Source organism: Anaeromyxobacter sp. Fw109-5, from assembly GCF_000017505.1.
In the GTDB taxonomy this organism is placed as follows: Bacteria; Myxococcota; Myxococcia; order Myxococcales; family Anaeromyxobacteraceae; genus Anaeromyxobacter.
On the sequence record NC_009675.1, the window covers coordinates 5,091,362 to 5,149,032 of the forward strand.

Annotated in this window: 46 protein-coding genes and 1 pseudogene (2 of these 47 running past the window's edge); 23 read left to right on the forward strand and 24 right to left on the reverse strand. The window is 75.0% G+C overall.

Going from position 1 to position 57,671, the window contains the following annotated elements:
• On the forward strand, positions 1-698 hold the 3' portion of the coding sequence (locus ANAE109_RS22355) for a neutral/alkaline non-lysosomal ceramidase N-terminal domain-containing protein (RefSeq protein ID WP_012099178.1). The gene continues 511 nt to the left of window position 1, outside the view; the window shows 698 of its 1,209 coding nt (coding positions 512-1,209); the start codon falls outside the window, past its left edge; it ends in the stop codon at positions 696-698.
• Positions 699-705: 7 nt separating this feature from the next.
• Here ANAE109_RS22355 and ANAE109_RS22360 read toward each other — a convergent pair whose 3' ends face one another.
• The 4 genes from ANAE109_RS22360 to ANAE109_RS22375 form a co-directional block, all read right to left on the reverse strand.
• Positions 706-1,164 (reverse strand): thioesterase family protein, encoded by a 459-nt coding sequence (locus ANAE109_RS22360; protein WP_012099179.1) that lies wholly within the window; start codon positions 1,162-1,164, stop codon positions 706-708.
• Between the two features lie 103 nt (positions 1,165-1,267).
• Entirely contained in the window at positions 1,268-2,926 is a 1,659-nt protein-coding gene (locus ANAE109_RS22365) for a PEGA domain-containing protein (RefSeq protein ID WP_012099180.1), read from the reverse strand.
• On the reverse strand, positions 2,923-4,497 hold the full coding sequence (locus ANAE109_RS22370) for a PQQ-binding-like beta-propeller repeat protein (protein WP_012099181.1): 1,575 nt from the start codon (positions 4,495-4,497) through the stop codon (positions 2,923-2,925). Before ANAE109_RS22370 ends, ANAE109_RS22365 begins: the two co-directional genes overlap by 4 nt.
• 10 nt (positions 4,498-4,507) lie before the next feature.
• A complete protein-coding gene (locus ANAE109_RS22375) occupies positions 4,508-5,161 on the reverse strand; it encodes a hypothetical protein (RefSeq protein ID WP_012099182.1) in 654 nt (217 codons plus the stop codon).
• 304 nt (positions 5,162-5,465) lie between these two features.
• On the opposite strand from ANAE109_RS22375, the gene ANAE109_RS22380 reads away from it, so the two are divergent.
• A complete protein-coding gene (locus ANAE109_RS22380; RefSeq protein ID WP_012099183.1) occupies positions 5,466-7,277 on the forward strand; it encodes a hypothetical protein in 1,812 nt (603 codons plus the stop codon).
• Here ANAE109_RS22380 and ANAE109_RS22385 read toward each other — a convergent pair.
• The 6 genes from ANAE109_RS22385 to ANAE109_RS22410 all read right to left on the reverse strand — a co-directional run bounded on the left by ANAE109_RS22385 (position 7,252) and on the right by ANAE109_RS22410 (position 16,810).
• A complete protein-coding gene (locus tag ANAE109_RS22385; RefSeq protein ID WP_012099184.1) occupies positions 7,252-8,733 on the reverse strand; it encodes a response regulator in 1,482 nt (493 codons plus the stop codon). The genes ANAE109_RS22380 and ANAE109_RS22385 overlap by 26 nt on opposite strands.
• 157 nt (positions 8,734-8,890) lie before the next feature.
• Positions 8,891-11,194, reverse strand: coding sequence for a phosphoribosylformylglycinamidine synthase subunit PurL (gene purL, locus ANAE109_RS22390; RefSeq protein ID WP_012099185.1), 2,304 nt, complete (start codon positions 11,192-11,194; stop codon positions 8,891-8,893).
• Positions 11,195-11,349: 155 nt separating this feature from the next.
• Entirely contained in the window at positions 11,350-12,030 is a 681-nt protein-coding gene (locus ANAE109_RS22395) for a GIN domain-containing protein (RefSeq protein WP_041448631.1), read from the reverse strand.
• A 395-nt stretch (positions 12,031-12,425) separates the two neighbouring features.
• Positions 12,426-13,226, reverse strand: a complete 801-nt coding sequence (locus ANAE109_RS22400) for a ribonuclease H-like domain-containing protein (RefSeq protein WP_041448632.1) — start codon at positions 13,224-13,226, stop codon at positions 12,426-12,428.
• 76 nt (positions 13,227-13,302) lie between these two features.
• Entirely contained in the window at positions 13,303-14,847 is a 1,545-nt protein-coding gene (locus tag ANAE109_RS23845) for an ATP-binding protein (RefSeq protein WP_012099188.1), read from the reverse strand.
• Positions 14,848-14,932: 85 nt separating this feature from the next.
• A complete protein-coding gene (locus ANAE109_RS22410) occupies positions 14,933-16,810 on the reverse strand; it encodes an AAA domain-containing protein (protein ID WP_041448633.1) in 1,878 nt (625 codons plus the stop codon).
• 22 nt (positions 16,811-16,832) lie between these two features.
• Here ANAE109_RS22410 and ANAE109_RS22415 point away from each other — a divergent pair, with 22 nt between their 5' ends.
• Together ANAE109_RS22415 and ANAE109_RS23850 are read left to right on the forward strand one after the other, a co-directional pair.
• A complete protein-coding gene (locus ANAE109_RS22415; protein ID WP_041448634.1) occupies positions 16,833-17,204 on the forward strand; it encodes an ArsC/Spx/MgsR family protein in 372 nt (123 codons plus the stop codon).
• Positions 17,205-17,356: 152 nt separating this feature from the next.
• A complete protein-coding gene (locus ANAE109_RS23850) occupies positions 17,357-19,759 on the forward strand; it encodes an ATP-binding protein (RefSeq protein ID WP_012099190.1) in 2,403 nt (800 codons plus the stop codon).
• Positions 19,760-19,846: 87 nt separating this feature from the next.
• On the opposite strand, the gene ANAE109_RS22425 is transcribed toward ANAE109_RS23850, so the two are convergent.
• Positions 19,847-20,665 carry a phosphatase PAP2 family protein gene (locus ANAE109_RS22425; RefSeq protein WP_012099191.1) on the reverse strand — a complete coding sequence of 273 codons (819 nt, stop codon included), beginning with the start codon at positions 20,663-20,665 and terminating at the stop codon, positions 19,847-19,849.
• A gap of 29 nt (positions 20,666-20,694) precedes the next feature.
• On the opposite strand from ANAE109_RS22425, the gene ANAE109_RS22430 reads away from it, so the two are divergent.
• Entirely contained in the window at positions 20,695-21,012 is a 318-nt protein-coding gene (locus ANAE109_RS22430; RefSeq protein WP_012099192.1) for a Smr/MutS family protein, read from the forward strand.
• On the opposite strand, the gene ANAE109_RS22435 is transcribed toward ANAE109_RS22430, so the two are convergent.
• Positions 20,999-22,204 (reverse strand): DHHA1 domain-containing protein, encoded by a 1,206-nt coding sequence (locus tag ANAE109_RS22435; protein WP_012099193.1) that lies wholly within the window; start codon positions 22,202-22,204, stop codon positions 20,999-21,001. The two genes, ANAE109_RS22430 and ANAE109_RS22435, sit on opposite strands and share 14 nt — an antisense overlap.
• Positions 22,205-22,265: 61 nt before the next feature.
• Here ANAE109_RS22435 and ANAE109_RS22440 point away from each other — a divergent pair, with 61 nt between their 5' ends.
• Complete coding sequence (locus ANAE109_RS22440) at positions 22,266-22,670, forward strand: HPF/RaiA family ribosome-associated protein (RefSeq protein WP_012099194.1); 405 nt, start codon at positions 22,266-22,268, stop codon at positions 22,668-22,670.
• A gap of 272 nt (positions 22,671-22,942) precedes the next feature.
• Here the strand turns inward: ANAE109_RS22440 and ANAE109_RS22445 are convergent, their stop codons facing one another.
• Genes ANAE109_RS22445 through ANAE109_RS22465 form a run of 5 tightly spaced genes read right to left on the reverse strand, consistent with a single transcriptional unit; the run spans position 22,943 to position 29,866 of the window.
• The gene (locus tag ANAE109_RS22445; protein WP_012099195.1) at positions 22,943-24,868 is read right to left on the reverse strand and encodes a response regulator; all 1,926 of its coding nucleotides are present in this window, start codon (positions 24,866-24,868) and stop codon (positions 22,943-22,945) included.
• Complete coding sequence (locus ANAE109_RS22450; protein WP_012099196.1) at positions 24,843-26,807, reverse strand: hypothetical protein; 1,965 nt, start codon at positions 26,805-26,807, stop codon at positions 24,843-24,845. Before ANAE109_RS22450 ends, ANAE109_RS22445 begins: the two co-directional genes overlap by 26 nt.
• A complete protein-coding gene (locus tag ANAE109_RS23855; protein WP_012099197.1) occupies positions 26,785-27,246 on the reverse strand; it encodes a hypothetical protein in 462 nt (153 codons plus the stop codon). Before ANAE109_RS23855 ends, ANAE109_RS22450 begins: the two co-directional genes overlap by 23 nt.
• Entirely contained in the window at positions 27,243-27,983 is a 741-nt protein-coding gene (locus ANAE109_RS22460; RefSeq protein WP_012099198.1) for a sensor histidine kinase, read from the reverse strand. Before ANAE109_RS22460 ends, ANAE109_RS23855 begins: the two co-directional genes overlap by 4 nt.
• An 8-nt stretch (positions 27,984-27,991) precedes the next feature.
• A complete protein-coding gene (locus ANAE109_RS22465) occupies positions 27,992-29,866 on the reverse strand; it encodes an ATP-binding protein (protein ID WP_083776981.1) in 1,875 nt (624 codons plus the stop codon).
• A gap of 318 nt (positions 29,867-30,184) precedes the next feature.
• On the opposite strand from ANAE109_RS22465, the gene ANAE109_RS22470 reads away from it, so the two are divergent.
• Both ANAE109_RS22470 and ANAE109_RS22475 read left to right on the forward strand, forming a co-directional pair.
• Positions 30,185-30,820 carry a DUF47 domain-containing protein gene (locus ANAE109_RS22470; RefSeq protein ID WP_012099200.1) on the forward strand — a complete coding sequence of 212 codons (636 nt, stop codon included), beginning with the start codon at positions 30,185-30,187 and terminating at the stop codon, positions 30,818-30,820.
• Between the two features lie 36 nt (positions 30,821-30,856).
• Positions 30,857-31,918: an inorganic phosphate transporter gene (locus ANAE109_RS22475; RefSeq protein WP_012099201.1), complete on the forward strand. Its 1,062-nt coding sequence runs from the start codon at positions 30,857-30,859 to the stop codon at positions 31,916-31,918.
• 46 nt (positions 31,919-31,964) lie between these two features.
• Here ANAE109_RS22475 and ANAE109_RS22480 read toward each other — a convergent pair whose 3' ends face one another.
• On the reverse strand, positions 31,965-32,975 hold the full coding sequence (locus tag ANAE109_RS22480) for a radical SAM protein (protein WP_012099202.1): 1,011 nt from the start codon (positions 32,973-32,975) through the stop codon (positions 31,965-31,967).
• Positions 32,976-33,041: 66 nt separating this feature from the next.
• Positions 33,042-33,660: pseudogene (locus ANAE109_RS22485) on the reverse strand (DNA-3-methyladenine glycosylase); the annotation flags it as partial.
• A 107-nt stretch (positions 33,661-33,767) separates the two neighbouring features.
• Here ANAE109_RS22485 and ANAE109_RS22490 point away from each other — a divergent pair.
• The 6 genes from ANAE109_RS22490 (at position 33,768) to ANAE109_RS22515 (ending at position 40,039) form a co-directional block, all read left to right on the forward strand.
• Positions 33,768-34,496: a hypothetical protein gene (locus tag ANAE109_RS22490; protein WP_012099204.1), complete on the forward strand. Its 729-nt coding sequence runs from the start codon at positions 33,768-33,770 to the stop codon at positions 34,494-34,496.
• A complete protein-coding gene (locus ANAE109_RS22495) occupies positions 34,477-35,217 on the forward strand; it encodes a hypothetical protein (protein ID WP_012099205.1) in 741 nt (246 codons plus the stop codon). Before ANAE109_RS22490 ends, ANAE109_RS22495 begins: the two co-directional genes overlap by 20 nt.
• 12 nt (positions 35,218-35,229) lie before the next feature.
• Positions 35,230-36,696 carry a pyruvate kinase gene (pyk, locus tag ANAE109_RS22500; protein WP_041448636.1) on the forward strand — a complete coding sequence of 489 codons (1,467 nt, stop codon included), beginning with the start codon at positions 35,230-35,232 and terminating at the stop codon, positions 36,694-36,696.
• Between the two features lie 19 nt (positions 36,697-36,715).
• On the forward strand, positions 36,716-37,939 hold the full coding sequence (locus ANAE109_RS22505) for a Xaa-Pro peptidase family protein (RefSeq protein ID WP_012099207.1): 1,224 nt from the start codon (positions 36,716-36,718) through the stop codon (positions 37,937-37,939).
• A 2-nt stretch (positions 37,940-37,941) separates the two neighbouring features.
• A complete protein-coding gene (locus ANAE109_RS22510; RefSeq protein WP_012099208.1) occupies positions 37,942-39,396 on the forward strand; it encodes an MBL fold metallo-hydrolase in 1,455 nt (484 codons plus the stop codon).
• 118 nt (positions 39,397-39,514) lie between these two features.
• Positions 39,515-40,039 carry a hypothetical protein gene (locus ANAE109_RS22515; RefSeq protein ID WP_012099209.1) on the forward strand — a complete coding sequence of 175 codons (525 nt, stop codon included), beginning with the start codon at positions 39,515-39,517 and terminating at the stop codon, positions 40,037-40,039.
• A 124-nt stretch (positions 40,040-40,163) separates the two neighbouring features.
• Here ANAE109_RS22515 and ANAE109_RS22520 read toward each other — a convergent pair whose 3' ends face one another.
• The 3 genes from ANAE109_RS22520 to ANAE109_RS22530 form a co-directional block, all read right to left on the reverse strand.
• Positions 40,164-40,682: a hypothetical protein gene (locus ANAE109_RS22520; protein ID WP_012099211.1), complete on the reverse strand. Its 519-nt coding sequence runs from the start codon at positions 40,680-40,682 to the stop codon at positions 40,164-40,166.
• 168 nt (positions 40,683-40,850) lie between these two features.
• On the reverse strand, positions 40,851-41,177 hold the full coding sequence (locus tag ANAE109_RS25955; protein ID WP_012099213.1) for a toxin-antitoxin system YwqK family antitoxin: 327 nt from the start codon (positions 41,175-41,177) through the stop codon (positions 40,851-40,853).
• Positions 41,178-41,356: 179 nt separating this feature from the next.
• Positions 41,357-42,763 (reverse strand): sigma-54 dependent transcriptional regulator, encoded by a 1,407-nt coding sequence (locus ANAE109_RS22530; protein WP_041448638.1) that lies wholly within the window; start codon positions 42,761-42,763, stop codon positions 41,357-41,359.
• A 154-nt stretch (positions 42,764-42,917) separates the two neighbouring features.
• Here ANAE109_RS22530 and ftsH point away from each other — a divergent pair, with 154 nt between their 5' ends.
• The 5 genes from ftsH (at position 42,918) to ANAE109_RS22555 (ending at position 49,925) form a co-directional block, all read left to right on the forward strand.
• The gene (ftsH, locus tag ANAE109_RS22535; RefSeq protein WP_012099216.1) at positions 42,918-44,789 is read left to right on the forward strand and encodes an ATP-dependent zinc metalloprotease FtsH; all 1,872 of its coding nucleotides are present in this window, start codon (positions 42,918-42,920) and stop codon (positions 44,787-44,789) included.
• A gap of 143 nt (positions 44,790-44,932) precedes the next feature.
• Positions 44,933-46,360: a phospholipase D-like domain-containing protein gene (locus ANAE109_RS22540; protein WP_143828044.1), complete on the forward strand. Its 1,428-nt coding sequence runs from the start codon at positions 44,933-44,935 to the stop codon at positions 46,358-46,360.
• A gap of 126 nt (positions 46,361-46,486) precedes the next feature.
• Entirely contained in the window at positions 46,487-47,983 is a 1,497-nt protein-coding gene (locus ANAE109_RS22545) for a hypothetical protein (RefSeq protein ID WP_012099219.1), read from the forward strand.
• Positions 47,984-48,106: 123 nt separating this feature from the next.
• On the forward strand, positions 48,107-49,417 hold the full coding sequence (locus ANAE109_RS22550) for a DUF2157 domain-containing protein (protein ID WP_012099221.1): 1,311 nt from the start codon (positions 48,107-48,109) through the stop codon (positions 49,415-49,417).
• A complete protein-coding gene (locus ANAE109_RS22555) occupies positions 49,404-49,925 on the forward strand; it encodes a GDYXXLXY domain-containing protein (protein WP_012099222.1) in 522 nt (173 codons plus the stop codon). The genes ANAE109_RS22550 and ANAE109_RS22555 overlap by 14 nt, the downstream gene beginning before the upstream one ends.
• 31 nt (positions 49,926-49,956) lie before the next feature.
• Here ANAE109_RS22555 and ANAE109_RS22560 read toward each other — a convergent pair whose 3' ends face one another.
• Positions 49,957-51,411: a HAMP domain-containing sensor histidine kinase gene (locus ANAE109_RS22560; RefSeq protein WP_012099223.1), complete on the reverse strand. Its 1,455-nt coding sequence runs from the start codon at positions 51,409-51,411 to the stop codon at positions 49,957-49,959.
• Positions 51,412-51,420: 9 nt separating this feature from the next.
• Positions 51,421-52,527 (reverse strand): alpha/beta hydrolase, encoded by a 1,107-nt coding sequence (locus ANAE109_RS22565; protein WP_012099224.1) that lies wholly within the window; start codon positions 52,525-52,527, stop codon positions 51,421-51,423.
• Positions 52,528-52,926: 399 nt separating this feature from the next.
• On the opposite strand from ANAE109_RS22565, the gene ANAE109_RS22570 reads away from it, so the two are divergent.
• The 4 genes from ANAE109_RS22570 to glnA form a co-directional block, all read left to right on the forward strand.
• Positions 52,927-53,265 (forward strand): P-II family nitrogen regulator, encoded by a 339-nt coding sequence (locus tag ANAE109_RS22570; RefSeq protein ID WP_012099225.1) that lies wholly within the window; start codon positions 52,927-52,929, stop codon positions 53,263-53,265.
• Positions 53,266-53,274: 9 nt separating this feature from the next.
• Positions 53,275-54,330, forward strand: a complete 1,056-nt coding sequence (locus ANAE109_RS22575; protein ID WP_012099226.1) for a nitrogen regulation protein NR(II) — start codon at positions 53,275-53,277, stop codon at positions 54,328-54,330.
• A gap of 90 nt (positions 54,331-54,420) precedes the next feature.
• Positions 54,421-55,878, forward strand: a complete 1,458-nt coding sequence (locus tag ANAE109_RS22580; RefSeq protein WP_234945212.1) for a sigma-54 dependent transcriptional regulator — start codon at positions 54,421-54,423, stop codon at positions 55,876-55,878.
• 381 nt (positions 55,879-56,259) lie between these two features.
• Positions 56,260-57,671 carry the 5' portion of a type I glutamate--ammonia ligase gene (glnA, locus tag ANAE109_RS22585; RefSeq protein WP_012099228.1) on the forward strand. Its footprint extends 13 nt past the window's final position, so 1,412 of the gene's 1,425 nt are visible here — the first part of the coding sequence; it begins with the start codon at positions 56,260-56,262; the stop codon falls past the right edge of the window.

A 57,671-nucleotide genomic window follows, 5' to 3' on the forward strand; every position in this document is an offset into this window, starting at 1 on the left:
CGGTCCTCGCCGCGCACCCGACCACGCTCGGCAAGAAGAACCGGCTCATCTCCGGCGACTGGCCGGGGCGGTTCCTCCACGATCCGGCGGCGCGCGCCGGGGTGCGGCTCTTCTTCCAGGGCGCGCTCGGCGATCAGTCCGTCACGCTGCCGGAGGGCGGGCCGGTCGCGCCGGAGCGCTACGCCGAGGCCGTGTCACGAGAGGTGAACGCGCTCCGCTTCGAGCGCGCCGCCGCCCCCGCCCTCGGCTTCGCCGCCGCGGAGGTGGCGCTCCCTGCCCTCGCGCCCGGCGCGCTGCCGTCGCTCCTCCGCGCCGCCGCGCACAACCTGGCCGGCGGCGCGCTGCCCGCCGAGGCGCGGGTCGCGGCGCTCCGGCTCGGGCCGGCGGTGCTCGCGCTCGTCCCCGGCGAGCCGGTGGCGGAGGTGGGCGCGGCGTGGCGCGCCGAGGCCGGCGCGGGCGTGGAGCTCGTCTCGCTCGCCGGCGGGTACGTGGGCTACGTGGAGACGCCCGAGCAGCTCGAGGCGCGGCGCGGCGAGGCGGTGCGCACCTACTACGGACCGGAGCTCGCGGCGCGGCTCGGCCACGGGCTCGCGGCGGCGGTGAAGGCCGCGCGGACGGAGCCGGCCGCGCGCGGTGCGGCGGCGAGGCCGGCCGGGGCGCGCGCCGAGCCGGCGGCGCGCGCGGGCAGCGCGCGCTGACCCCCGGCTACTTGCGCGACGACCCGAGCGGCGGCAGCTCCTGGAACTCGGGTGCCCTGGGCAGGTTTCCGATGGCCTCGCCCAGCGCGGCCGGCGCGGGCACGAGGTGGCGGGTGCGCAGGTCCATCCAGCCGCCCAGCACGACGACGCGCGCGGCCTGCTTGCCGTTCGGCCTGAAGAGATCCTGCCGGAACCTCCACTTGCCGCCCTCCGGGGAGAGGCCGAGCACCACGAGATCGACCGTCACCGTCTCGCCCGCGCGGATCTCGCGCTGGTAGTCGATCTCCTCGCGGAGCAGCACCGGGCCGATCATGTGCGCGGCGAGCTGCTCGTAGCCGAAGCCGTGCTCGGTCAGGTACGCCATGCGCGTCTCGATGGCGTACTCGCTGTACATGGTGTTCCGCACGTGCCCGTTCATGTCGCAGTCGCCCCAGCGGACGGTGAAGGTCTGGGTGAAGCGGTCCATGGCGGGTTCCTCCGGGCGCGCCTCTCGAGGGCGTGAGGGTGAGCGCGCCTGCGTTGTAGCGCGGACGCGGCCGTCCGGCGCGCGCCGGGAGGGGACGCGGGCGTCAGAAGCGGAAGGCGACGAGCGATCCCGGATCCGGGGATCGATCCCAGGACATCCAGCCGAGCACGCCGGCGGCCGTGGCGAAGGCGGCGGCGAAGCCCGCGGAGACGTAGGTGTTCCTGCGGGCGCCGTCCGCGTCGGCGCGGAGCTGTGCGTAGCGCGTCCGATCGGCGCCGGGACGGAAGACTTCGCCGTCGAGCATCGCGTCCGCCTCGCTGGAGGCGCTCGACGCCGCCATGCCTTGCTGGACGGCGAGCGCGGCGAGCGCGACGGCTGCGACGCCCGAGCCGATCGCGGTCGGGCGCATCCACGCGGGAGCGGGCCGCCTCGCGGCGAACGGGCCGGCCAGCGGCTCGCTCGACGAGGCGGGGGGCGGGGCGAACACGAGCGACGGGCGCGCCGAAGGCTCGGGCGACGCGCTGGAGGCGGGGCGGGTCACGCCGCCCGCGGGGCCAGCCGACTCGACCGCGCCCGGCGCGCGGGTCGCCGCGGTCGCGGCAGGCGAGGCGGCCTCGGCCTTGCGCTCCGGCGGTGGCCGCTCGGGGCGGGCCGGCTTCGTCGCCTCAGGCGCAGCGGCGACGAGCCTGGCGGGCGGCGTGCGCGGGACGTCCGGTGTCCGATCCTTCACGTCGCGCGACGACTGGCCAGTGAGCAGGAACGACGCCAGCGCGCCCAGGTTCACGGCGGGCACGCTGCCCGCCACCATCCTGACGCTCCCCTCGCGCAGGAGGGCCCCGCGGCGCACGTCGTAGATGGAGCCGAGCAGGAACTGCGCCCCTCCCTCCTCCACGCGCGTCGCCACGACGAGCTTGTCCACCCCGAGCCAGGCGCCCGCGCGGATGATGCCGTAGGCCCGGTGCGCGGCCGCGAGGGCGAGCCCCGGCCCCGCGTTCACCCGCAGCGACTCGGCGAGCGCGAAGTCCAGCACCACCGTGCGATCCTCGTCCTGGAGATCCACCGTGAAGCTCGGGACGCGGAGCCCGTCCGCCGCGCCGCCCACCCGGTAGGTCCCGGTGGGCAGCGAGACCGACACCGGCGACGGCCCCATGTTGCGGCCGTTGACGTAGACGACGCCCGGCTTGCCCTCGGCGAGCACCGTCAGGCGCCGCCTCGGCAGCGCGCGGACCTTCGCCTTCACCTCCTCGAACCGCCTCCGGTAGCCCGGCGAGTACTGGTCCGGATCCGGCTGGAGCGTCGGCTCGGTGCGGGCGAGCTTCGTGAGGGCGGCGAGCGCGTCGCGATCCATCCCGATGGTGGCGGCCGCGTGCGCGAGCCGCTGCAGCGCCCGCGTCCACTGCCGGTAGGCCTCGTCGCTCTCCGGGATGCTCTCCAGGTCCTCGACGATCGCGCGCAGCGTCCGCACGGAGCTCTCGAACTCACCGTTCTGGTACACGGCCAGCGCCCCGCCGTAGGCGCGGTCCAGCTCGGAGAGCGTCGCGTTGGACGCCTGCCCCAGCAGCCGCGCGCGCATCGTGGGGACGTCCTCCACCCCGCCGATCCGATCCCGGCAGGCGGCGCGGAGCTGGTGCCCGAGCTCGGCCAGGTCCGCGTCCGGACCCGCCGGCGGATCGGCGACGGCCACGACGCCGAGCCGCTCGGCCGCGGTCGCCCGGAGGGCGAGCAGGGCGGCCGCGACCGCGAGGAGCCGCCGCCCCGTCACGGCGCGGTCCCCGCGTTGTTCGTGTTGCGGGGATCGTGGAACGCCTTCGGCCACGGCGCCGCGGTGTCGAGCTGGCCGTCGACGATCACGGCGTAGAGCTTGCCGTCGGCGCCAGAGACGTAGGCCGTACTCGTCACCGCGCCCGCGGGCTGCCCAGGTGGCGTGTAGATGTTGGCCGGCTGGAGCGCTGCTCCCGCGGCCGAGAGCTTCACGGACCAGGCGATGCCGCCGTCGGACTCGCGAACGGCGTAGAGACGACCGGTCGAGGTGGGGACGATCAGCTGCGTCGCCTGCCCAGAGACGACCATCGGAGTCGCGGGAACACCGCTGAGCTGCGCACTCTCATTCCACGCGGGAGAGCGGAGCGGATCGAGTCTTCGCAGGGTGCCGCTCTCTTGAGACAAGATCACGTTTCCATCTTTGAGAACCGCGATGCCGCTTGCCCCGACTCCGAGCGACCCCATCCCCGTAGACGTGGCGTCCAGCTCCGTAGCCTGCACGTTTCCCGTGCTGGAAACACTCCATATTGCGTGCTCGTCCGCAGCAAGCGGAGCAGTGACCAATCCGCCTAGCGAAGGCCTCGCGGGAGCAGGCGGTACTCCAGTCCAGTTCGCGGATAGCGCCCCATTCGCCAACAGGGTGAAGCTCTCCATCGTTGAGCCGGACGCCACGAGTACTTCACCTGATGAGGTAGCTACCGGCGTTGCACGCACGGGGCCCGCAGTTGCCGTCAAGCTGCACAAGCCGGTCGTGCTCGCAACAGCGACGACCGCGGCCGCCGATCCGGCGAGGGCCCTGGTCCCATCCCCAATTAGAACCGGAGCCGTCTGGATGCTCTCGCCTGTGCCGCACTCCGTCTTCACAGAACCCGCATCCAGCGCGACGCCGTAGAGATTCCCATCGTTACTCGCGATCCAGATCGCATCGATTCCGATGACTGGTGCACCGGCGTGGTAGGCGATCCCCACGGCGATCGGAGCACGCCTCGGAATCCCCGCATCATCAAACACGTGTAACTTTCCGTTGGCGGCGCCGACTACGAGTTCACCGCCGTCGCCGACAGCAGGCGACGTAAGCGCTATTGACGGTGCGACCTCCCGCTCCCACCTCAACCTCGTCACCTCCACCGGCGACGCCGCTGCGGTGCTCTCGTTGCGAGCACCGTCGCGCGCGACCACCCCGACGATCACGGGGCGGGAGTACGCCTCGAAAGGCCAATCGCGCAGCGGGAGGTCCGCCCCCCAGCCGGCCCCGGAGCGCGTCAGGGCGACCTTGCGCGTCCCGCCGTCGAGATCGATGAACGCCTCGACGCCGGCGAGCTCCTCGCCGTCGGAGGCGGTGGCCTCGACGCGCAGCACGCCGTCCCGCCGGCACGGAGTGGTGGAGCACGAGACCGTCACCCCCGACACGACCGGCGGCTCGGCGTCGCTCCAGCAGACGTTCCCGTCCGGCGTGCGCGCGCAGTACTGGCCTGCGGGACAGTCGGCGCTCGCCCAGCACGAGCCGCGGTCGTCGACCGAGTCGCAGGAGAGCGCGAGGAACACCGAGGCGACGATGACGGCGTGCTTCATGGGGGTCCTCTCAGAACGCGAACCGCCAGGTGAGGCCGGCCGCGACGGCGGCGCCCCCGGCGGCGAAGGAGAGCGCGCTCCAGCGGCGACGGTCTTCCCAGGTCTGGCGTGACCGGGTGTACGCGGCCGGGTCGAGCGCGCCCCGCGCGTCGGCGGCGGCTCCACGAGCGGAGAGCGCGAAGAGGGTCCCCGCGGCGAGGGCGACGGCGCCCGCGCCGGTCACGGTCCAGGCCGCGACCCGGGACGTGCTGGGACCTGGCGGAGGGGGGAGGCTGGCGACGAGCTCGCGGAGCGCGCCTCGCAGCGGCCGCACCGCGTCGGCGCCGGGTGCCACCTCGAGCGTGCGGCGGGTTCGCTCGGTCTCCGTCGCGGCGTCGGCGAGCACGAGGACGAAGCGGCTCCCCTCGACGCGACCCTCCACGGCGGCGGCGACCGCGTAGGCCAGGCCCGCTCGGCGGGCGGCGCGGGCGCCCTCGGCGGCGTCCTCGCAGGTGACGCCGTAGTCGAGGAACCGTCCGCCGGCCTTTCGAGCCGCCTCACCGACCGCGTCCCCGCGCGCGAGCGCGGGATCCCCTGCGACCTGCGGACGGCACAGCAGCAGCCGCTCCTGATCCGCGGCGGCGAGCAGCGCGAGCGTCAGCGTGAGCGCTCCGGACAGAGCCATGTCGAGCAGTGCCTCCCGGTGAATGAGACCGCCGGTGGATTTTCGAGCAGCCGCTCACCGGCTGCAAGCGCCGTGCGCTCTTTCTCCCACGCCCCGCGCGACGGGCGGGTCCGCCCATGGCCGTGGCTCCGGTCCTGCGGCGGACCCGACCGGCCGCCGCGCGGACCTCACACCTCGCGGAGAACGAGCGCGGATGTGTGTGACGGCGGGTGGAACGATCGTCGCATGTGCCGTCTGCCGTTGAGTCGACTCGCAGCGCACCTTTACGATTCGTGACCAGACCTGGTTCTTCCGGGAGGGAAAGATGATCACGCCTCACCGTCCGGCGCGCCTCGGCGCGCTCACCGCCTCGCTCGCGGCCGCCGCGCTGGCCTGCTCCACCGACGCGCCCGCGCCGATCGCCTGCGACTCCTCCGCCTCGTGCCCCCCGGCCTCGCGCTGCCTGCAGCGAGCCTGCACCGCGGACGCCCCGCCGCTCGCGACGATCGCGGCCCTGGGGACGGTCGAGGCGAACGCGATCGCCGTGCTGGACGGCTCGCGCAGCACGGATCCGGACGCGCCCGGAGACGCGGTGGTCTCCTACGAATGGTCGGCGCGGTCCGTCGACGCACCGTGCGACCCGCCCGCCATCGCGGGGACCACTGCCACCACGCAGGTCAGGTTCGCCTGTCCGGGCCGCTACGAGGTGACGCTCGTCGTCGTCGACGAGCTCTCCGTGCGCAGCGAGCCCGTGACCCAGCTCGTGGAGGTGGCGCCGCGCGCCGGCCCTCCGCTCGTCACGGCCGGCGCGGACGTCGGCGTGAACCACCGCTGCGCGGGCGACCCGCTCCTGTGCCGGGCCGTGACCGCGCTCGGGGACGCGATCGCCCTCTCGGGGGTCTCGGCCGTCGAGGGCTGCGCGTTCCGCTGGACCGTCCACCCGCCGGAAGGCCGCCCGCTCGACGCCGCGCGACGCGTGACGTTCGATCCAGGCCCGGACGTCGCCGCGCCGGTCGTCCGCATCGAGACCGACGGCACGGCCATCTCCGGCGACTGGGTCTTCCGGGTCGAGGCGCGAGACGGGGTGGGCGTCGTCGGCGCGGCGGAGATGCGTGTCAGCGTGGCCAACTCCGCCCCCGTGGTGACCGAGAGGATGCCGGCCTTCCATCACAGCCTGAGCCAGTCCTCCTCCCGTTTCCTGGTGGACGACGCCATCACCGTGGCGGTGTCGGACCCGGACGGCGATCCCATCGAGGCGCGGAGCGTCACGGGGCACCACGTCGGTGACGGCGGCGCGACGTTCGACGTCGAGGACTTCGGAGATCGGGTCGCCGTCCGCGTCGAGCTGCCGTACTCGCAGCCGAGCGACGCCCTCTACCTCATCGGCGGCGAGGGGCTCGAGCGGGCGGTCAGGTTCGCGGTCCGTGACGTCAACGGCGCGGAGACGAGCGAGACCTGGCCAGTGCACGTCGGGAACCGGCCGCCGGAGCTCGTCGGGGAGTGGACCAGCACCTCCGTGCACCACACCTACTCGGCGGGCGCCTACCGTGCGGCGGCCGCGCTCAGCACCTGGGTCGACCCGGACGGCGACCCGCTGGTCCAGGCCGAGCCCACCAGCGACGCCGCCTGCGCCACGTTCACGCTCGACGCCACCGGGCGCGTGCGCCTCGAGTGCAGCCTCTCGTCCCCCCTCGCGGCGGCGGCGCAGAACTTCGTCGGCCCGCACGACGTCCACCAGCGGGTCCGAGATCCCTGGGTCGAGGGGGGAGCGAGCGTGAGCCGGGTCGAGATCCTCAACCGCCCGCCGGTGCTCTCGCTCTCGACCATCATCCTCGCCGCCGACTGCGTCGAGACGGCAGAGTGCTGCGACGCGGAATGCATCAGCGGCAAGCTGGACGTCTCGGCGGTCTCCGGGGAGGTGACGAGCTTCGTGACGGATCCGGACGGCGACCCCGTCCAGCTGACCGTCTACCCCGGGTCCACGACCGTCTGCTTGCCGAGCTCCTGCCGCATCCCGGTCTCGTTCTCGGCCGACCTGACCTGCGCCCCGTCGAAGAACCGGACCTATTCCGTCTCGGTGACGGACGGCGTCGGCGTCGCGACGGGGGCGGTCACGGCGAGGCGCCTGTGCGGGTGAGGCGCCTCCGCTCCACCACCCCGTCCGCCGCCTCCGCCACCCGCTCGGCCCCGAGCGCCTTCTCGAGCACCTCGTCCGCCCCGGCGGCGAGGAGCCTCGGGGCGAGCTCGGGGCCGGACTGGCCGGTCACCACCACCACCGCGAGCTCGGTCTCCCCGCCCGCGTGGCGGATGGTGCGGACGAACGCCTCGCCGTCCATCCCGGGCATGCACAGGTCGGTGAGCAAGAGGTCGAGGGTGAGCAGCTCGTCGGCGAGCGCGCGCAGCCCCTCCGCGCCGTCGGCGGCGGTGACCACCTCGAAGCCGCGGTCGCGCAGGGCGTCGCCCAGCATCCGGCGGTGGAGCGCGTCGTCGTCCACCACGAGCGCGCGGCGCGGGCGGGCGGTGAGCTGCACGATGGCCGCGTAGAGCCGCGCCTCCTCCTCCGGCGCGAGCTGGAAGCGGACCCCCATGCCCTCGTCGCTCACGTAGGCCACGGTGGCCCGCGTGTGGAGATCCCCGCCGTCGGGGAGCCGCAGCGCGAGCGCCACCGGCGTCCCCACCGCCGCCGGCGCCTGGGTCCGCACGAACGCGCCGCCCTGCGAGAGGTTCTCGACGAAGTCCTGCTCGAGCTCGGCGCTGCTCTCGTAGGCGATGGTCGCGCACGCCACCGCGGCCGGCGCCTGCGCGCGCTCGAGCGCGATGCGGCCGAGCACCTTGGCCGGCGAGTGGAGGTCGAGGCGCGGGGCGGCGCGGGTGAAGTCGGAGGCGGGCGGCGCGGGCGCGGGGACGTGCGCGGCGAGGGCGGCGCGGAGCGCGGGCGGCTCGGGCTGCACCGAGAGCGTGTAGCCGGCGGGCGCGCCGGGGGTGGCCTCGGCCGGACGGCGCACCGACGTGACCTGGGCGCGGCCCTCGAGCACGCCGGCGGCGCCCGCCACGCGCACGACGAGCCGCAGCTCGTCCCCCTCCGGCGGCGCCATGGGCGAGGGGACGAACAGCGCGCCGCCCCCGGGCTCGTAGCTCGCGCCCGCTGCGGCCGCGCCGGCGAGGTCGAGCACGAGCTGCGGCCGCTCCCCCGGGCTCCGGCGGCGCAGCGCGGGCGCCCCGGCGTCGGTGAAGAAGGCCGCGCTGGCGAGGTACAGCTCCGCGCCCGCCGCGTCGGCGAGCCGCGGCTCGCAGCGGCCCAGCACGCCGCGCAGCTCGGCGAGGTCGGCGGGCGGGACCTGGCCGATGTCGCAGGCCCGCCCGCCCGCCCGCGCCGCCCAGAAGGCGAGCCGCTCGCGCGCGCCCGGCGGGACCGGGGCGCGGGAGAGGCGGAGCAGGACGAGGAGCCGGCGCGAGGCGCCGTCGAGCCCGAGATCGCAGCCGTCGAGCGCGGCGCCGAGGAGCTGCGGCAGCGCCAGCACGAAGCGCTCGGCCGCGAGGAGGCGCTCGCCGGTGGCGCGCTCGAAGATGCAGAGGTGGTCGGCGGTGCTCATCCGTGTGCGATCGAGGTCGTGCTGCGAGTGCAACCCGGACGCCGGGGTCGCCGGCCGGGTACGCCTGTGATCCGGGGCGCTCCGACGCGGGTCGGAGCCGCACGAGGGGCGCAGGATACCCGAACGCGCGACCCAGGGCAGCCCGGGCCCGCCGGAGCTAGGGGAGCGGCTCCTGCGGCTCGCGCGCGATGCCCGAGGCGGCGGCGTGGCCGACGTCGCGCCGCAGCACGGCGGGGACGCCGTCCCGCCAGGCCTTGGCGAGCTCGGCGACGGGCACCGAGAGCGCGCCCTGGATCTCGAGCGTGTCCCCGCCCACCGCGCCGAGCCGGATCACCGGCGCGCCGCACTCCTGCGCGAGCGCCACGAAGCGCGCGGCGCTCTCCTTCGGCATGGAGACCAGGATGCGGCTCGCGTCCTCGCCGAAGAGCACGAAGTCCTTCCGCGCCGGGAACGGGACGCGCACCGCCGCGCCGATCCACGGCGCCTTCTCCGCGCCGGCCGGCACGCCGTGCATCATGCAGCACTCCGCCAGCGCCACGGCGAGCCCGCCGTCGGAGCAGTCGTGCGCCGAGGAGAGCAGCCCCTCGCGCACGGCGCGGCGCACCGTCTCCTGCACCGCCTTCTCCTTCGCGAGATCGAGCGCGGGCGGATGGCCCGCCTCCCTCCCGTGCTCGGCGGAGAGGTACTCGGACCCGCCCACCTCCCCCTGGAGCGTGCCGACGAGGGCGATGACGTCGCCCGCGTTCTTGAACGCGCTCGTGCAGGTCTTCTCGACGTCGGGGAGCAGGCCCACCATGCCGATGGTCGGCGTGGGCAGGATGCCCTGGCCCTCCGTCTCGTTGTAGAGCGAGACGTTGCCCGACACGACCGGCGTGCCGAGGGCGCGGCAGGCGTCGCCGATGCCGCGCACGCACTCCGCGAACTGCCACATGATCTCCGGCTTCTCGGGGTTGCCGAAGTTGAGGCAGTCGGTGACGGCGATGGGCTCGCCGCCCACGCAGGCGATGTTGCGCGCGCACTCCGCCACCGCGTGCTGCGCGCCGAGGTGCGGGTCGAGGAAGCAGTAGCGCCCGTTCGCGCCGACGGAGATGGCGATCCCCTTGCCCGCGTGGCGCTCGTCGCCGGTGGCGATGCGCACCACCGCCGCGTCGCCGCCGGGGCGCACCGCGCCGACCAGCCGGACCATGTGATCGTACTGCTGGTAGACCCACTCCTTCGACGCGATGGTGGGGCGGGCGAGCAGGCGGAGCAGCGTGTCCCCCAGGTCGGCGGGCTCGGGCACGGTCGAGAGGTCGAAGGCGTGCAGCGCCGGGAGCGCCGGGTGCGGCGTCATCGGCCGCTGGTACTTGGGGGCGCCCTCGGTGAGCGGATCCACCGGGAGGTCGGCGACGACCTTCCCGTGCCAGTGCGCCCGCCAGCGGCCGGTGCCGGTGACGCGCCCGACGATGGCGACGTCGAGGTCCCACTTGGTGCAGATCTTCCGGACCATGTCCTCCTTGCCCTCGGCGGCGACGAGGAGCATCCGCTCCTGCGACTCGGAGAGGAGGATCTCGTACGGCGTCATGCCCTCCTCGCGCAGCGGGACCTGGTCGAGGAAGAGGTCGAGGCCGTTCCCGGCGCGGCCGGCCATCTCCACCGACGAGGAGGTGAAGCCGGCGGCGCCCATGTCCTGGATGCCGACCACCGCGTCCGTCTTGAAGAGCTCGAGGCACGCCTCGAGGAGCAGCTTCTCCATGAACGGGTCGCCCACCTGCACGGTGGGGCGCTTCTCCTCGGTGGAGGCGTCGAACTCGGCGGAGGCCATGGTGGCGCCGTGGATGCCGTCGCGGCCGGTCTTCGCGCCGATGTACATGACCGGGTTCCCGACGCCCGCGGCGGTGCCGAGGAAGATCTTGTCGGCGGGGAGGATGCCCAGCGTGAAGGCGTTCACGAGGCAGTTCCCGTTGTAGCTCGGGTGGAACATCACCTCCCCCGCCACCGTGGGCACGCCCATGCAGTTGCCGTAGCCGCCGATGCCGGCCACGACGCCCTCGAGCAGGTAGGCGGTCTTCGGGTGGCTGGGATCCCCGAAGCGCAGCGAGTTCGCCGAGGCGATGGGGCGGGCGCCCATCGTGAACACGTCGCGGAGGATGCCGCCCACGCCGGTGGCCGCGCCCTGATACGGCTCGATGTAGCTCGGGTGGTTGTGGCTCTCCATCTTGAACGCGGCGGCGAGCCCGTCGCCGAGGTCCACCACGCCCGCGTTCTCGCCGGGCCCCTGCAGCACGCGCGGGCCGGAGGTGGGGAAGGTCTTCAGGTGGACGCGCGAGGACTTGTACGAGCAGTGCTCGCTCCACATCACCGAGAAGACGCCGAGCTCGGTCAGGTTGGGCTCGCGGCCGAGGTGGCGCTTCACCTCGTCGTACTCGGCCTGCGTGAGCCCGTGCTGGGCCACCACTTCCGGCGTGATCTTCTCGGTCATGAGGCGGCGGATTCTAGACGGCGAGCCTCGCTTCGGGAACCGCCAACGCGCGCAGCGCGCCCGGCGGGCGTCCCGGCGCCGCCGTGGAGCCGCTCGCGCGGCGCGCGGCGCATGCCCGCCCGGCGGGGAAGCGCCGGGTCGGCCGCCTCACGCCCCTAGGGGCAGGTCACCGTGGCGTCCGGCGTGACGGTCAGCTCGCAGGCGCCGCCGCCGACGTTCTCGAGCGAGCTCGGGCCGCTCACGATCCCGCCCACCCGATCCTCCACGCGCAGCTCGGCGCGCGCGCCGCCGGCGAGCTCGACCGTCGCGACGCCGGCGGGGTACCCGCGCGCGTCGAGGAACGCTCCGCCGCCTTTCCCGCCGGCGAGCCGAAGCGTCAGCTGATCCCCGCCGGCCCCGGAGAGGACCAGGTCTGCGCCGTCGTCGGCCTCCACCGCCATGACGTCCGTCGCGACGCCGGCCACGACCGCGTGGCAGCCGTCGGTCGCTGCGATGAAGCGAAAGACCGGCACGGAGACCACCACCCGCAGCGGGTGGGTGGACTCGAAGGACGACAGCGAGGAGCGGACCTCCAGCACCTGGCCGTGGACGGGGTCGGCCCGCACCGACGTCTGGACGTGCTGCAGGAGGTTCTCGTCGCCGCTCACCACCACCCGCTGGCTCTCGGCGCCGGCCGTGACCTCGGCGTGGATCCCGTCCTCGACGCGGAGGCCCTCGAACGCGCCGACCGAGCGCGTCTCCTCGCGCAGGATGCCGTTCCCCTTCACGTACGGGTCGCAGGCGACCAGCAGCGCGGGCAGGAGGGCGAGCGCGAGAGAGGCGTGCCGGAGGAGCACGCCGGGTGTCGCGCGGCGGCGACGGCGTGGCGGATGAGCGCCGGCTCCCGTCGCGGCGGCGGAGGCGCCGCCCTCCACCGCTGAGGACCCGGACCACGAGGTTTCGAGGAGATGCGCGCCTGCGTTCACGATCGAGGCTCCCCGGCCGCTCCCGGGCGTTCGGGATCGTGCCGTCCGCGAGGATACCTCTGCATCTCGCCGGCCGAGAATTCCTCATCGGTGGATCCCCACGCGATGCGGGAATCGACGGACGACGCACGGCGGCACGCGGCGACGCCCCGCGCGCTGGATGCGCTCGATGAACCCGGCTGAGCAACCGATGGCGCGAGCGGCGCTGGCGCTCGGCGCTCGGCCGGGACGCCCGCCCCGGCACGGACGCCGGCGCGCCACCCGCGTCACAGCGCCAGCAGGAGCTTCGTCATGTCGTAGCGGTGGTCGCCGCGCTCCGACACCGGCACGGGCGAGGCGGGGAGCCGCAGCCGGTCGATCATCCGGTTGTAGCCCATGTCCATGAGGGTCCGGAGGTTCACCGCGTCGTGCAGGTTGTACTCGACGAGCGTGCGCAGCGCGGTGGCGTCGCCGCGCAGGTGCAGCCGCCAGAGCCGGATGGCGTCACGCCCGTCCACCCCGTCGACGCCCGGGGAGCGTCCGACGCCCGTCTCCTTCTCGAGGAGCTTCAGGCCGCCGCGGTGGCCGAGGCGCCCCCACAGGTGGCGCAGGTCCACGTGCGCGAGGGGCGGCCGCCACCCCGGAAAGGCGGCGCGCAGGATCGGCACGTCGAAGGAGAGGCCGTTGAAGGTGACGAGCAGCTTCCAGTCGCTCGTCGCGGCGGGGAAGTCGTGGAGGTCGCGGCCGGCGAGGAAGACGCGCGGGCCGCGGCGATCCAGGACGCCGATGGCGGTGACGGCCTCGCCGTCGGTCTCGATGTCGAGGAAGGCGGCGTCGCGCGCGAAGGCGGCGTAGAGCCGCCAGCGCTCGTTGCGCGGGAGCATCGCCGCGAGCGCGTCGGCGTCGCCCCGCGCGAGGGCGGCGCGCGCGGCGGAGATGGCCTCGCGCAGGCGCGCGTCGGTGCGGGCCGAGAGCGCCACCGCGGGCGGCGGCGGGAAGTCCTCCCAGCTGCGGACGCCTGCGACCCAGAGCTTCGCCTCGAGCCAGGGGCCCACGCCGGGCGTGAGCCGGAAGGTGCTGCGGATCAAGCCGTGTCCTGGGATGCGGAGTGGAGACGCCGCCCGGATCGTCGGCGGCGCGGCGAGCTTACGCGGGGGCGGCGGGTCAATGCAAAGCGGCCACGCCGTTCCCATCCGCGGAGGGGAGCACCACGCGGAAGGTGCTCCCCTGGCCGAGCCGGCTCGAGACCTCGATGCGGCCGCCGTGGGCCTGCACGAGGTGGCGCGTGATGTAGAGGCCCAGGCCGAGCCCCTCCGGCTGGCGCGCCCCCCGGGCGCGGAAGAAGCGATCGAACACGTGCGGCACGTCCTCGGGCGCGATCCCCACCCCGCGGTCCGTCACCACGATGGCCACGCCCTCCGGGGCCGGCGCGAGCTCGAGGACGACCTCTCCCTGCGGAGGCGAGTACTTGAGCGCGTTCGTGAGGAGGTTCACCACGATGCGCTCGAGCCGCTGCGGGTCCGCCAGCGCCCGCGGGAGGTCGGGATGCACGACGAGCCGCACGCGGTCCACGTCGATCGCCCCGTGGAAGCGCTCGAGCAGCTCGGGGACGGCGGCGGCGAGGTCCACCGGCTCGGGGGAGATCTGGAGCTGCCCGTCCTCGAGCAGGGTCGCCTCCACGAGGTCCTGGATCATCGCGCTCATCCGCTCGCAGCTCTTCAGGACCGCGGCCGCGCGCGCCTCCACCCGCGCGGCGTCGTTCGGGTACCGGCGGAGCAGGTGGGCCTGGTTGTAGATGGCGTTCAGCGGGGTCCGCAGGTCGTGCGAGATCATGCGCACGAGATCGTCGCGGGCCTGCTCCATGGCGTGCAGCGCGGTCTCGTCGGAGAAGGTGAGCACCGCGCCGGCGATCGAGCCGTCCGCCCCGCGCACCGGGGCGCTGCTCGCGAGCACCCAGAGCGACCTCCCCTGGTACTCGACCCGGGCGTGGAGGCTGCGGACCGTCTCGCCCTGCAGCGCGCGCACCACCGGCGTGTCCTCGAGGCGCATGAGCCGCCCGTCGGGCGCGTACACGCGCAGCGCGGCGAAGCGCTCGGCGAAGCTCGGGCTCGCCTCGCCGGCGTCGTAGCCGAGCTGGCGCATCGCGGCGCGGTTCATGCGGAGGATCTCGCCGTCGCGGCCGTAGATGACGAGCCCGTCGGCGATCGCGTCCACCGTGGCGTCGAGCTCGCCGGCGCGCGTGAGCGCGGCGGCCGCGGCCTCCTCGGCCGCACGCCGCGCCGCCCACGCCTCGGAGGTCTCCCACACCGCGACCAGGACGGCGAGGCCGCGCCGCCACGGGATGCGCCGCACCTGCACGCAGAAGCGGCGCACCCCTCCGGCGGCGGGGACGGCGTAGTCGTCGACGCACAGGCCGGCGCCGGTGGCGAGCACGTTGCGGAGGGCGGGGAGGACGGCGGGATCGCCCGTCGGCCACACGTCCTCGAAGGGCTGCCCGACGGGGTCGACGTCCGCGCGCGTGAGGGCGCGGCACGCCGCGTTCGCGTGGTCGACGATCAGGTCCGGGCCGACGAGCACGGCGAGGCCGGCGGGCGAGGCGTCGAACACGGCCTCGAACATCGCGGCGGTGATCCCGCCGAAAGCGTTCCGCGCGATGTCACCCGGCGCGGGGACGAGCGTTCGCCCCGAGCCGTCGCCCGTCGTACCCATGGTCCGTCGGCCCCCGCCGCACCGAACGTATGTCAGCGGGTCGGCCCTGACGCGGCCCCCGGCGGAGCCGCGCGAGAGCGCGCATTTACAGAGGTTCCCGCGTTCGCTCCCACGCGCTGCGCCACGCGCCGCTGGCCTCCGCGTGCGACAGGAACCGCGCGTAGAACGGATGGCGCGCCACGGTCGCGCCGTCGCCGACCACGACGAGCTTCATCCGGGCCCGGGTGAGCGCCACGTTCATGCGACGCACGTCCGCGAGGAACCCGACCTCTCCCGTCTCGTTGGCCCGCACGAGGGAGACGACGACCGCGTCCTTCTCGCGCCCCTGGAAGCCGTCCACCGTGTCCACCTCGAGGCCGCGATCGAGGTGCGCCGCGAGGAGCTGACGCAGGCGCTGGACCTGGGCGTCGTACGGGGAGATCACTGCCACCTCGGCGGGATCGAGCCCCTGGGCGAGGAGCGCCTCGACCTCGCCGGCGACCAGCGCCGCCTCGCCCGCGTTCTGCTTGGAGTCGGAGCCCTCCGGCGTCTCCTCCTCGAAGCCGCGCCCCGCGGTGTCCACCACCTCGAGCGGCGCGCCGTCGATCGCGCGCTCGGCGACGGCGGGGTGGGCCCGGAGCGCCCCGCCGTAGAGCGCCTCGGATGGGAACGCCATGATGCGGGCGTTCATGCGGTGCTGCTCGGCGAGGGTGACCTTGATCGCGTCCCCGTGAAGCGCGACCAGCCGCTCGAAGAGCGACACGCCCAGCCCGCCGGCCTGCGCCGCCCCCGAGAGCACCGTCGGAGGGAGCTGAAGGTGGTCGCCCGCGAGGACCGCCCGCTCCGCGCGGAGCAGGGCGAGGTACAGGGCGGGCTCGACCGCCTGCGTCGCCTCGTCGGCGACCGCGAGCGTGAACCTCCTGCGCGCGAGGGGAGGGGCGTCGAGGCCGGTCAGCGTGGAGAGCACCACCTCCGCCCGGTCGAGGACCTCGCCCTCTGCGCGGGCCTCGAGCGTGCGCGCCTCCGCGAACAAGGCGCGGGCGTCGCGCTCCTGTTCCCGCGAAGCGCTGAACCGGCCCGGGCCGCGCTTCTGGCGCCGCCTGGCGGCCGAGCGGCGCAGCGCGATCGCCTCCTCGACGAGGCCGCGCGCGATCCGGGCCGCCTCGTGGGATTCGGTGAGCGCCTCGAGCGTGTGCGAGAGGACGGCCGGCAGCACCCGGGCCGGGTGCCCGACCCGTACGCAGCGCACGCCCGCGGCGGCGAGCCGCTCGACGAGGTTGTCCACCGCGAGGTTGGAGGGGGCGGTGGCGAGCACCTTCTCCCCGCGCGCGACGGCCCGGCGGATCACCTCCACCAGCACGGTGGTCTTGCCGGTCCCCGGCGGCCCGTGCACGAGCGCGAGGTCCACGGCGCGATCGGCGAGGTCGAGCGCCGCCGCCTGCTCGGCGTTGAGGACGCTCGCGAGGACCGGTCCGCGGGCGGCCCGCTCGAAGCGCGGCGCCGTCCCCGCGAGCACCGGGTGCCAGCGGCGGCCGGCCGGATCGTCCCGCAGGCGCGCGAGCCCGCCGGCGAGCCGCTCCCACGTCACCGGGGAGGGCTCGAGCTCGAGCACGACCCGGCCGTCGGTCGCCCAGTCGGGAGGGGGCTCGTCGAAGGCGACCGCGATGCTGGCGCGGCTCCGGCGCGCGACCACCCCGCGCGGCGCGTCGGGCCGCTCCTCGCGGCGGAGCGTCACCGATACGAGGCTGCCGACGCCCACCCGCCCACCGCCGAGCGGCCGGCCCCCGGGGCGCGCGTACGTCACGAGCGCCCTGCCGGCGAGCGCCGCCTCCTCGACCGCCTCCACGTCCGCGAGCGCCAGCCCGCGCGCCTCGCGCTCCGCGACCCCGAGGCGCTTCCGTGCCTCGTCGAGGCGGGCGCGCTCCTCCCCGCGCTCGGCGTCGAGGAGGGAGGACAGGTGCTCGAGGTGGTGCGCGAGATCCAAGCTCCCTCTATTATCCGCCGCGATGCCCCCGCACTGCGTCCTCTGGTTCGACGCGCGCTGCCCCGCGAGCCGCCGCACCCTCGAGCTCCTCCGCGAGCGAGGCGTCGAGCCGAGCCTTCGCCGCTTCCTGGAGGAGCCGCCCACGGTCGAGGAGCTCGACGCGCTGCTGCGGGTGCTGGGCGCGCCACCTCACGCGCTCGCCCGCGCCGACGCCGACGAGTACCAGGCGCTGCGGCTCTCGGAGCGGACCGCTCCCGACGCGCTCATCCGAGCGATCGTCCAGCACCCGCGCATCCTCGAGCGCCCCATCGTCGTGTGCGGGGAGCGGGGCCTCGTGGCGAGGCCGCCGGAGCGGGTCTCGGAGCTGTTCCCGGCGGAAGCCGGCATGGTGTGACGCCCAAACCCCGGGGCGGAACGCACCCGGGTATCCCTACACCTCCGCCGTTGTCGCACCTCCGGTCGCGGATCTCCGCGCCGTTGTTGGGCGATTCCTAGCGGCATCGACCGGCCCCGATTGTACCAGTTCATGCATCCCCTTTCGGGCCGGTGACCGACCCGCTCGCAGGCAACGTCCGGCGTCTACCCGTCGCGCGCGCGACGGACCTGTTCACCGGCAGCCCGGCCGCGCTGTTCGACGCGCTCTCCGCCGCCTCGCCGGACGGGTTCCTCATCTCGTCCGTCGACGGCCGGCTGCTCGCCGCGAGCGAGCGGCTGTTCGAGCTCTGGGGAGTGCCCGCCGCCGAGCGCGCCGAGATCCGCGCCCTCGGCCACACCGTCGCCGCCCGCCAGGCGCTACAGCTCGCCTTCGAGCGCCGCGCCGGCTGCGAGCTCGGGTGCTGCCGCCAGCTGGATACCTCCACCGTCCGCGTGGACGAGCTCTCGCTCGTGGATGGCCGCGTCCTCGAGCGCCACGTGGCGCCCACGATGGGGCTCGACGGCGCGCCGACCGGCCGGATGGTCGTGTTCCACGACATCACGCGCCGCAAGCGCAACGAGAGCGCCCTGCGTGAGCGGGTCCGGCACGAGGCGGCGCTCGCGGCGCTCGGCGAGCTCGCGATGAACGCCGAGGACGTCGTGCCGCTGGCGAAGACGGCCTGCGCGACGGCGGCGGAGCTCCTCCGGCTCGACGCGGTCGCGGTGGTGCGGGCGGATCCGCGCGGCGGCTCGATCCTGGCGGCGGCCGGGCTCGCGGGCGTGGACCGCGAGCGGGCCCTCTCCCCGGCGGACGCGGCCGGGCGGCCTGGCGGACACCTCGCGACGCTCGGCTTCGTCGCCGCCCTCGAGGTGGCGCTCCCCGGGCGCGAGGACGGACCGCGGCGAATCCTCGGCGCCTACGCGCGGGCCCCGCGGACGTTCTCCCCGGACGACGAGCGGTTCCTCACGGCGGCGGCGAGCGTGCTCGCGTCCGCGCTGGCGCGCGCCGACGCGGAGCACGAGCTGCTCTCGCGCGAGCGGCAGCTGCGTGCCGTGTTCGACGGCGCCCGCGACCCGATGCTCATCGTCGCCGGCGGCGGCCTCGTGATGGACGCGAACGCCGCCGCCGCCACCCTGCTCGGCGACGGGCGGGGCGGGCTGGCGGGGCGGCCCCTCGACGCGCTCGCGCCGCTCGCCTCCGCCGCGGCGGGCGAGGGCGGGTGGGCGTCCCTCCTCGCCACCGGCGGGGCGCGCGGCGAGGCGGAGCTCGCGCTGCCCGCGCGGCGATGCCAGGTCGAGGTGGCGGTCACCCCGGGGATCCTCCCGGGCCGGGCCCTCGTGACGCTCCGGGACGTGACGGAGACCCGTCAGCTCCAGGCGCGCCTCGCGCTCGCCGATCGCCTGGCGTCGGTCGGCACGCTCGCCGCGGGCGTGGCGCACGAGCTGAACACGCCGCTCGCCTACGTGAGCGCCAACCTCGCCTTCGTGTCGGACGGGGTGGAGCGCCTCGGGCGGCTGCTCGACGGGGCGCCGGAGGCCGGCGCCGAGCTGGCCCGGCAGGTCGCGGACGCGGCGCGCGACGCGCGCGAGGGCGCGGAGCGGATGCGCGTCATCGTCCGGGATCTGCGCACCTTCTCGCGCGGTCAGGACGACGACGAGGGCCCGGTGGAGCTCGCGTCGGTGCTCGGCTCGTGCCTCAACATGGCCGCCGCCGAGCTCTGCCGGCGCGCCCGGGTCACCCGCTCGCTCTCGCCGGTGCCGCCCGTCCGCGGCAACGCGGCGCGGCTCGGACAGGTCTTCCTCAACCTGCTCGTCAACGCGGCCCAGGCGATCCCGGAGGGCGCCCGCGAGCGCCACGAGGTCCGGGTGACCACCCGGACGCTCCCCGACGGCCTCGTCGCCGCGGAGGTGCGCGACACCGGCTGCGGCATCCCCGCGGAGCACCTCGCGCGCGTCTTCGACCCGTTCTTCACCACCAAGCCGCCCGGCGTCGGGACCGGCCTCGGGCTCGCCATCTGCCACGGCATCGTCACCGCGCTCGGCGGCGCGATCGAGGTGGAGAGCGCCCCCGGCGCCGGGACCACGTTCCGCGTCCTGCTCCCCCCCGCCCCCGCGGCGGGCGCCGGCGCGCCGACGCCGCCGCCGCGGGCGGCCGCGCGGGCCCGGATCCTCGTGGTGGACGACGAGCCGCTCGTCGCCTCCGTGCTGCAGCGCACGCTGCAGCACGACCACGAGGTGGTGGCCGCCTCCTCGGCGCGCGGCGCCCTCGAGCGGCTGGCGCGCGGCGAGCAGTTCGACGCGATCCTCTGCGATCTCCTCATGCCGGAGATGAGCGGGATGGAGCTCCACCGCACGCTCGTCGCGGCGGGGGATCCCCACTCCGGACGCATGCTGTTCCTCTCCGGCGGCGCGTTCACCGCCTCCGCGCGTGCGTTCCTCGAGACGACCGGCGCACGCTGCCTCGAGAAGCCCTTCGAGGTCGCCGCGCTCCGCGGCACCCTCGCCCGCCTCCTCGCCGGCGACGCCGTCGCCTGAACGGAGCGGCCAAGGGCTTCAGGCTCCCGGCTTCGGGAACGGCGCCGGCGAGCCTCTCTCGTAGCCCGTAGCCCTGAAGCCTTCTCTCTAGAACGCCACGCGCAGGCCGATCGGCAGCGGCACGAACGTCACCCGCTCCGCGTCGGCGTCGCCGGCCCCGCTCCTCTCCCGCGGGTGGAGGAGCCTCGGCGCGGCCACGCCGACCGCGGTGCCGATCACCGCGCCGGTGAGGACGTCGGTCAGGTAGTGCCGATCCGCCGCCACGCGAAAGTAGGCGACCCCCGACGCGAGCGCCATGCCGACGCCCCAGATCCAGGGCGCGCTCCGGTAGCCGCGCAGGCTCGCCACGGTGCCCGCCGCCGCCGCGAACGAGAAGGCCGTCGAGGTGTGGCCGGAGTAGAACGAGAGCTGGTCGTCCGGATCCGCCGGCCGGTCGGGCTCCGCGTAGTTCCCGAAGTGCACGAACGGCCGCTCCCGCGCCACCGCGAACTTCACGAGCTGGTTCACGTCCGCCGCGATCGCCACCGCCTCGATCACGAAGAGCGCGTCGAGGAGCGCGTCGTCCCGGGTGTCCGCGGCGGCGGCGAGGGGGACGAGCGCGGCCGCCGGGGCGACGGCGAACGCGAGGAGGTCCGAGGTCACGCGGGCCGGGACGGTGTTGGACCAGACGAGCCGGGTGCGCGCGTCGCGATCGAGCCCGGGGGGATCGCACCAGCGGCACCCCTCCGGCGCGAGGTACGGCTTCGCCAGCTCGGAGCCGATCCAGAGCGCGCCCGCGCCGATGGTGAGCGGGAGATCGACGGCGCGATCGTAGCGCAGCGCGTGGTGCGGCCCGGCGGCGGCGGGGAGCGGCGCGGCTGCGACGGAGGCGGCGAGCGCGAGGGCGGCGGCGCGGGCGGCGAGCATGCGCGGACGCTATCATCCCGGGCGCGCCCATGCCGCTCCCCCCTGACGCTGGCGGACCCCCCGGCGATCCGCCCTTCGAGGACCCCGTACCGCTCCCGATGGACGGGACGCTCGACCTGCACGCCTTCCGGCCGTCGGAGGTGGGGGACCTCGTGCCCGAGTGGCTCGCGGCGTGCCGCGCGACGGGCCTGCGCGAGCTGCGCATCGTCCACGGCAAGGGGACCGGCGCGCTGCGCCGCTCGGTGGAGGCGATCCTCGCGCGCCACCCCGACGTCGCGGCCTTCCGTCCGGCCGGCGAGGACGCCGGAGGGTGGGGCGCGACGCTGGTGTCGCTCAAGGCGGACTGAGCGTCGCCTCGGCGTCGACCAGCGCCGCCTCGAGCCGCGCCGCCTCCGGCCCGCTGCCCTGCGCCAGGTCGGGCGCCCCTCCGCCCTTGCCGGAGAGTGCCGCGGCGGCGACCCGCACCAGCTCGCCGAGGTGCGGGCCGCTCCCCTTCGGGCGCGCGAAGGCGAGGTGCGCCCGCCCGTCCTCCACCGCCCCGAGGAGCGCGACCCGACCGCGCGCCGCGAGCGCGGCGGCGACCGCCTTCACGAACGCGGGGGCGCCCGCCGCGGGCGGAACGATCACCGCCCGGACGGTCCCGCCCGATGCGGCCGCGAGCCGGTCGGCCTCGGTCGCCGCCAGCGCGAGCGCGAGCCGCTCCACGTCCTTGCGCCTCGCGGCGCCGTCCTCCGCCGCCCGCGCCGCCGCCGCCGGCACCTCCGCCGGCGCGCAGCGCAGCGCCCGCGCAGCCTCTCCGAGGCGGGCCCGTGCCTGCGCGAGCGCCGCCACCGCGCGCGCGCCGCAGACGAACTCCACGCGCGACCCCGCGCCCCACTTCTGGACGCCCAGCACGGCGATGGCGCCGACCTCGCCGGTGCGTCGCGGGTGCGTGCCGCCGCAGGGAGACGCGTCGACGATCCCCCCCGGCGTCCCCGCCTCGCCCACCACCACCACCCGCGCGCCCTTCGTGGGCGCCTTGCGGAGGGGGAGCGCGTCCAGGTCCGCGGGCGAGAGCTCGCGCGCCTCGACCGGCAGGTCGGCGAACACGAGCGCGTTCGCTGCCGCCTCGACCGCGCGCAGGGCGCCCTCGTCGAGCGACGCCGCCGGGGCGTCGAGGTCGATGGTGCAGGTCGCCTCGCCCAGGTGGAACGAGAGCGTGCGCGCCCCGCGGGCGCCCTCGAACGCGGCGGAGAGGAGGTGCTGGCCGTGGTGCTGCTGGACGTGATCCCGGCGGCGCTGCCCGTCCACCCTGCCGGCGACCTTCCCGGCGGGCGCCGGCCCGGCGAGCACGTGCAGGATCTCTCCGCCCAGCTCTCGCACGTCCACGACGGGCACGCCGCCGAGGCTGCCCCGGTCCGCGGGCTGCCCGCCACCCTCGGGGTAGAAGGCCGTCCGGTCGAGCAGGACGGCGGCCCGCCCGTCGACCTCGCGGGCGGCGGTCACGATCGCCTCGAAGTCGAGCAGGCGGCTGTCGGAGAGGTAGAGGCGGTCGGTCACCCCGGCGAGTCTAACCGCCGGTGGGGCCCCGCGGGGCCAGGACGGTGGCCATGGTATCGGCATGAAGCTCTCCATCCACGCGAACCACCTGTCCCTCCCGAACGACGTCATGCGGTTCATCGAGAAGCACGTCACGCGTCCGCTCGCCCGCGTGTACGACGACTCGGCCGCCGAGCTGGCCGTGCACTTCGACGACTCGCGGCGGAAGAAGGGCGGCGTCGATCAGGCGTGCCGGCTGTCGTTCCGGATGCCCGGCGCCCGCACCGTCCACGTCGAGAGCGTGGAGGACGACCTCTACAAGGCGCTCCTCGACGCCTCGGAGCGGCTGAAGCGGCACGTGCGCAAGCAGGTCGACAAGATGCGCGCCAGCTCGCGCAAGCCCATGCACCGTCCGCTCGGGCGCAGCTGGCGCGAGCGATCCACGCGTCGCGGGGTGACGCCCGAGGGAGATCCGGCGTCGCTGTGAAGCGGGCGGCCAAACCATGGTCCATGATTCGCGATCACCTTCGGTGTCGCGAATCACGCCATGGTTTGGCCATGTTCTGACGGGGCTGCGCCCCCGCCCCGCCGACCCTGAGCCTGTCGAAGGGGCGTCGGGGCCCCACCCCTGCTACGCGGGGCCCGGGCTCGCTTCGCCCCTCGCATGGCTCGGGGCTCGCGCGCCGTCCCGCGGGCGCGGCTTCGCCGCGCTGTTTCTCCGAATCGCGCGCCGTGGTCTAGGGCGCCCCGCCGGCGGTCTCACGCGCTCGCCTTCGCCGGCCCGAGCAGCCGCCGGACGTGGCCGAGCAGGATCTCGCTCGTGAACGGCTTCTGGATGAGCTCGACGTCGCCGTCGCGCAGCCGGTCCTCGACGAGGGCGTCCTCGGTGTGGCCGGTCATGAAGAGCACCTTCATGGCCGGCTGCTCCCCCTGGAGCGCGTGCGCCAGCTCCGCGCCGGTCATGCGCGGCATGACGAGGTCGGCGAGGAGGAGATCCACCCGGCCTCCCCGCTCGCGCGCCGCCTGCAGGGCCTCCGCCCCGTTGCGCCCGGCGACGACCTCGTAGCCGCTCCCGGCCAGCACGCGGCCGAGCAGGACCCGCAGCGCGTCCTCGTCCTCCGCGAGCACGACCACCTCGCCGAGGCCGCGCGGCGCGGCCGCCGCGACGGGGACGTGCGCCCGGCCGCCCTGCTCGGCGCCCACCGGGAGGAACGCCGTGAACGTGGCGCCCTGGCCCGGCTCCGAGTCGACCCGGATGGCCCCGCCCGCCTGGCGCACGATGCCGTAGACGGTGGCCAGCCCGAGGCCGGTGCCGGTCTCCTTGGTGGTGAAGAAGGGGTCGAAGATGCGGGAGCGGACCTCCTCCGTCATGCCGCAGCCGCCGTCCCTCACGGCCAGCGACACGTAGCGGCCCGCGGGGATGGGGAGGTCGCGCGGCGGCTCCGAGAGCTCGACGTTGGCGGTCTCGATCGCGAGCGGGCCTCCGTCGGGCATGGCGTCGCGCGCGTTCACCGCCAGGTTGAGCAGCACCTGCGCGAGCTGGTCCGCGTCGGCGAGCACCGGCCAGAGGCCGTCCTGCAGCCGCGTCGTGAGCTCGATGCGCTCGCCGATGGCGCGGGCGAGGAGCTTGCCGAGGTCCTGCACCACCTTGTTGAGCGAGAGGACCTCCGGGCGCAGCAGCTTCTTGCGCGAGAGGGTGAGGAGCTGGCGCGTCACCCCCGCCGCCCGGTGCGCCGCCTCGACGATGCCCTCCGCGCTCTCGCGCGACCGCGCGTCGCCCGCCGGCAGATCGCGCATGAGCAGCTCGGAGTAGCCCAGGATCACCGCGAGGACGTTGGAGAAGTCGTGCGCGACGCCGCCCGCGAGCCGCCCGACCGCCTCCATCTTCTGCGCCTGGCGGAGGTTCTGCTCGAGCGCGCGCCGCGCCTCCTCGGCGCGCTCGCGCTCGGAGACGTCGCGGATGGAGAGCACGCGCAGCGAGCGATCCTGGAGCCGCAGCTCGCCGGCGGTGAGCTCCACCGGCAGCTCCGAGCCGTCCGGCCGGCGATGGCGCGCCGGGAGCGAGCGGGCGCCGGGCGCGGGGAGGGTGGCCACCTCGCCGTCCTTCCCGGGCGGCTGCAGCTCGCCGTAGCACCGCTCCCGCAGCCGCTCGCGCGGCTCGCCGTAGAGCCGCTCCGCGGCGGGGTTCGCGTCGCCGATGCGGCCGGAGTCCACGTCCACCAGCAGGATCGGGTCGGACGAGGTCTCGAAGACGCCGCGGTGCAGGGACTCGCTCTCCATGAGGCGCGCGACGAGATCGCGCTGCTCGCGCCGCATGCGGCCCTTGTCGATCGCGTTCTGCACCTTGAGGTTCAGCGCGTCGTAGTCCGAGACCGGCTTCGTCACGTAGTCGTAGGCGCCGATCTGGACCGCGGCGATGGCGGAGTCGATCGAGGCGTAGCCGGTGACGAGGATCACCTCCGCGTCTGGCTTCACGGCCTTGAGCCCGCGCGCGACGTCCAGGCCCGAGCCGTCGCCCAGGTTCTTGTCGATGATGGCGACGTCGATCTCGCGGGCCTCGGCGGCGATGGCGAGCGCCTCGCGGACGGAGCCGGCGAGCAGGAGCCTGCGCCCGTCGCCTTCGAGGAAGCGGCGGAAGACGTCGAGGATGACGGGCTCGTCATCGACGATGAGGATCGTCGCCATGCCGCTCCTTCCGCCCGATGCGCACGCCCACGGAGAGCGCGAACGACGGGAGCGCCCCGCGGTCCGCCCCGAGCGCGCTCGCCTCCACGAACGGCATCCCTTCCCGCTGCAGCCATCCGGCGCCGAGGGCCAGCCGCCCCGCCGGCGCCGCGCCGCTCCCGCCCGGCCGCGAGCGCTCGAGGACCACCCCCGCCCCCGCGCTCGCCCACACCGTGGTCGCCCCGAGCTCGCGCCGGACGCTCGCCCCGGCGAGGAACGATCCGGCCGTGGACGCGCGCGAGCTCCCAGCCTCCTCTTCCGAGACCCGCGAGAGCCGCGTCCACTCCGCGTCGAGGCGCCAGGAGAGTCCGAGCCCGGCCACCTCGCGCGCCGCGTCGCGCTCGAGCGCCACGGCCGCGCGGGGCCCGAGCGCGCCGCCACGCCCGAAGGCGGCGCCCGCCGAGAGGAGCAGCCCCTCGCGCCCGCGCGGCGGCACGAGCAGGACCGTCCCCTGCGCGCGCACGTCCCCCACCGCCAGGGTGAGCCTGTCCTCGCCGCGCCGCTCCACGGCGGGCGTGAGATAGCGCGCCCGGTACGCGCCGTCTCCGTCGAGCGCGACCTCGAGGACGCGGCCACGCGCCGCCGCGAGGGTGGGCGTGGCGGGGACGGGGTTCCCGTGGCGGTCCTGCACGACCACCCGCAGCGACGCCTCCCGGGCGCCGTCCGCCACGACCGTGCGGCCCTCGATGCGGGCGGTGGCCGGCGGCCCCGGGCGGAGCTGAAGCGCGCGCGAGCCGGCGAAGGTCCCGCCCGCACGGGCCGTGACGAGGACCTCGCGGCGGCTGCCGAAGCGCGGAGGCACCGCGAGGCGCGCCTCGTGGACCCCCGGCTCGCGCTCCACGGGGCGCGAGAGGGCCCCGGCGTCGGCGTCGAGCTCGAGGTCGCGCGGGCCCTGCGAGGCGGTGTTCCCCGCCGCGTCCACGACGCGCGCGGTGACGACCACCTCCGCCGGCGTCTCGTCCTCCGCCACGAAGGCGTCGCGATCGAAGCTCAGCGCGACGCCGGCCGGCGGCCCGGGCAGGGCGGCCACCTTGACCGCCGCCTTCGAGGCCGGCGCCCCCGCGAGCCGGACCGCGAGCCGCTCCTCCCGGCTCGGGCCGGGCGGCAACGTCCAGACCACCTCGAAGGCGCCCGGCTCGCGCGACGTCATCGAGACAGAGCCGCGCGACGGCTCGAGCACGGGCACGTCCCCGCGGCGCGCCGCGCCGTGCGGCGCGACGACGTAGGCGACGACCCGCACCTGCTCGGCGCGATCCGCCTGCACCGTCGCGCGGTGCGCGACGGCGTGCACGAGCGACGTCTCCGGCACGTGCAGGTCCACCGAGCGGAAGCCGTGATGCGCCTCGCGCACGCCGGGAGGGACGATGACCGGGATGACGGCCAGCCCGTCGGCGCCGGCCGTCCTCGGTCCGAAGGTGCGATCGCCGATCCGCAGGGTGACGATCTGCCTCGGATCGGCCTTGACGCGCGCGTCTCCCTGACCCGAGAGCGGGAGCGCGAGCCAGCCGTCGAGCGGGCCGGCGGCGCCCTGCGCCGTGGCGGCGACGATGGCGACCTGCGGGTAGCGCTCTGCGGGCGCGCGATAGCGCGCGACGAATCCGCCGCCGGACAGCCGGCGCACGCCCTCCACGCGACCCGCGCTCGCGGTGAGGGTGAGCTCCTCGACCTCCGGCGGGGCCGAGATGCGCAGCTCGGCGGTGCCGTGCCGGCCGAGCACGAGGCGGGGCGGATCGGCCGTGATGCGCAGCGCTCCGCCTCCGGCGGGCGCGCCGTCCTCGGCCGGCGGGGCGCGTGGAGGGGGCGCCGCGGCGTGCGCCGGCCTCTCGGCCGCGAGCAGGATGCCCGTGACCACCGCGAGGAGGGCGAGGACCCTCGGCTCAGCGCGTCGCGGACGGAGCATTCCAGTCGATCTCGACCGAATCGATCCCTTCCTCGGGTGGGCAGCGCTCCGCCTTCGGGCCGCGCGGCGCGCCCGCGCCCTTGCCGCCGCGCCGATCGGCCGCGGCCGGCTCGCGTGCGGGCTCGCAGCGCTCCTGGGCGCTGCGCGAGGCGACCTTGGCGAGCACGCCGGCGGTGACCTCCTCCGGCCCCGCCTGCGGCGCGCGCCAGCGGGCCGGCGGCGACCCTCCCGGCGACTTCACCGGGGTCTCGGGGCGCGGCTCGCGCGCCTCGGGCGCGGCGGGGGGCGTCGCCTCGGCGGCGGAGGGCTTCGCCGCGAGGGCCGGCTCCGCGACCGCGGTCGAGGGCTCCACCACCTCGCTGACCCTCGCGACGCCCACCACCATCCCGGCGAGCGCCGCGCCCGCGGCGAACGCCGCCATCACGCGCATGGCGCTCACCGCGCACCTCCGGCGGGAGATCGGACGAGGACGCAGAACTCGGTGACGGCCCAGGGCAAGCGGGCGGGATCCTCCTCGGGGACGAGGTACACCTGTCCGCCGTTTTTCGCCATCAGCACGCGAGAGAGGTGCAGCCCGAGCCCCGTTCCCTTGCCCGGCGGCTTCGTCGTGAAGCGCGGCTCGAAGAGCCGTGGGTGCGCCTCGGGCGGAACGCCCGCGCCCTCGTCCGAGACGCGCACCTCCACCGCGTGGTCGCCCTCGGCGAGGACGCGCACCGCGATGCGCGGCGCGCCGGCGACTCCCTCGATCGCGTCGAGCGCGTTGGACAGGAGGTTCGTCGCGACGTGGACGAGCGCCTCCGGACGGCCGAACCCCTCGAGCCCCGCCGGCCCCCGCGCGAGCGCGAAGCGCGGGCCGAGCGGCCGGATGCGGTGGGCGAGCAGCTCCACCGCGCGCGCGACCGCCGCGCCCACCGGGAACGGCGCGGGCGGCGCCGCGGAGGGGCGCAGGAGCCCCTCGTAGCCGTTCACGATCTCGCCGAGCCGGGCCAGCTGGCCACGCAGGAGCCGCCACTCCTCGGCGCCCTCGAGCGCCGGGCCCAGGCTCCGCTCGAGCAGCGTCGCCGCCGCGTCGGCCCCCATGAGCGGCTGGCGGAGCTCGTGCAGCAGCCCGGGCGCGAGCAGCTCCGCGTCCAGGCTCTCGAGCGACGTCGCGCTGTCCTCAGGCGTTCGTGGCATCGCTCTCCCTAGACCAGGTGCGCCGCCGCCGCGGCGGGGAGCAGGACCGTGATCGCCGACCCGGTCCCCTCCTCGCTCTCCACGAGGATCTTGCCCCGATGCGCCTCCACGATGCTGTGAGAGACGGATAACCCGAGCCCCACGCGGCCCGCCTGGTCCTTCGTGGTGAAGAACGGATCGAAGATCCGCTCGCGGAGCTGGGACGGGATGCCCTTGCCCGTGTCCGCGACGCGCAGCCGGAGGGCGTCTCCGTCGATCGAGCCGACCGAGACCTCCAGCACGCCCCCCTGCGGCATGGCGTTGATGGCGTTCTCGACGAGGTGCGCGACCACCTGCTGGAGCTGCACCGGATCGCCCTGCGTGTCGGGCAGCGGCTCGTCGAAGCGGATCCGGACCTCGATGCCCGCGGCGCGCAGCCGGTCCTCGTAGAGGTCGACGGCGGCCCGGACCGGCCGCACGAGCGAGAAGCGCTGGCCCTGCGCCGCGCGCTCCTGGTCGGCGAAGCTGCGCAGGTCCTCGATCACGCGCGCCACGCGGGCCGCCTGCTCCTGGGCGTGCGAGATGAGCTCCCCCTGCGGCGAGGCCGGGCCGAGCTGCTTCCTCAGGATGGCGAGGTACCCCGTGATGGCGGTCATGGGGTTGTTCAGCTCATGGGCGATGCCGGCGCCGAGCGAGCCGAGCGCGGCGAGGCGACGGGTGCGGAGGATCTGGTCCTGGGCGGTCTTGAGCTCGGCGGTGCGCTCCTCGACGCGCTGCTGCAGCTCGCGGTTCCAGCCCCGGATCTCCTCGTCGCGGCGGCGGATCTCGGCCGTCATCCGCCCGAAGGCGCGGCCGAGCTCGGCGATCTCGTCGCGGCCGCGCGCCTCCACCGGCGCGCGGTAGTCGCCCGCCGCGATCGACGCCGCCGCTCGCGAGAGCCGCTGCACCGGCCGGGCGACGCGCCGCGCGAGGAGCCACCCGACCGCGAGGGCGAGCAGGATCGCCAGGCCCGCGAACGTGACCGTGTAGGCGCCGAGGCTCTCCGCGGCGGCGAACGCCACCTCCACCGGCTGCGCGACCACCGCCCCCCAGCGGTACGTGCCGACGGGCGCGAACGCCGCGAGCCAGCGCCGGCCGTCGGCGCGGCGGACGAGCAGCGAGGAGGCGGCGCTCCCGGTGAACCCCTCCCGAGGCAGGCGCTGCTCCTCGGGGGCGATGCGCGCGTCGGGGTCGCCGTGCGCCAGGATCTCCCCGCGCCCGTCCACGAGGTACGCGACGCCGGCGCCCTTGCGCGAGAGCTCCGCCACGCGCGCGGCGACGTCCGAGAGCACGAGCTCGGCGGCCAGGGTGCGGTTCGGCTCGAGCCGCAGCGCCACCGCGAGGCGGGGAGCGCCGTCCGTGCCGCGGTACGGGGCGGAGAGCTCGAAGGTCCCCACCTCGGCGGGCGGCGCCGGCAGGCGGCGCGCGAAGGCGTCCAGGGCCTCGTCGCTCACCTGGACGCGGCCGGCGAGGGCCGGGTCCTCGGCGCGCTCTGCGCCGGGGGGCGCCCGCGGCACCGGGACGAAGATGGGCCCGGCCACGGGGGCCTTGCCGTCGTCGACGATGGCGAGGACCGAGACGAACCGGAGCTGCCGGTACTGGAGCCCGAGGATGTTGCGCAGCTCGGAGCGCGAATAGACGTCGAGGGGGAGCACCGCGCTCGTGGAGAGCCGCAGGTTCTCGAGCGCCGCCGAGACGAACCGCTCCGTGAAGAGGGCGAGGTCCTCCGCCGACTGCTCCTGCATCCTGCCGACGGTCCGCTGCAGCTCGTCCCGGCTGAGGGTGTACGAGGCGATGCCGAGCAGGGCGACCGGGAGGACGCCCACGGCGAGGAGCAGCAGGCCGATCTTCGCGGCGAACCGCATGTGCGGGTGAGGGCCTCGAGGTGATGCGGTGTGCGCGTCCGAGAACGCTGGGCGCCCCGATCCTGTTCCGGGGAGCGGCGTCGCCTGAGGACAGGCGTCTATATGAAAGCCTGCCAGGCAGACGAGCAAGCTCCCCTGTCGTTCACGCTCCCACCTCGGTCGTCCATACCCCCATAGGCACTCGGGTTAATTCCCGATGCACCCCCATTCGGGCGGTAACGCTTGGAGCACCTCCGTTCTCTCCGAGCAACGGCTCCGTTGGCCGGATGTGCCTGGTCGGGTATTTTGCGCGCGCCTCGCGACCCTCCGGAGAGCTCCATGACCTTGCTCGAGAAGCTGATGCCGAAGTCGGACGACTTCTTCTCCGACTTCGAGGCCCAGGCGGCCACCGTCGTCGAGGGCGCGAAGCTCCTGAAGGCGCTGCTCGACGACTTCACGGACGTCCCTGCGAAGGTCCAGGCCATCAAGGACGTCGAGCACCGGGCGGACGACATCACCCACCGCGCCTTCGCCCGGCTGCACACGCAGTTCATCACGCCGTTCGACCGCGCCGAGATCCACGAGCTCCTCTCCCGCATCGACGACGTGCTCGATCTCGCGGACGCCGCCGCGGAGCGGCTCGGGCTCTACGACATCGACCACGTGCTGCCGGAGGCGCGCGACCTCGCGGCGGTGCTGGTGGCGCAGGCGGAGAAGATGCGCGAGGCGGTGGTCGGGCTGCGCGAGATGAAGAAGAACCCGAACGCGATCCTCGAGGCGTGCAAGGAGGTGAACGTCCTCGAGAACCAGGCGGACAGCCTGCTGCGCCGCACCATGGCGAAGCTCTTCAAGCGCGGGAACGACCCGCTGACGGTCCTCATGTGGAAGGAGATCATCGATCTCATCGAGACCGCCACCGACCGCGCCGAGGACGTCGCGAACGTGCTCGAGGGCGTGGTGCTCGAGCACGCCTAGCGCCCGGCGCGACGCACCCACCTCCGCCTGAACCCCATGCTCCTCACCATCGTCGTCGGGCTGATCCTCGTCGCCCTCGCGTTCGACTTCATCAACGGCTTCCACGACGCGGCGAACTCCATCGCCACCGTCGTCTCGACGCGCGTGCTCTCGCCGCTGTGGGCGGTCGCCTGGGCCGCCTTCTTCAACTTCATCTCCGCCGCGCCGGTGCTGTGGGGCGTCGAGCTGAAGGTCGCCGCGACGATGGGCAAGGGCATCGTCGACTTCGGGATGCTGCGGGCGCAGGGCACGCCGCTCGTCCTCACGGTGGTGTTCTCCGCGCTCATGGGGGCGATCGTCTGGAACCTGCTCACCTGGATGTGGGGGTTGCCGTCCTCGTCCTCCCACGCCCTCGCCGGCGGGATCATCGGCGCGACCATCCCCTCCCTCGGCACCTCGGGGCTCATCGCCTCGGGGATCATCAAGATCGTGGCGTTCATCGTGCTGTCGCCGCTCATCGGCCTGACGCTCGGCTCGGCGATGATGATCCTGACCGCCTGGCTGTCGCGGCGCGGGACCCCCGCGCGCGTCGACCACTGGTTCCGGCGCCTGCAGCTCGTCTCCGCCGCCATCTTCAGCTACAGCCACGGCACGAACGACGCCCAGAAGGTCATGGGCGTCATCTCGGTCATCCTCTACGGCACGGTCTGGGCGGACCGCGTCTCGACCGCCGACGTGGCGGCCAAGTTCCCGGTGCCGTTCTGGGTGGTGCTCGCCTGCCACGGCGCCATCGCGCTCGGCACGATGTTCGGCGGCTGGCGCATCGTGAAGACGATGGGCCATAGCCTCACGAAGCTGCAGCCCATCGGCGGGTTCTCCGCGGAGACCGGCGGCGGCGTCACCATCCTCGCGCTCGCGCACTACGGCATCCCGGTCTCCACGACGCACACCATCACCGGGGCGATCGTCGGCGTCGGCTCGACCAGGGGCACGCGGGCGGTGCGCTGGGGCGTCGCGGGCCGGATCGTGTGGGCCTGGATCCTGACCATCCCCGCCTCGGCCATCGTGGCGGCGGTGTTCTACCTCGCCACCCACGCGCTCGTGTCGGCCCTCGGCTGACTCCGAGCCCGGCGGGCCGAGGCGCGGCGGGGCTCGCGCCTCGCCGCTAGCGGGTGCGGGAGGAGAGCATCCCGCAGGCGGCGTGCTCGTCCTGGCCGCCCGAGTAGCGGCGCACGATCGGCTGCCCCGGCAGCTCGCGCGCGAGGGCGTCGCGGAAGGCGTTCCACTCCGCCTCGTCCGGCGGGCGGTGGCGGCCCGTCGCGTCGTTCACCGCGATGGGGTTGAGGCGCACCGGGATGCCGGCGAGGAGCCGGCCGAGCGCGGCCGCGTCCTCGTCGCCGGTGTTCACGCCCGCGATCATCACGTACTCGAGGGTCACGCGCCCGCGCTGGGCGGCGTGCTCGCGGACCGCGTCCACGAGCTCGTCGAGCGGGAAGCCCTCCTCGATCGGCATGAGGGCGCGGCGCTTCCAGGGGATCGCGGCGTTGAGGGAGACGCACAGGCGGAACTTGTGCCCCTCCGCCGTGTAGCGGCGGATCATGGGGACGACGCCCGCGGTCGAGATCGAGATGCGGCGCCCGTCGATGCGCCCGCCGGCGGGATCGCACAGCGTGTACGCCGCCTCGAGCACCGCGTCGTAGTTGAGGAACGGCTCGCCCTGGCCCATGAACACGACGCCGGTGATGGGCCGCGTCGAGTCCGCGCGGACGTGGAGCAGCTGCGCGACGATCTCCCACGCGCGGAGCGAGCGGGCGAGCCCGAGCGCGCCGGTCGCGCAGAAGGAGCAGCCGAGCGCGCAGCCCGCCTGCGAGGAGAGGCACACGGTGTGGTGGGTGTCGAACAGCGGGATCCGCACCGCCTCCACCCGCGCGCCGTCGCCGAGCTCGAGCAGGTAGCGGCGGAAGCCGTCCTTCGCGTCGGTGCACGCGACCCGCCGCAGCTCGCCCGGCGTCGCGAGCGCCTCCACGCGATCGAGCACCGCGCGGCGCACGTTGCGCGCCGAGCGGAGCGGCGCCCCGCGGCCGATCACCGCCCCGGTGATGCGGCGCGCGTCCTCGAGCGAGATCCCCGCCTTTCGCGCGAGCGCGCGGCTGTCCTGGCCGAGGAGGTGGAGCACGCGCGGAACATAACCCAGATCGGCCTCGAGCGAGGCGGCGCGCGGGCGAGCCTCTCCCCGCCGGGCGGCGCCGTCCGGCCGAGCCGATCGCTCGCCCGGATCAGCGGCGGCGGCCGCGGACCGCCCGCCACTCGCCCGGCGCGCGGCTCACGAACGCGTTCCCTTCGAGCGCGAACCGCCACGGCCGCTCCGCCCAGGGTCCGGCGTAGTCGACGTTCACGCGGCGGGCGGCGACGATCCGCTCGCGCGGCGGCGGCGCGTCCTCCACGAACAGGTCGTCGCCCGCGAGGTCGCGGCCGTTGTCGTGCTCGCGCCGGATGGCGAGCGCGCGGCAGAGGTTCCCCGGGCCGCGCGTGGAGTGGAGACAGCCCTCGACGGGCTCGCCGGCGCGCAGCAGCACCGCGGAGGGGAAGCCCTCCGCGCCGGTGACCACGTTCATGCAGTGGCTCGTGCCGTAGATGAGGTAGACGTACGCCACGCCGGCGGGGCCGAACATGATCCCGGCGCGGCGGGTGGGCCCGAAGCGCGCGTGCGAGGCGAGGTCGTCCGGACCGTGGTACGCCTCGGTCTCCACGATCCGGGCGGCGCGCCGGACGCCCCCGTCCCGGTGGACGAGCACCTTGCCCAGCAGGTCGCGCGCCACCTCGCGCGTGTCGCGGGCGTAGAACTCGCGGGCGAGCTTCATGGGGGTCGCGACGGTACCAAGTCGGGACCGCCGCGCAAGCGCCCCCCGCGGATACGCCGTTTTCCCGCGCCGGCCCGGACCGTCTCCGTTACCCTCGGTACCACTCCGTGCGGCCACTCGCGATCATCCCGATCCTCGCGGCGCTCGCCGCCGCGGCGCGCGACGCCCGCGCGGAGGACGGCCCGGCGAGCGCGCGGGCTGCGACGCAGCAGGAGCCTGCCTCCCCCCCGCCGTCCGCGCCACCGCCCGGCGACGCGGAGATCTACGTCACGGGCGACGACGCGGACTTCGAGCCGGAGCGGCCCCGCCACTCCCTCGCGCTCGGGCCCGTCGGCCGCGGCGACATGATCGCGTCGCTCGACGTCGGCTGGCTGCGCAGCGCCGTCCGCGCGGACCTGGGCCTCGGCTCCTGGCTGGACCTCGTGCTCCGCTTCGACACCCTCCTGCTCTACGAGGGGTTCGGCGGCCAGAACGGCATCCACGTCGGCGTGCGCGCCTCGCCTGCGGCGACGGGCCTGCTTCGCGCGGGCGTGGAGCTCACGCTGGGGCAGCTCTTCGTGCCGGGCGACGTCTCCATGGCGAACCTGACGGCGCTCCGCGGCTCCGCGACGGCCGGGCTGGTGCTCGACTGGGCCACGTTCTACGCGCGCGGGGACATCCGCTGGCTCTCGAGCCTCGAGCCGAGCGGGGCAGGCTGGGCGCGCGACCATGAGCTCGGCGCGGGGATCGAGCGCGGCCTCGGCAGGTTCATCCTGGGCGCCGAGGCCTACCTCTGGTCGCGGCCGGGCCTCTCGACGCTCGGCCAGTGGAGGCTCCGTGTCGGCTACGCGATCTAGCGCGCTCGCCCCGCTGGTCGCCGCGGCGCTCGCCGCGTGCGGGAACCACGATCTCGCGACCCACCCGTTCGCGATCCAGGTCACCCGCTCCGACCAGCAGGCGCTCCCGCCCGAGACGGACGCCTTCGTCCTCGTGGGGACCGGTCGGGTCGCCGCGCCCACGGTGTTCGTCCTGGCCGGCGCGGTGTTCACGGAAGGTGATACCCCCGTGGACGTCGAGATCGCCTTCCGGGACGAGGTGCCCGGCGACGTCGCGCTGCCGCCGGAGCTGGACGGCGCGCCGGTGACGCTCCTGCTGCTCGCCAACCGCGCGGGCAGGCCCGGCCCGAACGGCGAGCCCCTCCCTTACCTGGGCTTCCGGCTCGCCACCGGGACGGGCGCCGACGCCGTCCACCGCTTCCTCCTCTTCGAGGGCTCGTACGAGGGCGCGGGGACCTCCACGCTCCCCATCACCGGCGTCGAGCCGACCGCCGAGCTGCCGTTCTTCCGCGTGCGCGACGACTGGGCCGAGTTCGAGCCGGCCGAGTGTGGGCCCGTCTACTACGACTGGCTGGAGGTGACCGGCGACGACCTCTTCTCCCTGCGTCACGGCGACCGCCGGGACGTGCGGGTCGGGGCGCCCGAGGAGCGGTGGACCGTCCTCCACGTCCTCTCCTGGCATCGCCAGGGCACCTGCGGAAGCCAGGCAGAAGCCTGGACGCAGTTCGCCGCCTGGCGCTAAACGATGTACCCCATGCGCCGCGCCAAGATCGTCGCCACCCTCGGTCCCGCCTCCTCCGATCCCGACGTGCTGCAGCGCATGCTGGCCGCCGGGGTGGACGTGGCGAGGCTCAACTTCTCCCACGGCCGTCACGAGGACCACGCCCAGATGCTGGATCGCATCCGGACGGCCTCGCGCCATCTCGGCCGCGCCGTCGCCGTCCTCCAGGACCTCCAGGGCCCCAAGATCCGCACCGGCCCCTTGGCGGCCGGACGGGAGGGCGTCCGCCTCGAGGCGGGGGCGGAGCTCGTCATCGCCACCGACGCGGAGGTGAAGGGCGACGCGAAGCTCGTCTCCACCACCTACCCGCACCTCGCCGAGGACGTTCGCCCGGGGGACCGCCTCCTCGTCGACGACGGGCTCATCGAGCTGCGCGTCCTCGAGACCGACGGCGTCCGCGCGCGCTGCCAGGTGGTCGAGGGGGGCGTGCTGCGCGAGCACAAGGGGATCAACCTCCCCGGCGTGGCGCTCCGCGCCGAGGCGCTCTCCGAGAAGGACCGGGCGGACATCGCCTTCGGCCTCGCGCACGGCGTGGACGCGGTGGCGCTCTCGTTCGTGCGCTCCGCGGAGGACATCCGGGCCTGCCGCGACGAGATGGAGCGGGTCGGCCGGGTCGTCCCGGTGATCGCCAAGATCGAGAAGCCCGAGGCGCTCGACGCCATCGACGCGATCATCGAGGCCGCCGACGGGATCATGATCGCGCGCGGCGACCTCGGCGTGGAGATCCTGCCCGAGCGCGTGCCGCTGCTGCAGAAGGACATCTGCCGGCGCGGCAACGCGGCCGGCAAGCCGGTGGTCATCGCCACCCAGATGCTCGAGTCGATGATCGAGCACCCCCGGCCGACCCGCGCCGAGGCCTCCGACGTGGCGAACGCCGTCTGGGACGGCGCCGACGCGGTGATGCTCTCCGCGGAGAGCGCGAGCGGCCGCTTCCCCCTGAACGCCGTGCAGATGATGGACCGCATCGTGCGCGAGGCGGAGACGAGCCCCGCCCCGTCCGTGGGCATCCCCGACGTCCGCTCTCGCCCGGCCGCGTTCAACCTCGTCACCGCCGCGGCCGCCTGCGAGGCGGCCGACGCCGCCGGCGCGGTGGCCATCTGCTGCTTCACCCTCTCCGGCACGACCGCGCGGCTCCTCTCGCACTTCCGGCCGCGCGTGCCCGTCATCGCCTTCTCGCCCGACCAGTCGATCCGGCGCCGCCTCGCGCTGTACTGGGGCGTCGTCCCGCGGGTCCTCGAGCCGGTGAAGAACGCCGACCTCATGGCGGAGCTCGTCTCGGACGTGCTCCTCGGCGACGGCGTCGTGAAGCCGGGCGACCGGGTCGTCCTGGTCCACGGCTCGCCGCTCGGCATCCCGGGCCAGACGAACTCCATCCGCCTGCACGAGATCACCCACCCCTCGGAGCGCGGGCCCGCGCAGCGCTACCGCGTTCCCATCTGATGATGAGCCAGGACGCCCGATGACCTCCTCGAACGCCACGGCCCCCATCCCCGCGGCCGGCCTCCCCGCCCTGCAGCGCGCGCTCGCCGAGTCGGGGCTCGACGCCTGGCTGCTCTACGACTTCCACGGCCAGAACCCGACCGCGGTGAGCGCGGCCGGGCTCGAGGGCCACATGCTCACGCGGCGCTGGTTCTACCTCGTGCCCGCCCGTGGCGAGGCGGTCGCGCTCGTCCACGCCATCGAGCTCGGCTCCTTCCCGCCCGAGCTGCCCGGGCGCAGGGAGCGCTACGCCTCGTGGGCGTCGCTGCGCGAGGCGCTGGCGCGCCTCCTCGGGGCGCTCCCCGCCGGCGCGAAGGTGGCGATGGAGTACTTCCCGGAGGGCGCCATCCCGTACCTGTCGCGCGTCGACGCGGGCACGCTCGAGCTCGTCCGCTCCTTCGGCGTGGAGGTGGTCTCGTCCGCGGAGCTCGTCCAGCGCTTCCTCTGCCGCTGGGACGCGGCGCAGGTGGCGAGCCACGAGCGCGCGCTGCTCGCCATCGACGCGGCGAAGGACGCGGCGTTCGAGCGCATCGGGGACGCGCAGCGCCGGGGCGAGACGCTCCTCGAGACGGACGTGCAGCGCTTCCTCATGGAGCGCTTCGCCGAGGCGGACCTCGAGACCGATCACCCGCCCATCGTGGCCGTGAACGGCCACGCCGGCGATCCGCACTACGCGCCCTCCGAGCGGACGCCCACGCCCATCCGGCCGGGCGACATGGTGCTCATCGACCTGTGGGCGCGCGGGAGGGGGCCGCGCGACGTCTACGCGGACATCACCTGGGTCGCGTACTGCGGCGATCGTCCGCCGGAGCGGCTCGAGCAGATCTTCCGGGTGACCGTGGGCGGCCGCGACGCGGGGCTCTCCGCGCTCGAGCGGGCGCATCGCGAGGGCCGCACGCTGGAGGGGTGGCAGGTGGACCGGGTGGTGCGCGATCACATCGCCGCGGCGGGCCTCGGCGATCGCTTCGTCCACCGCACCGGCCACTCCATCGGCCGCTCCGTCCACGGCGACGGCGCGAACCTCGACGACCTCGAGACGCACGACACCCGCCGGCTCGTGCCGGGGCTGGCGTTCTCGATCGAGCCCGGCGTGTACCTGCCGGAGGAGGGGCTCGGGGTGCGCAGCGAGATCGACGTGTTCCTCGCCGACGACGGGCCGAAGGTGTTCTCCAAGATCCAGCGCGAGCTGGTCCGCATCCGCTGATCGTGCGCCCCGCCCTCGACGCCACCGCGGTCGTGCTGTACCGCGACGGTCCGCCGGGCCGCGAGGTGTTCCTCGTGCGGCGCGGGGTCGACCGGCGCTTCGCGGCCGGCTTCCACGCCTTCCCGGGCGGCCGGCTCGACCCCGAGGACGGCGAGCTCGAGGTGGCGGGGCTCGCCGGCGAGGCGGCCGCGCTCGCGGCCTGCGCCGCGCGCGAGCTGTTCGAGGAGACCGGCGTCCTCGTCGCCCGCGGGCCGCCACCCTCTTCGCCGGAGCGCGACGAGGGCCGGCGCGCGGTGCTCGAGGGGAGGCTCTCGTTCCGAGCCTTCCTCGCGCGCCAGGGGCTCGTCGTGGACGGCGCCCGGCTCGTGCCCGCCGGCCGCTGGGTGACGCCGGACCACCTCCCGCTCCGCTACGACGCCCGGCTGTTCCTCGTGCGGCTCGCCCCGGAGGACGCGCCGGAGGTCTGGCCGGGCGAGCTCGCCGGCGGCGCCCTCGTGCCGGTCGCGGACGCCCTGCGGCGCTGGTCCCGCGGCGAGCTCCTGCTCCACCCGCCGAACCTGCACGCGCTGAGGGTGCTCGCGCGCCCCGGCGCCCCGTCGCTCGAGTCCCTCCGGGCGCCGCCGGACTGCGAGGCGTTCGTCTCGCGGCGCATCGAGTTCCAGGAGGGCTTCTTCCTCGCCGCGCTGCGCACCCCCACGCTCCCGCCCGCGACGCACACGAACGCCTGGCTCGTCCCGGCGGACGGCGGCCTCGCCGTCGTGGATCCCGGCCCGACGGACGCGGGCGAGCAGGCGAAGCTCCTCGCCCTCCTCGAGGCGCTCGCCGCCGAGGGCCGTCCGCCCCGGGCCGTGTGGCTCACGCACGCCCACCCCGATCACGTGGGCGCCGTGGCGCTCGTGGCGGAGCGCTACCGCGTGCCGGTGCTGGGCCACGCGCTCGCCGCCGCGCGGCTCCCGCCCGGCCTCGACTTCCGCCCGCTGCGGGACGGCGAGCTCCTCGGCGCGCGCTTCCGGGTGCTCGCCACTCCCGGCCATGCCCGCGAGCACCTGGCCTTCCTGGACGAGGACAGCGGCGCGCTGCTGTGCGGGGACATGGTCTCGACGCTCTCGACGATCGTGGTCGATCCGCCCGAGGGCGACATGGCGGAGTACGAGCGGCAGCTCGAGCGGCTCCGCGCGCTCGCGCCTCGCACGCTCTACCCCGCGCACGGGCCGCCCGCGCCCGCCGCGCCGGAGCGGCTCGGGGCGTACCTCGCGCACCGGCACGCGCGGGAGGCGCTCGTCGTGGAGGCGCTCGGGAAGAGCGGGCGGACGCTCCCGGAGGTGACCGCGCTCGCGTACGCCGACACCCCGCCCGCGGCGCTGCCGTTCGCCGAGCGGAGCTGCCTCGCCGCCCTGCTGAAGCTCGCGGCCGAAGGGCGTGCCGCCCTTTCGGGCGAGGGCTGGCTCCGTCCCTGATCGCGGATTTCCGAAGCCGTGTCTCGGATTGCCACGCGGACCCGTGGCAAGAATTCCCCAAATCCCCGATTTTTCCCGGCAGCCGGGCGGGCATGCGCGTTGCAGCCCCGATATCCGCATGCCTCCCCGCGCGTGGAAAGTGGCCCGCGTCGGCCTCATCATCCTGTCCGCCTTCCTGGTCGGGGGGGCCTCGGCCGAGGTGGCGGTCCGCACGCACGGCGCGCTCGCCCGCGCGCGGGCCGAGCGCGAGGTCGGCGCCGCCGGCCAGCTCGTCGCGCTGGAGCTGCGCGACCAGAGCGGCGAGGTCGTGGCCCGGCCGCGCATCGTGGCCCCCGCCGGCAAGGCCGCCGAGGTGGTGCTGCACGAGCCCGGCTCGCAGGGTGCGATCCGGGTCGCGTTCCGGGTGGCCGCCGTGCGCGAGGCGACGGGCGACATCGCGCTCGCCTACGCGCTGTGGGTGCCGGGGCACGAGGTCCAGGCGAGCGGGACGGTGCAGCTCACCCCGGGCGTCGAGCAGCAGATCGCGCTCGGCGACGGCGCGCTCGTCGCCACCTGGCTCGCCGTGCCGGTGCCGTCGGCCGCGCTCGACGCGTTCCTCGAGAGCGAGGGCGCGCAGCGGCCGCGCCCGCGCCGGTCGACCTGAGAGAGAAGCTGCGGGCTACGGCAGCGGCTCGCGACGGACGGTGCTCCGCGCAAGCGGGCGCCGTCTTCCCCGAAGCGTGAAGCCTGGAGGGCGGAAGCCTTCCCCGAAGCCCCGAGCCTTCCTCCTACCGCTCTCCCTCGATCGCGTTCGCCTCGGCCTCGAGCCGCGCCGCCTCCGCGAGCACGGCGCGCTGCCGCTGGGCGAGGAGCTGGCGCTGCTCGACGAGGAGGCGGAGCCGCTGGTGGCGCTCGGGGGACGCCGGCGTGGCCATGGCGGCGCCGATCTGCGACATGCGCAGCTCGTTGCTCGCGGTGGTGATGCGGATGTCGAGCGCGTGGAGCGCCGCCGCGATGCGATCGGCCTCGTCGCGGGCGGCGTCGGCGCGCTCGCGCAGCTCCTCGGGAGAGGGGGGCAGCGCGAGCGGCAGGGCGCCGTCGTCGTGGAGCTCGCCCTCGATGACCATGGCGAGCTCCTGCGCCCGCACGAGCAGCCGCTCCAGCTCGCGCCGCACGTTCTCGCCGTGCAGCTGGCGCAGCTTGAGCTGCTGGATCTGACCGGCGATCACGTCGAGCTCCGCGCGGTGCGCGTCGAGCTCGGCGGTGGGAGCACAGAGGAGCAGTGCGAGCGCGATGCCTTCGAACATCCGGGTCCGGACAGAGCAACCCACGTGCCCGCGCGGTGCGCCGCGCGATCAAGCACTTACACGCGGTCCTCGGCCAGCGACGTACGCAAACCCGTCGAAAGCCTCGGAAATCCGTGACGCATGTGGCAGGCGGCCGCCCCGTCCCGTCCCGGGCGGCGCGCGGGGGGTTCACGGCGTGAGCGAGGGCTCGCCGTATTCGCCGCTGCCGACGAGCGCGCCGCGCTCGTCGTAGCTGCGCCAGGTGCCGCACTGGGCGCCGCCGCAGCGGCGGCCCTCGGTCTTCTTCCCGCCGCCGGGCCAGTAGGCGGTGAACCCACCGTGCGGGAGGCCGTCCTTGAACTCGGCCTCCTCCTCGCGCGTCCCGGAGGGTGACCAGATCGTCCAGCGTCCCGTCTTGGCGCCGCGCGCGTACTCGCCCTCGCGCGCCTTCCCGCCGCCGCGGTGGTACTCGACGAAGGGACCGTGGAGCTCGCCCGCCCGGAAGCGCTCCTCCACCCACAGCCCGCCGTCGTCGTAGTAGCGGCGGGCCGGCCCCTCGCGGCGCGCCCGGCCCGCGGGATCCTTCCCCTCGCACCACTCCTCGTAGCCCTCGGGCGGCGGCAGGCCGCGGCGCTCGGTGCCCGGCGGGCACTCGAGCGGCGCGGCGGCCAGCGCGAGGGCGAGGGCGGCGGCGATCAGGACGTCTCCTCCGCCTTCTCGCCCGCCTTCACGATCCCGTACTTCTCGAGCTTGTAGTAGAGCGCGGACGGCTTGATGCCGAGGAGGCGCGCCGTCTCCGCCTTCACCCCGCGCGCCTTCTCGTAGGCGGCGAGGATGAGCTGCCGCTCGAGGTCCTCCAGGATGTCGGTGAGGCTCCGGTCGCCGCTCGGCACCGGCAGCGACGGCGCGGGCGGCGCCTTGCGGACGCCCTCGGGCAGGTCGCGCGGCCGCACCAGCTCGCCCTCGGCGAACACCAGCGCCTGCTCGATCACGTTCTCGAGCTCGCGCACGTTGCCGGGCCAGCGGTGGCGGCGCAGCAGCTCGAGCGCCTCGGGGGCGAGGCCGGTGACCGCCCGGCTCATGCGCGGCGCCAGCCGCGCGACGAAGAACCGCGCGAGCTCCTCGACGTCGCCGGGGCGATCGCGCAGCGGGGGGAGCAGGATGGGGACCACGTTCAGGCGGTAGTAGAGGTCCTCCCGGAAGCGGCCCGACTCCACCATCTGCGCGAGGTTGCGGTTCGTGGCGGAGACCACCCGCACGTCCACCTCCACCGTCTCCTCGCCGCCGACCCGCTCGAACTGGCGCTCCTGCAGGACGCGCAGGAGCTTCACCTGCACCGCATGCGGGATCTCGCCGACCTCGTCGAGGAAGAGCGTGCCGCCGTTGGCCAGCTCGAACCGGCCGAGCTTGCGGCGGATGGCGCCGGTGAAGGCGCCCTTCTCGTGGCCGAACAGCTCCGACTCGAGCAGGCCCTCCGGGATGGCGGCGCAGGAGATGGAGACGAACGGCTGCTCGCGCCGCGGGCTCGCGTCGTGGATGGCGCGCGCCACGAGCTCCTTGCCGGTCCCGGACTCGCCGAGCACGAGCACGGTCGCGCCGGTGGAGGCCACCTTGCGCACCTGGTCGAGCACGCGCCGCATCGGCTCGGAGCTCCCCACGAGGCCGTGCGCGCGATCGCGCCCGAGGTCCTCCTCGAGCGCCTCGGCCCGGGCGCGGGCGGTGCGCGCCCCCTTCCGCTCGCGGGCGATCTCGATGGACTTCTCCACGCGCGCGCGGAGCACGTCGGGCGAGAACGGCTTCTCGATGAAGTCGATCGCCCCCTCGCGCATCGCCTCGACCGCGACCGCGATGGTGCCGTGGGCCGACACGACGAGCACCGTCGCGTCCGGGTCGAGCTCGCGCAGGCGCCTCACCACCTCGATCCCGTCCACCGGGACCATGCGCAGGTCGGTGACCACCACGTCCGCCGGCTTCTTGCGGTAGGCGGCGATCGCCTCGGCGCCGCCGCGGACGGCGAGGACGTCGTGGCCGAGGCGCGAGAGGGCGATCGCCATGCCCTCGCGGACCGCGTCGTGGTCGTCGGCGATGAGGATGCGGGCCATCGGGGGCGAGAGTCTAACCGACGCTCCCGCCGGGACGCTCGCCCGCCCGCTCTCGTTTTTTGGAAGGTGTGCCTGCGACATTTCGTATTTGTCAGTGGCCGGGCGGTGGTTACGGATCGGGGGACGCCGGGCACGGGCCCGGCGGGAGCCCTCGATGCCCCTCGACAAGAAGACCAAGGCGACCAGCTTCAACCTCGGCTACGTGCTGCTCGCCGCGCTCGGCGTGATGCTCCTGCAGAACTGGTGGTTCCAGTCGCAGGCGGTCCAGACCCTCCCCTACAGCGAGTTCCAGAAGCTCGTCCGCGAGGACAAGGTCGCGCGGGTGGTGGTCTCGCAGGACGAGGTCCAGGGGGAGCTCAAGGAGCCGCTCAACGGCAAGAAGCGCTTCGCCACGAACCGCGTCGACCCCGAGATGGCGAAGGAGCTGGATCAGCACGGGGTGGTCTACGCGGGCCGCTTCGAGAACGAGCTCCTCCCGCTCATCCTCTCCTGGGTGGTCCCCATCGCCCTGTTCTTCGGGATCTGGGTCTTCCTCGGCCGGCGCATGGCGAAGCAGCTCGGCGGACCCGGCGCGGGCGGCGGGCTCATGGCCATCGGCAAGTCCAAGGCCAAGGTGTACGTCGAGACCGACACCAAGGTGACCTTCGACGACGTGGCGGGCGTGGACGAGGCGAAGGCCGAGCTGAAGGAGGTCGTCGAGTTCCTGAAGGACCCGAAGCGCTACGGCCGGCTCGGCGCGCGCATGCCGAAGGGCGTGCTCCTCGTCGGCCCGCCGGGCACCGGCAAGACCCTCCTCGCGAAGGCGGTGGCGGGCGAGGCGGCGGTGCCGTTCTTCTCCATCTCCGGCTCCGAGTTCGTGGAGATGTTCGTGGGGGTGGGCGCGGCGCGCGTGCGCGATCTCTTCGAGCAGGCGCGGCTGAAGGCGCCCGCCATCATCTTCATCGACGAGCTCGACGCGCTCGGCCGCGCCCGGGCCTCGATGCCGGGCATGATGGGCGGCCACGACGAGAAGGAGCAGACCCTGAACCAGCTGCTCGTCGAGCTCGACGGCTTCGACCCCTCCGCCGGCATCGTGCTCGTCGGCGCGACCAACCGGCCGGAGATCCTCGACCCGGCGCTCCTGCGCGCCGGCCGCTTCGACCGGCAGGTGCTCGTCGACCGGCCCGACCGCATCGGGCGCGCCCAGATCCTGGCCGTGCACACGCGCAAGGTGACGCTCGGCCCGAGCGTGAAGCTCGACGAGGTGGCGGCGCTGACGCCGGGCTTCACCGGCGCGGACCTCGCGAACCTCGTGAACGAGGCGGCGCTCGTGGCGACCCGGCGCAGCGCGGACGAGATCACGATGGAGGACTTCAACGTCGCCATCGAGCGGATCGTCGCCGGGCTGGAGAAGAAGAACCGGCTGCTCAACCCGCGCGAGCGCGAGATCGTGGCCCACCACGAGCTGGGCCACGCGTTCGTCGCCCAGGCGCTGCCGGGCTGCGATCCCGTCCACAAGATCTCGATCATCCCGCGCGGCATCGGCGCGCTCGGCTACACCATCCAGCGGCCGACCGAGGACCGCTACCTCATGACGCGCGAGGAGCTCGAGTCCAAGATGGCGGTCCTCCTCGGCGGCCGCGCCGCCGAGCACGTCGTGTTCGGCCACACCTCCACCGGCGCGGCGGACGACCTCGCGAAGGCCACCGACATCGCGCGCAACATGATCACCCGCTACGGCATGGGCGAGGCGCTCGGGCCGGTCACCTACGAGTCCGAGCCCGACGGGTACCTCGGCCAGATGACGGGGACGCGGCGGCTCTACTCGGAGGCGACCGCCCGCGAGATCGACGTCGCCGTCCGCCAGGCGGTGGACGGCGCCTTCCAGCGCGCCCGCGCCATCCTGTCGGAGAACCGGCCGCTGCTCGAGGAGTCTGCGCGGGAGCTCCTGCGCCGCGAGACGCTCGCCGGCGGCGAGCTCGCCGCGGTGCTCGGCCGCGTTCACCGCGAGCCCTCGCCGCAGGTCGCGGCGGCCGTGCCGGTGTAGGCGAGGCGCGCCTCGCCCTGCCGCGCGCCCGGTCGAGCGGCGCGCCCGCGCACCGCCCGGTTCGGGGCGTTCACGGTGGGCGCAGCGTCCTCCCCGACCCGGCCGCTCGACCGCGGCCTCGAACTTTGCTTCCATCGTGGCACGTGCTCGCGGACCTCTGGAGCGTCGTCGTCGCGTCGGTCAGCCTCGCGATCTCGCTCTTCGCGAGCGGGCACGCCGTGCTGCACAAGCGCGACGTGCGCGCGACCCTGGGGTGGGTGGGGTTCATCTGGCTCGCGCCCGTGATCGGCGGCGTCGCGTACCTGCTCTTCGGGGTGAACCGGATCCGCCGGCGCGCGCACGCGCTGGGCCTGCCGGACCTCCGCGCGCGCGCCCACGACGAGCACGCCGCGCCGCCCCCGCCGCTGGCGCCCCAGGCGGCCCACCTCGAGGGGCTGCACGCCCTCTCCGACGCCGTCGTGCGCCGCCCGCTCGTCGCCGGCAACGCCCTCGAGCTGCTCCCCGGCGGCGCCGTGGCGTACCCGGCGATGATCGCCGCCATCGACGCGGCCCGCCGCTCCGTCACGTTCTGCACGTACATCTTCGACCCGGGGGCGGCGGGGGACGCCTTCGCCGACGCCCTCGCTCGCGCGCGGGAGCGCGGCGTCGCGGTGCGCGTGCTCGTGGACGCGGTCGGCGCGCGCTACCGCTGGCCCCCGGTGCACCGCCGCCTGCGGCGCCGCGGCATCCGCACGGAGCTGTTCCTGCAGCGGCTCACGCCGGCCTTCCTCCCCTTCGTGAACCTGCGCAACCACCGCAAGGTGCTGGTGGTGGACGGGCGCGTCGGCTTCACCGGCGGCATGAACGTGCGCGACGACTTCCTCCCCCGCGCCGGCGGCGGCCCGCCGTTCATGGACCTCCAGGTGAGGGTGGAGGGGCCGATCGTCTCGCACCTCCAGAGCACCTTCGCGGAGGACTGGCTCTTCACCACCGGCGAGGGGCTCGAGGGCGAGGCCTTCTTCCCGGCCCTCCGCGGCGCCGGACCGGTCGTGGCGCGCGGCATCGCCGACGGGCCCGACGAGGACTTCGAGACCATCCGCTGGGTGCTCCTCGGCGCCCTCGCCACCGCGCGCCGGCGCGTGCGCATCGTCACCCCCTACTTCCTGCCGGACGCCGCGCTCATCACCGCCCTCAGCGTCGCGTCGATGCGCGGCGTGGCGGTGGACGTCGTCCTGCCCGCGCGCGGGAACCTGCCGCTCGTGCAGTGGGCCCAGGCCGCCCAGCTCTGGCAGGTGCTCGACCGCGGCTGCCGCGTGTGGATGACGCCTCCCCCCTTCGATCACACGAAGCTCATGGTGGTGGACTCGGTCTGGACCCTCGTCGGCTCCGCCAACTGGGATCCGCGCAGCCTGCGCCTCAACTTCGAGCTCGACGTGGAGTGCTACGACCCGGAGCTCGCCGCGCGCGCGGAGGCGCTCGCCGAGGAGCGCATCGCGCGCGCGCGGGAGGTGACGCTCGCGGACGTGGACGCCCGGTCCCTGGCGGTGAAGCTCCGCGACGGGGCGGCGCGGCTGCTGTCGCCGTATCTCTGACGGGGCGCGGGCGGGCGAGCGCGACCTGCGCGCGAGCCAGGAAGTAGAGCCGATCCGGTTCACGACAGCGCGGGGCCCCGCCGGGCCGGCGGCGGCGCCCGCGCGCCGTCCCTATGCTCGGGCGGTATGGCCCGAGCGCGCGCGCTCGCCGCCTGCGCGGTCCTCTCCCTCGCCGCCTGCGCGCACGCGCCGCGGGCGCCGGAGCGGTTCGTGTGCCCGGCGCGGGGCGGGCCAGCGTGGAGCGAGCTGACGACGGACCACTTCGTCGTCGCGTCGGACCTCCGCCGCGCGGACGCCGCCACGATCGCGCGGGAGCTGGAGTCGGTCCGGGCGTGGGTCATCGCCGCGCTCTTCGAGGACGCGCCGGAGATCCCGGGGCGCGTGCGCGTGGTGGCGTTCCGCAGCGCCGCGGAGTTCGACGAGTTCGCGCCGCCCGGCCTGCGCGCCTACTTCACGAGGAGCGGGATCGCCGAACCGGTGATCGTGATGCCCGGCGCGCTCGGGCCGGAGCTGCGGCTCGTCCTCGCCCACGAGCTCACGCACCAGGTGGCCCGCCACGTCTACCCGCGCCAGCCGCGCTGGTTCGGCGAGGGGCTCGCCGGGCTCGCGGAGGCCGAGGCGGACGCGTCGGGGCGGCGAGCGTTCGGGGCGCTCCCGCCACACCGCGCGCGGGGGTTCCAGCAGGCGCACGTCACCGTGCGCGAGCTGCTCGCCTGGGACGGCCGCGCCATCGACGGCCGCTTCCACCACACCGCCACCGTCCTCGTCCACTACCTGCTCGCCCACGAGCGGGAGCGGTTCGCCCGGGTCCGCCAGCGGCTCGCCGGCGCCGAGGACCCCGCCGCGATCTGGCGCGAGGTGTTCCCGGAGTGGGACCCCGCGGGTGGCCGCCCCGAGGAGCTGGATCGGGCGCTCCACGCCCACGCCCGGGAGGCGCTCCTGCCGGGCGGCGAGCGGCACGTGGTGGAGCTCCGGGCGGTCGCGGACCCGCTCGCCCGCACCCTGTCGCCCGGCGAGGTCCACGCGACGCGGCTCGCGCTCACCCGCTTCGCGCGCGGCGACGCCGGCGCCGTCGCGGCGGAGCGCGCGGAGATGGAGGAGGCGCTCGCGGAGGATCCCGATCACGTCGTGGCACTTCAGGTGAAGGTCGCGCTCGACTCCCTCCAGCCGCTGCCGCTCGCACGGCGTGCCGTCCGCGCCCACCCCGACGACGCGCGGGCCTGGCTCTGGCTCGCCTCCGCCGCGCGGCGCAGCGGGCTCGAGGAGGAGCAGCGCGACGCGCTCGAGCACGCCGTCGCCATCGCCCCGGCGAACGCGATGGCGACGAACAACCTCGCCTGGTTCCTGCTCCTGCGCGGCGACGCCGAGGCGGCGCTGCCGCTGGCCGAGCGGGCCGCGGCGCTGGCCCCCGGCGACCCCGCCATCCTCGACACCCGCGCGGGCGTGCTCGAGGCGCTCGGCCGTTGCGGCGAGGCGCTCGAGACGGCGGAGCGCGCCCTCGAGCTCCTCCCGGAGCAGGCGCCCGAGGCCGCGCGCGCGCCGTGGCGGGAGCGCGCCGAGCGGCTCCGCGCGCACTGCAGCCCGGCGCTGGGCTCCAGGCGCGACGCCGGCGCGCGGCGCTGACGGCCGGCGCGCGCGACGTTGACGGATGGGCGCGCGCGAGCGCACACCCGGGGCCCCTCGCCGGTCGCGCCGGCCGCCCGACGTACCCCGCCGGTGATAGGCTCCTCCGGACAGGGGGTCCGCATGGAACGGGCATCACGGGGGTTCCGCGAAGGGCTGCGCCGCGAGCTACCCGCCTGGCGCGCCGAGGGGCTCGTCACCGACGAGGCGGCCCGCGCGCTCGCCGCGCGCTACGACCTCGCGGCGGCGGAGCCGGGCGGCCCGAGCTTCCTCGCCGTGTACGTGCTGGGCGCGCTCCTCGTGGGCGCGGGCGTGATCTCGCTCGTCGCCTGGCACTGGGAGTCCATGTCCGCCGCGGCGAAGCTCGTCACGCTGGGCGTGAGCATGGCGGCCGCGCACGGGGCCGGGTGGTGGCTGTGGAAGGGAGCCGGCCGCTCGCCGCGGCTCGGGCACGCCCTGACGGTGCTCGGCACCCTCGTGTTCGGCGCGAGCATCGGGCTCGTCGCCCAGATCTTCCACGTGTCCGGCGCCTGGTGGGGCGCGTTCGGCGCCTTCGCCGCCGGCGCGCTCGCCGCCGCGCTCCTGTACGAGAGCGGCCCGCACCTGCTGCTCGCCGCCGTCGCGGGGCTGTGGCTGTTCGGGCCGGGCTTCGCCGGCGATCACGCCCGCCCAGGCATCGCCCTCGCGTACGCGGGCGGCGCGGCCGTCGCGGCCCTCGCCTGGCGCACCCGGTCGCGGACGCTCCTCGCCGTGGGCGCGGTCGGCGTGGCGCTCACGCTCGCGAGCGGACACGACGCGCTCCGCGCCGACGAGGGCGTGCTGCCCATGATCGCGGCGCTCGGCGCGGCCCTCGCCGCGGGGGCGCTCGTGGTGCGCGATCCCTCTCGCCTCCCGCTCGCGGCGGCCTCGCGGCTCCTCGGCCGCCTCGCGTTCTACGGCGCCGCCTTTCTCCTCTCCTTCCACGACGTCGCGAACCACCTCCGCTTCGAGGACGGCATCACGCCCGCCATCGCGCTCGTGGTCCTCCCGCTCCTCGCCGCCGCGGTCGCGGCGCTCGCGGCGGGGCTCCGCCGCGACGACGTCGATCCGCTCGCCCGCGGCGAGGCGATGCTGCTCGCCGCGACGGTGCTCGCCCTCGGGGCCGGCCTCTCGCTCGAGGCGGGCCGCGGCGCCGCGGTGGTGGCGAACCTCTCGCTCGCCTTCCTCGCCATCGGCCGCATCGTGCGCGGGCTCTCCTGGCTCGCCCGCGGGCCGTTCTGGGAGGGCATGGCGGTCTCGGGGGTGCTGGTGGCGAGCCGCTTCCTCGAGATCGAGACGCACCTGTGGCTGAAGGGGGCCGCGTTCATCGCCTGCGGCGTGCTCGTCATCGTCGCCGGGGTGGCCTTCGAGCGGCGCCGCGCCGAGCGCGAGGAGGTGAACCATGCCCTCGCGTAGCCCCCTGCGCCTCGCCGCGGTGCTCGCCCTCCAGGTGGCGATCCTGGCGGCCATCCCGCTCCGCCAGGTCCGTGCCCGCCTCGAGGGGACCGTGGTGACGCTCGAGACCGTGCCGTTCGATCCTTACGACGTCCTCTCCGGCTACTACGCCACGCTGCGGTACGCCGCCGAGGTGCCGCCCGGCCTCGCCGAGGCCCGCCTCGACACCGGGGAGACGGCCTACATCCTCGTGGAGCTGGGCGAGCCGGCCTGGCGCGCGGTGGGCGTGGCGCGGGAGCGGCCGGCGACCACCGCCAGCGGCCGGGCCGCCCTGCGGGCGGTGATGACGCGACGCGGGCTGGAGATCGTGTCGGCGGGCCGCTTCTACGTGCCGGAGTCCCGCCGCGCGGCGGTGGACGAGGCGCTGCGCGCCCGGCGCGGGAAGGCCCTCGTGGACCTGCGGGTGGACGAGGACGGCAACGTCGCGCTCCTGCGCCTGCGCGACGGCGAGCGCGTGCTCGCCGAGTGACGGCGCGCCGCTCGCCGCGCCCCGCCGCGCCCTAGCTGCGCCTCGAACCGAGCCCGAGCGTCGCCACGCGGACGAGGGTGGCGTGCGGCCGCGCCGAGTCGGCGGGCAGGGCGAGGCGCGCGATCGTGCCGCCGCCGTCGCGCTGCTCGAGCGACAGCGTGCCGCCGTGAGCGTCGGCCACCTTCTTCGCGAGGGCGAGGCCGAGCCCGGTCCCCTTCTCCTTGGTGGTGAAGAACGGCCGGAACAGGCTCGCGCGCGCCTCCGCGGCGAGCCCCGGGCCGCGGTCGCGCACCTCGATGTGCGCCTCGCCGTCGGCCACGCGCGCGGCCACCTCGACCTCGCTCGCCGCAGGGGCGGCCTCGACGGCGTTGCGGACGAGGTTCAGCAAGGCCCGGCGGAGCTGCTCGCGATCGGCCTTCGCCTCGCCCTCGCCTTCCACGGCGATGGAGACCTGTCGCTGCGCCGCGAGGGGGGCGGCGAGATCGGCGACCTCGGCGAGCACGATGCGCAGATCCACCGGCTCGCGCAGCGGCGGCCGCGCGCGCGCGTAGTCGAGGAACTCCTCCACCACCTTGGACAGCGCCGCGAGCTCGCTCTGGATGCGCGCCACGTGCGGCGCCTGCGCCCGGCCCTGGAGCTCCTCGGCGAGCAGCCCCGCGAACAGGTCCAGCGCGCCGAGCGGGTTGCGCACCTCGTGCGCGATGCCGGCGAGCAGCGTCTCCCGCTCCTCGTCGCGCGCCCGGAGCGCCCGGCGCATCTCCTCGAGCGTGTCGCGCAGCGTGCCGATCTCGTCGCGGCGCGCCCGCCGCCAGAGCGGCGTCTCGAGGTCGCCGCGCGCGATGCGCCTGGCCGCCTCGGTGAGGCGCGTGAGCGGCCGGGTCACCGAGAGCGAGGCGAGCGCGGCCACCAGCGCCCCGAGCACCGCGCCGGCGATCGCCACCGTGCCGAGGAGGCGGCGGAAGCGGCGCAGCGTCGCGAACGACGCGGCGGTCCCGTCCGCCCCGACCACCGCGACCACCTTGCCCTGCGGGTCGGAGAGCGGGGCGTAGCCGGTCTTGTAGAGCCGGCCGTCCGAGCCCTCGAACAGCACCTGGCTCGCCATCGCCCGCCCGGCGGCGGCCTCGGCGATCTCGAAGCGGTCGCGCTCCAGCGCAGGCACCGGCTCGCCGATGGGCATCCGCCCCTCGGAGTCCACGAGCGCGGTGCGGTCGGGCTTGACCACGATGAGCCGCGTGCCCGTCGCGCGCGCCACCGGGAGGAGCCGGGCGCGGAGGTGGCCGTAGGTGCGGCTCCCCTCCTGCCCGGCCTCCAGCCGCACGACGCGCTCCGCGGGCAGGGCCGCGGCGGCGGCCTTGGCGGCCACGACGAGGCGCGCGGAGACCTCGTCGTCGAGGGCCCGCCGGGCGAGGCGGTCGGCGACGAGGGCCATCACCGCGAGCGAGAGCAGCGCGGGGAGCAGGGCGGCGAGGGCGAAGCGCAGGCGCACGACGCGATGCTACCCCGGCCCGGCCGCGCCGGACGAACCGCGCCCCGCGGCGTCGCGCTGCACGACGGGGCGCCCCTCGCTGTGCTCGAGGAGGAAGTCGCGGATCATCGGGAACACCACCTCCGGCGAGTTCCGGCCGACGAGCACGTCCCCGTGGCCGTAGTCCCGCCCGCAGCTCCAGTAGCGCTTCGGCCCGCCCCAGCCCCGGAACGCCGCCTCGACGACCGCGGGCGGCGCGAGCCCGTCCTTCTCGGCGGAGACGAAGAGCGCCGGCTGCCGGCAGCTCGCGAGGAGCGCGCGGTAGTCGTGCTGGCCGTCCATGGAGCGGAACGAGTCCTCCCGCACGAACGTCGCGAACTGCTCGAGGACCCCGCGGTGGAGGTTCTCGATCGCGTTCGACAGCATGCGCCGGTACACCGGCCGCTCGACGTTGCGCAGGTTGATGGCGAGCTCCGCCGGGGCCGGGTGCCAGTAGCCGGAGAAGGGGGCGACCAGGCGGGAGAGGAGCCGCACGAACCCGCCGACCGGCAGGTGGCGCAGCTTCACGAGCGCGCGGAGCCGCGCCTGGGCGTCGAAGTGAGCGGGCGGCGCGAGCGCGACGATGGCCCGGAGCCGTTCGGGGTGGAGCGCGCAGGCGGCCATGCCGAGGAGCGCGCCCTGGCTGTGGCCGACGTAGAGGACGGACGCCTCGCCGGTCGCGTCGCGGATGGCGTCGAGCGCGGCGGGGAGGTCCTCGCGCAGGTAGGTGTCGAGGTTCCAGCGGCGGGTCGGGCCCCGGCGCGAGCCGCCGTGGCCGCGCAGGTCGAGCGCGAAGCAGTCGAACCCTGCGCGAGCCAGGAAGGCGGAGACCGAGTAGCGCTCCACGCCGAAGTCGAAGGCCTGCCGGTTCATGGCGATGCCGTGCACGAGCAGCACCGGCGGGAGCCGCGCCGGCCCCCGCGGCCGCCGCCGCCCGAGGGCGAGCGTCCAGCCGTCGCCGGTGCGCGCGTGGAGGACCTCGTCCTCGCCCGTCGGCGCCGCGAGGACCCGCTGCCAGAACGCGTAGTGAAGACCGGTGAGGACCGCGAGCGCGAGGAGCGCGGCCGCGGCGAGGAGCGCGAGCGAGGTGACGGACATGGCAGGCTTCGAGCTGCGGGCCAGGGGAACGAGGCTACAGGCTACCGGCCACGGTCAAAAGCGCCGGTGCAGGGTTCCACGGGAGACCCGTCGTCCCGCGCACGCTCTCCTGAAGCCCCGAAGCCCGGAAACCCACCCGTGGCCTGACGGTTGCAGCCCTCCGCTTGTGCTCCGGGCTCCTGGCGGTCGATCCGTAGGCGCTCCGCCGGTCTGGCCGGGGTACGCGTCGTCATCGAGGCCGGCGAGCCGAGCGCTGTCCGGATATCGAGCAGCAGCGGGCCCGAAATCCAGGCAGCACGCCCCGGGGCAGCCGGCCGGGAGCGTTACGCCGGGTTCGTTGACCGGGGCAGGGCCCCGGCGTAGCGTGGAAAAACAGACACTTACCCACAGGGGTGCGCCGTGAAGAAGGTCGAGGCCATCATCAAGCCGTTCAAGCTGGACGAGGTGAAGCAGGCTCTGTCGGAGGTGGGCGTCGCCGGCCTGACCGCCACGGAGGTGAAGGGCTTCGGCCGCCAGAAGGGGCACACCGAGCTCTACCGCGGCGCCGAGTACGTGGTGGACTTCCTCCCGAAGGTGAAGGTCGAGGTGGTCGTCTCCGATCAGCTCGTGGGCCGCGTGGTGGAGGTCATCGAGCGCGCCGCCAAGACCGGCCGCATCGGGGATGGGAAGATCTTCGTCCTCCCGGTGGAGGAGGTCATCCGCATCCGCACCGGCGAGCGCGGCGACGAAGCGCTCTAGGCCGCGCGCTTGTCCCGGAACGGCAAGCCTCCTCCGCTCCCGGCGGCGCTGGCCCGGGCGGCCGTCGACTCCATCGCCGACGCGGTCCTGATCGTCGGCGCCGACGGCGGGGTCGTCCACCTGAACCCCGCCGCCGAGGAGCTCTTCGGCCGCAGCCGGGAGCGCGCGGTGGAGCTGCCGGTGCGCGCGCTGCCGGGCGGCGCGCAGCTCGCGGTCCTCTGCGAGCGCGTGCGCAGCTCGCAGGAGAGCCAGTCGATCCACTACCCGAGCCCGCAGGATCCCGGCATCCCGATCGCGGTGGAGGCGGGGCCGCTCCTCGACGGCTCCGCCTGCGTGGGCACCGTCGTCGTGCTGCGCATCCCGCGCGCGTCGGAGCGCGCGCTGGACTTCGAGGCGCTGGCCGCGGGCCTCGCGCACGAGATCCGCAACCCGCTCGCCGGCCTGCAGGGCTCGGCGGAGCTCCTCGCCCGCGAGGCCGAAGGGCCGGCGCGCGAGTACGCGGCGGTGATCGCGCGCGAGGCGAAGCGCGTGGACGGGCTCGTGCGCGAGCTCCTCGACCTCGCCCGCCCGGCGGCGCTCCAGACCGCGGCCATCGACCTGCACGAGATCGTGGGCGACGTGCTCGTCCTCGTGCGCGGCATCCCCGGCGCGGAGCGGGTCACGTTCGTGGAGCGCTACGATCCGTCGCTCCCCAAGCTGCACCTCGACGCCGAGAAGCTCACCCAGGTGCTCCTGAACCTCGTGCGGAACGCCCTCGACGCGGTGGCCGGGCGGCAGGGGGCGCAGATCGCGCTCGAGACCGGCGTCTCGTCGCTCCGGCTCCGCTCCGCGAGCGGCCGCACCCGGCCCCTCGTGCGGCTCTCGGTGCAGGACAACGGCTCGGGGATCGCGGAGCCCATGCTGCATCGGCTGTTCACCCCCTTCGCGACCTCCAAGGCTCACGGCACCGGCCTCGGCCTGGCGGTGTCCCGCCGCATCGTGGAGGCGCACGGCGGGCGCATCGAGGTGAAGAACCGCGCCGGCGGCGGGGCGGAGGCGAACGTCTACCTTCCGCTCGACGCCTGATCCGGCACCGGGCGAGACGGGCCCCGGCCGGCGGTAGCGAGCTGGCCCCGTCCTTGCTTACGGCAGGACGAGCGCAAGCGGAACGGAGGCGTGGTGCGGAAGGTCCTCATCGTCGACGACGAGCCGTCGGTCAGGTTCGTGCTCGGGCGCACCTGCGAGCGCGCGGGCGTGCCCTTCGAGGAAGCCGGCAGCGCCGAGGAGGCGCGCGACAAGCTCCGCGCCCTCGGCGGCGGCCGCAACGGCGTCGGCCTCGTGCTGCTCGACGTGCGGCTGCCCGGGGACGACGGCTTCAAGCTGCTCGGCGAGATCGGCGGGCGCTCCGACTCGCCCTTCATCGTGGTGATGACCGCCGAGGACACCATGCGCTCGGCCGTGGAGGCCATGAAGCGCGGCGCCGCCGACTACCTCGGCAAGCCCTTCGATCTCGCCCGCGTCGAGAAGCTCGTGCGCGACCTCGCCGCGGCCGAGCCGGAGGGCGCGAACGGCCACGAGCTGCCCGAGCCCGGCGGCATCGAGCGCGAGATCGAGCCGCACGCGGAGCCGCGCCGCTTCAGCGAGATCGCGCTCCCCGAGACCCTCATCGGCCGCTCGGCGGCGATGATCGAGGTCTACAAGGAGATCGGCCGCGTGGCGCGGACGGAGATGACCGTCCTGCTCATGGGCGAGTCGGGCACCGGCAAGGAGCTCGTGGCCCGCGCGGTCCACGCGAACTCCACCCGCGCCCGCGGCCCCTTCGTCACGGTCAACATGGCCGCGATCCCGAAGGATCTCATCGAGAGCGAGCTGTACGGCCACGAGAAGGGCTCCTTCACCGGCGCGGTGGAGCGGCGCCCCGGCAAGTTCGAGCTCGCGAGCGGCGGGACCCTGTTCCTCGACGAGATCGGCGAGATGCCGATCGAGCTGCAGGCGAAGCTGCTGCGCGTGCTGCAGGAGCGCGAGGTGGATCGCGTCGGCGGCACGCGGCCGCTCCCGGTGGACGTCCGCATCGTCGCGGCCACGAACGCGGACCTCGCGCGCTCGGTGGAGGAAGGCCGCTTCCGGCGCGACCTCTACTACCGGCTGGCGGTGGTGCCCATCCGGCTGCCGCCCCTGCGCGAGCGCGAGGGCGACGTCGTCCTCCTCGCGCGCCACTTCGTCGCGAAGTACGGGGAGCAGCTCAAGGGGCGGCCCGTCGCGATCGCGCGCGACGCCGAGCCCCTGCTGCTCTCCCACCCCTGGCCCGGCAACGTCCGCGAGCTGCAGAACGTCGTGCAGCGCGCGCTCCTCAAGCTGGCCGGCCCGCGCGTCACGGCGAAGGACCTCTCCGGCCTGCTGCCCGCGGCCACCGGGCAGGAGCGCGGCCTCAACGGGCTGGTGGAGTCGATCCTCGATGCGCCCGCCCCGGAGGGCGGCCGCTACCACGCCGCGCTGGCGACGCTCGAGGCGCCGCTCCTCGCCGCGGCCCTCGCTCGCACGAACGGCAACCAGCTGCGCGCCGCGGAGCTGCTCGGGATGAACCGGAACACGCTGCGGGAGCGGATGCGCGCGCTGGGGATGAAGTCGCGCTGAGGAGGCTCAGGTTACGGGCTGCTGGGTTCGGGAGAGCGAGCCGTGGCGTCCCGTGCCCGTATCCCCGGAGCCCGGAGCCAGCCTCCCCGCCGCTCGCCTGCCGGGCACCCGCCTGCCTGCATATCGAGCGACTGCGGCCCGCCGCGGTGTCCCGTGGGCGGCGCCCGCCCGCCGGGCCGCCGTGGCGTCGGGAGGGGCACTCCGGGCAGACTGCGCCGCGGGAAGCGTCCGCTGCTCGGGATCCGGGCAGCGCGCTGCCCGGGTGCCACGCAGCGGCGTGCCGAACCCGCCTGGATCGCCCGGTGCGTAGCCGTCCGGGCGTGGCATGCAGCGTGCTAAACACCCGCCCGACCACCCCGACTTTCTCGGAGAGAAGACCGAATGCCGAAGATGACGCCGAAGCAGGCCATTGACCTCGCCAAGGAGAGGAAGGCCACCTACGTCGACCTGAAGTTCATGGACTTCGTCGGCATCTGGCAGCACTTCTCCATCCCGCTCTACGAGCTCACCGAGGAGGTCTTCGAGGCCGGCCTCGGCTTCGACGGCTCCTCGATCCGCGGCTGGCAGGCGATCCACGCCTCCGACATGCTCGTCATGCCGGACGCCGAGACCGCGGCCATCGATCCGTTCATGGCGGAGCCCACGCTCTCGCTCATCTGCAACGTGGTCGACCCGATCACGAAGGAGCCGTACTCGCGCGACCCGCGCAACATCGCCCTCAAGGCGGAGCGCTACCTCAAGTCGACCGGCATCGGCGACACCGCGTTCTTCGGGCCGGAGCCGGAGTTCTTCGTCTTCGACGAGGTCCGCTACGACCACGGCGTGAACCACGCCTTCTACAAGATCGACTCGGTGGAGGGGCAGTGGAACACCGGCCGTGAGGAGGCGGGCGGCAACCTCGGCTACAAGCCCCGCTACAAGGAGGGCTACTTCCCGGTCGCCCCGACCGACTCGCAGCAGGACCTGCGCACCGAGATGTGCAAGGTGATGGAGTCGGTCGGCATCCACGTCGAGCGCCAGCACCACGAGGTCGCCACCGCCGGCCAGGCGGAGATCGACATCCGCTTCGAGTCGCTGGTGAAGTGCGCCGACAACCTCCAGTGGTTCAAGTACATCATCAAGAACGTCGCCCGCCGGCACGGCAAGACCGTGACCTTCATGCCGAAGCCGCTCTACGGCGACAACGGCTCCGGCATGCACGTGCACCAGTCGATCTGGAAGGCCGGCAAGCCGCTCTTCGCGGGCGACGGCTACGCGGGGCTGTCCGACCTCGCCATGTGGTACATCGGCGGCATCCTGAAGCACGGCCCGGCGCTCGCCGCGCTCTGCAACCCCGGCACGAACTCCTACAAGCGGCTCGTCCCCGGCTTCGAGGCGCCGGTGAACCTCGCCTACTCGGCGCGCAACCGCTCCGCCTCCATCCGCATCCCGATGTACTCGCCGTCGCCCAAGGCGAAGCGCATCGAGTTCCGCTCGCCGGATCCGTCCTGCAACGGCTACATCGCCTTCGCCGCCATGCTCATGGCCGGCCTCGACGGCATCGAGAACAAGATCAACCCCGGCCAGCCGCTCGACAAGGACATCTACGGCATGTCGCCGGAGGAGCTGAAGGACATCCCGAAGATGCCGGGCTCGCTCGAGGACGCGCTCGAGTGCCTCCGCAAGGACCACAAGTTCCTGCTCAAGGGCGACGTCTTCACCGAGGACGTGATCGAGACCTGGATCCAGTACAAGTACGACAAGGAGGTCACGCCGGTCCGGATGCGGCCTTCGCCGATGGAGTTCGCGCTGTA

Bases quoted from the DNA above. Each gene is read 5' to 3' on its own strand.
- ANAE109_RS22440 (WP_012099194.1), top strand. From the start codon at position 22,266: ATGAAGCTCTCCATCCACGCGAACCACCTGTCCCTCCCGAACGACGTC.
- ANAE109_RS22505 (WP_012099207.1), top strand. From the start codon at position 36,716: ATGACCTCCTCGAACGCCACGGCCCCCATCCCCGCGGCCGGCCTCCCC.
- ANAE109_RS22415 (WP_041448634.1), top strand. From the start codon at position 16,833: ATGCCCCCGCACTGCGTCCTCTGGTTCGACGCGCGCTGCCCCGCGAGC.
- ANAE109_RS22470 (WP_012099200.1), top strand. From the start codon at position 30,185: ATGACCTTGCTCGAGAAGCTGATGCCGAAGTCGGACGACTTCTTCTCC.
- ANAE109_RS22475 (WP_012099201.1), top strand. From the start codon at position 30,857: ATGCTCCTCACCATCGTCGTCGGGCTGATCCTCGTCGCCCTCGCGTTC.
- ANAE109_RS22465 (WP_083776981.1), bottom strand. From the start codon at position 29,866: ATGCGGTTCGCCGCGAAGATCGGCCTGCTGCTCCTCGCCGTGGGCGTC.
- ANAE109_RS22450 (WP_012099196.1), bottom strand. From the start codon at position 26,807: ATGCTCCGTCCGCGACGCGCTGAGCCGAGGGTCCTCGCCCTCCTCGCG.
- ANAE109_RS22360 (WP_012099179.1), bottom strand. From the start codon at position 1,164: ATGGACCGCTTCACCCAGACCTTCACCGTCCGCTGGGGCGACTGCGAC.
- ANAE109_RS22530 (WP_041448638.1), bottom strand. From the start codon at position 42,763: ATGGCCCGCATCCTCATCGCCGACGACCACGACGCGGTCCGCGAGGGC.
- purL (WP_012099185.1), bottom strand. From the start codon at position 11,194: ATGACCGAGAAGATCACGCCGGAAGTGGTGGCCCAGCACGGGCTCACG.
- ANAE109_RS22370 (WP_012099181.1), bottom strand. From the start codon at position 4,497: ATGAAGCACGCCGTCATCGTCGCCTCGGTGTTCCTCGCGCTCTCCTGC.
- ANAE109_RS22565 (WP_012099224.1), bottom strand. From the start codon at position 52,527: ATGTCCGTCACCTCGCTCGCGCTCCTCGCCGCGGCCGCGCTCCTCGCG.
- ANAE109_RS22385 (WP_012099184.1), bottom strand. From the start codon at position 8,733: ATGAGCACCGCCGACCACCTCTGCATCTTCGAGCGCGCCACCGGCGAG.
- pyk (WP_041448636.1), top strand. From the start codon at position 35,230: ATGCGCCGCGCCAAGATCGTCGCCACCCTCGGTCCCGCCTCCTCCGAT.
- ANAE109_RS22555 (WP_012099222.1), top strand. From the start codon at position 49,404: ATGCCCTCGCGTAGCCCCCTGCGCCTCGCCGCGGTGCTCGCCCTCCAG.
- ANAE109_RS22425 (WP_012099191.1), bottom strand. From the start codon at position 20,665: ATGCTCGCCGCCCGCGCCGCCGCCCTCGCGCTCGCCGCCTCCGTCGCA.
- ANAE109_RS22430 (WP_012099192.1), top strand. From the start codon at position 20,695: ATGCCGCTCCCCCCTGACGCTGGCGGACCCCCCGGCGATCCGCCCTTC.
- ftsH (WP_012099216.1), top strand. From the start codon at position 42,918: ATGCCCCTCGACAAGAAGACCAAGGCGACCAGCTTCAACCTCGGCTAC.
- ANAE109_RS22375 (WP_012099182.1), bottom strand. From the start codon at position 5,161: ATGGCTCTGTCCGGAGCGCTCACGCTGACGCTCGCGCTGCTCGCCGCC.
- ANAE109_RS22550 (WP_012099221.1), top strand. From the start codon at position 48,107: ATGGAACGGGCATCACGGGGGTTCCGCGAAGGGCTGCGCCGCGAGCTA.
- ANAE109_RS22460 (WP_012099198.1), bottom strand. From the start codon at position 27,983: ATGCCACGAACGCCTGAGGACAGCGCGACGTCGCTCGAGAGCCTGGAC.
- ANAE109_RS22515 (WP_012099209.1), top strand. From the start codon at position 39,515: ATGCCTCCCCGCGCGTGGAAAGTGGCCCGCGTCGGCCTCATCATCCTG.
- ANAE109_RS23845 (WP_012099188.1), bottom strand. From the start codon at position 14,847: ATGGGTACGACGGGCGACGGCTCGGGGCGAACGCTCGTCCCCGCGCCG.
- ANAE109_RS22380 (WP_012099183.1), top strand. From the start codon at position 5,466: ATGATCACGCCTCACCGTCCGGCGCGCCTCGGCGCGCTCACCGCCTCG.
- ANAE109_RS22545 (WP_012099219.1), top strand. From the start codon at position 46,487: ATGGCCCGAGCGCGCGCGCTCGCCGCCTGCGCGGTCCTCTCCCTCGCC.
- ANAE109_RS22520 (WP_012099211.1), bottom strand. From the start codon at position 40,682: ATGTTCGAAGGCATCGCGCTCGCACTGCTCCTCTGTGCTCCCACCGCC.
- ANAE109_RS22445 (WP_012099195.1), bottom strand. From the start codon at position 24,868: ATGGCGACGATCCTCATCGTCGATGACGAGCCCGTCATCCTCGACGTC.